The organism is Sphingomonas sp. (assembly GCF_036402235.1).
Classification (GTDB): Bacteria; Pseudomonadota; Alphaproteobacteria; order Sphingomonadales; family Sphingomonadaceae; genus Sphingomonas.
Window position 1 is genome coordinate 1 of record NZ_DASWTG010000023.1, and the last position, 55,616, is coordinate 55,616.

Below are 55,616 nucleotides of genomic sequence, written 5' to 3' on the forward strand. Positions count from 1 at the left end.
CCCGGCCGCACCAAGACGCAACATTTCCCTACGATTCAATGGATTATTCCCCTCGCTCTGCATGCGGGCCTTTATACCGGTCGGAAGGTTAATCGCCGATAACTATGGTCAGGGTCGTTCCTGTTTCCGTCCCGCAAGACCAACGGTTCGTCGTGTGAGGGGCAATTGCCAGCGCCTTGAAAAGGAAGGAAGCCGCTGCTAAGGGGCCGCCTCCGCACGCCCCACGGGCGCTTGCGGACAATGTTTAGCGCCCTGCGAAATCGAGGTCCCGATGGATTCGGCCTTGTAGCCGGGCACCGCCCGATCGGTTGGGGCAATATTTGAAGGAGGCAAGACGGCTTTTATGCAGATTATCGTTCGCGACAATAATGTCGACCAGGCGCTGCGGGCGCTCAAGAAGAAGCTGCAGCGTGAGGGCGTCTATCGCGAGATGAAGCTGCGCCGTCACTATGAGAAGCCGAGCGAGAAGCGTGCCCGCGAGCGCGCCGCCGCGGTCCGCCGCGCGCGCAAGCTCGAGCGCAAGCGCATGGAGCGCGACGGCGCCCGTTAAGGTGCCGCGCCACTCCCGCGTGCGCGCGTGGGAGTGCGACCTTTGTGACTTTCCGCCGCGCGCCGCGCGCGGCAACCCGGGATAGCTGATCCATGTCGTCCGTCACCGCCGTGCCGATTCCGCCGACCAAGCGCAGCTATCTCGTCTGGCTCTGGGTCGGGATCGCGCTCGCGGTGGCCGGCGCGGTCGCGCTTGCCTGGGTCGGGACGCGCACGGCGGCCGTCGCAGCCTATTCGAACGAGGATTTCCTCGCCTGGAACAAGAAGCAGGCGGGGGTGCAGACCACCGCGAGCGGTCTGCAGTACAAAGTGATCGAGCCCGGCGAGGGCGCGACCGCGGCCGACAATGACGGCGTCGAGCTCGAGATCCACGGCATCAAGCGCGATGGCAAGGAATTCCAGCCGCGCGCGCCTATGCAGTTCCAGATCGGTCAGCCGATGATCCCCGGCTTCACCGAAGGCGTGAAGCTAATGCGCAAGGGCGCACGCTATCGTTTCTGGCTGCCGCCGAACCTCGGCTATGGCGCCGATCCGAATGCGCAGCACGAGCTGGCCGACGATATCCTGATCTTCGACGTCGAGATGAAGAACCTCGTCCCCGCCGCCGTGATCCAGCAGATGATGATGCAGCAGATGATGCAGCAGCAGATGCAGCAGGGCGGCGCCCCCGGCGGCCCGCCGCAGGGTCGCTGAGCGAGGCGCTGAAGCTCAGAAAGAAACGAGCGGGCCTTGCTCCCGCCCGTTTCTTTTCGAATCCTCATCCTAGGGCGCGGTAGCCGGGACTGTTGGCGTCATCGGTCGAAGCCGGATCGCAAGGCTGAGCAGGAACGGCCAGAACAGCGTGTTGACGACATCGCTGGCCGTATCGTCCCACCGCCAGCTGCCGTGATTCACCCGGTCGATGATCTCGTTCGCCAGTTCGAGGACAAAGACCGCAGTGAACGGCACGAAGGTTCCCAGCGAGCGGCGTGTGGCGATGCGCGCGGCCATCAGGATCAGCATTCCAGCATGAATGTGCAGGATCGTGTTCGCGAGGCCGGTGTCGTCGGCGATCGCTTCCTTGAACATTGCGTAGAAGAGCATTGCGGGGATATTCTCCATTCTTGTCACACGTCCGTCCCGCCGCCCCCCTAGGGGTCGTGCCGACGTTCCGGCAGGCGTGGCGAGCATTGCTTGCGGCTCGGCGTGTTTCGGAGCGCGTACTGGCGGGGCAGATCCGGAAAAGAAAACGGCGACCCAACGGCCGCCGTTTCGTCATTAAGCTTGGAATTGGATCGATTCAGTTGCTGTCCGAATCGTCGTCCGAGAGGATCAGGACGCCGCCGACGATCACGAGAACGGCGATCGCCGGGATCAGGAAGCCGGTGACCGCTTCATTCGATTCCCCTATAACCGTCGACGCACGCTCGGCTGCGGCACCGGTGATGGAGAGCTTGGACGCCGACGAAGCCGCAAGGGCGGGGGCCGCCAGCGAACAGGCTGCAACGGCCATGACAACCTTGGCAAGACGCATCTTGAACCTCCCTTCCTCAGTTTGGGCGAGCTGCGCTATAACAGCTCAAGATGACTTTATTGCAGTGCAGCAAAAAGACAAGCATTTAGTTCTCTGGCGGACTCCGTTCCTGTTTCTCCCGCGCACGAACTGGTTTCAGATACTGCTGCCAATTGCCGTTCAGCGCCGTGTTGCGCGCTGCAACGAAGGCGGGTGGAGGGACGGCGGCGGCGCCCTCGAATCGGGCTGCTTCGGCAGCGGCGATCGCCACCCGGTCGCGCAACGGCGGATGCGACCGGCTGCGCATCTTCCCGGCGAGAAGCTTGGGACCCGCCTCAAGCCAGAACCGCGCCGCGAGGGCCGGGGAATACCCCGCACGGGCGAGCAAATGGACTGCCAGAATGTCGGCTTCGATCTCGGTTTGCCGGAAGAGTCCGAGATTGCGGCCCAGGCCCGAAGCAATGCCGAACTGCGCTCCCGCGGCCGACAATCGCGCCCTGTGCTGCAAAATATTGTGCGAAAGCTCATGTGCGATCACGGCGGGCAGCAGGTTCGCATCGACCGCTTCCAGATACTTTGAGGTGACTTGAACGAGCTCGCCATTTGCGCGCGCGTCGAAGTCATCGTCGATTCGCAATTCGTAACGCGAGAAGCAGGCGGGAAGAGGGACGACGCGTCTCCGTAGTTCGCGCCCGGACCGGTTCAGCGTCAATTCGATCGGCGTTGCGGGCGGCAGTCGGGCAAGCTGCGCGTGCAATCCGGCGAGCCGGGCAGTCGAAGCTGGCCCGTTCGGCTCGTCCGCTATGGGCACGCCATTGATCGCGGTGACGGTGTCGTCTGCCTCGATTCCCGCACGAGCGGCCGGGCTATCCGGAACGACCCCTTCCACCGCGACCGGGCCGGAGAAGCGGAAATGGGCGCGAACCTGCGTCCGCGCATCCGGCATATACTGCGCAAGCGTGTGAAACTGGATGCCTAGGCCCGGCTCGAGCCGGTCGCACAGCGGCGCGGCGGCAACGCTGAGTCGGAACCCGATCGACGCCAGTTGAAGGTCCGCCCTGCGCAGCATTTCCCAGCCCGTGGAATCGCCGGACTGTGCCACGGCCTGCGGCGCTGGTGCGAGCGCCGCTAACCACGCGGCGCACCATGCGGAATTTCGAAACGCGCGCATCATCGAATCGCTATGGACGATCCGGGTTGCATGCGAAAGCGTAGCCGCCCGCTGCGACACCTGCTAACGGCCCGCTGCTATGCTTCGTCGTATTCTTTCAACCTTCAAGGGCAATCTGCCCCTCGCGCCCTCGGGCGCGGTTCCGGCCGGGTCGCGCATTTACGCAGTTGGCGACATTCATGGCCGCCTGGACTTGCTCGACGATATTCTGGGGCGGATCGAAGGTGACGACGCGGACCGCATGCCGGCCGTGACCACCGTCATCTTCCTGGGTGATCTGATCGATCGCGGTCCGGCCTCGGCGCAGGTCGTGCAGCGGCTTCTCGACCTGTCGAAACGCACCGACCGTGTGCGCTTCCTGCTCGGCAACCATGAGGAAGTATTCCTCAAGGCGCTCGCTGGCGAGAAGGGCGCGTTACCTTTCTTCCTCCGGATCGGGGGCAAGCAGACCGTGCTGAGCTACGGCATCACCGAAGAGGAGTATCGCGCCGCCGATTATGACTTGCTGGCCGCGCTTCTGCGCCAACGGGTCCCGCAAGCGCATATCGATTTCCTCAACGGATTTGAGGATCTGATCGAAATCGGCGACTTCGCCTTCGTTCATGCCGGCATCCGCCCCGACGTGCCGTTGGCAAACCAAGTCCCGGGCACGCTCCGCTGGATTCGCGACGAGTTTCTCAACCATCGCGGGGCATTGGAGAAAATCATCGTCCACGGTCATTCGATCACGGAGGAAGTGGAGGAGAAGCGCTGGCGGATCGGAATTGATACTGGCGCGTTTGCGAGTGGCAGGCTTACCGCCATGGGCTTTGAAAGCGACCGGCGTTGGGTGCTGCAAACAGGGGCCGCAGACACGAGTTTTTAACGCCTTGCCACCGATGAGGGCGTAGGATAGAGACATCGAGGTCTAACGCTCGCGACACCGCCGGCGTCAATAGACGAGCGGTCGATTATAGAATGTGCTGAAAAAGGGAGTTGACCAGATGCGTTTCGCGAAAACTTTGATGGCTATTGCGGCGTGCTCGCTTGCAACTGCGCCGGCGCTGGCCAATTCGGCCTCGAAGCTGTCGCTGTCGAGCAGCCAGGCCCGCGTTTCGACCGAAGCTGGCGAGTCGAACGAAGCCGCTGGCGGCTTCATCATTCCGCTGATCGCAGTCGCCGCGGTCATCGGCGGCGTGCTTGTGCTCGTCGACGAGGACGATACGCCCGATAGCCAGTAAGGCTGCGGCATCTTTGATTTGAGAATGGCGGTGTCCCGACGGACACCGCCATTTTTTGTGTTGAGCTCAGTAGAAGGCGGGTTTTGTAAGGCACGGCGACGCCGGATCATCGAGGCATATCTCTGCCGGCGGACGGCCGGGACGAGCCAGCAGGGGCTGGCTACTCCTATTGTTCCAGGACTTTTAGAATCGCTTGGCCATAGCTTGTCTTCTTGAGCGCTTCGCCGCGCGCGCGCGCCTGCTCGGCCGTGATGAAGCCCTTCTCATACGCGATTTCTTCTAGGCAAGCGATCTGGATGCCCTGGCGATGCTGGAGGGTGCGAACGAACTCCCCCGCTTCGAGCAGGCTGTCATGCGTGCCGGTGTCCAGCCAGGCATAGCCGCGACCCATCTGCTCGACATAGAGGTTCCCCGCCTCCATGTAGAGGCGATTGATGTCGGTGATTTCCAGTTCGCCGCGGGCGGACGGCTTGAGGTTGCGGGCGAACTCGACCACGCGATTATCGTAGAAATAGAGACCGGTCACCGCCAAGTTGGACTTCGGTTCGGCCGGCTTCTCCTCGAGGCTGAGCGCGCGGCCATCGCCGTTGAGCTCGACCACGCCATAGCGTTCGGGATCCTCGACGCGATAGGCGAAGACCGTCGCCCCGTTCGTGCGCTGCACTGCATTGTCGAGCAGATCGCCAAGATGCGCGCCGAAGAAGATATTGTCGCCTAGAACCAGCGCGACATTGTCGTTTCCAATGAAATCGGCGCCGATCGTGAAGGCCTGGGCAAGACCATCCGGACTCGGCTGCTCGGCATAGCTCATCGTCAATCCGATTGCCGAGCCATCGCCGAACAGATCGCGGTACTTGCCCACATACTCCGGGCTCGAAATGATCAATACTTCACGAATGCCCGCCAGCATGAGAACCGACAGCGGATAGTAGATCATCGGCTTGTCATAGACCGGCAGCAATTGCTTGTTCACCGCCAGTGTCGCCGGATGCAGTCGCGTGCCGGATCCGCCGGCCAGAATGATCCCCTTCATGCGTCGGCTCCGATCAGTTCATCGAGAATGTCGCTCAGCGCTTCCTGCCAGGGCCGGGGTGAGATGCCATAGGCGGCGCGGATCGCGTCGTGCGACAGCAGTGAATTCGCCGGACGCCGCGCCGGCGTGGGATATTCCGCGGTCGAGATCGGCTGGACCGTCGCGTTCGGCCCACCGCGCACAGACGCTTGGCGAAAGATCTCGGCCGCGAAGCCGGCCCAGCTGGTGAGGCCGGCGTTGCTGAAATGGAAGGTTCCGGTCGGCGCGGCGTCGTCCTGCGCCAACCGCACGGCGATCGTCGCCAGCGCGGCAGCGAGATCAGCGGCGCTGGTTGGGCTTCCCGTCTGATCATCGACCACCCGCAGGGTGTCGTTCTGGGCACCGACGCGTAGCATCGTCTTGATAAAGTTGTTGCCATGCGCACTGACTACCCACGCGGTCCGCACGATCGCGAAGCGTGCGCCGCTGGTTCGCACCGCCAACTCACCGCCGAGCTTGGACGCGCCATAGACGTTGAGCGGATCGACCGCGTCATCGGCTTCCCATGCGCCCTGCCGGTGGCCTGGGAAAACATAGTCGGTCGAGACCTGGATCAGCGGGATGTTTGCCCTGGCGCACGCCTCGGCGAAGGCTGCGGGCGCCAGGGCATTGACTGCCCAGGCGGTGACGACGTCGCTCTCCGCCTTATCGACGGCGGTATATGCCGCGCCATTGATCACCGCCGCCCAAGGGCGCTCGGCCACCTTGGCCTGGATCGCCGCGGTGTCGCGCAGATCGAGGTCCTCGGCATTGGTCGCGACGACTTCCCAGCCCTCCGGCCAGCTCAGGCGCTGCAACTCAGCGCCGAGTTGGCCACGGCCGCCAGTGACGAGAACCGCGTGGTTCATGTCAGCGCGCCAGCCCGCGGCGCTGGTCGGCTTGTCGCTCGGTGACGATCGTCTTCCACCAATCGCGATTGTCGAGATACCAGCGTACGGTGCGCTCGATCCCTGTCTCGAAGGTCTCGGCGGGTTCCCAACCGAGTTCATCCCTGATGCGGCTCGCATCGATTGCATAGCGCTTGTCGTGACCCGGACGGTCGGCGACATAGGTGATCTGGTCGGCATAGGGCTTGCCGTCGGCGCGCGGCTCCATCCGGTCGAGCAGGCCGCAAACGGTGCGGACGACCTCCAGATTCTGCTTCTCGTTGTTTCCCCCGACATTGTAGGTTCGTCCGGGCGTGCCCCTTTCGAACACGAGCTGCAGTGCGCGGACATGATCCTCGACATACAGCCAGTCGCGGATCTGATCGCCCTTACCGTAGACCGGCAGGTCGGCGCCGGCGAGCGCCCTGACGATGATCAACGGAATCAGCTTTTCGGGAAAGTGATAGGGGCCGTAGTTGTTGGAGCAATTGGTGATGAGCACCGGCAGACCGAACGTATGTCCCCACGCGCTGACGAGATGGTCCGAACCCGCCTTGGATGCCGAATAGGGCGAGCGGGGGTCGTAGGGCGTGTCCTCGGTGAACAGCCCTGTCTCGCCCAGCGATCCATAGACCTCGTCGGTCGAGATATGATGGAAGCGAAACGCCGCCTTCTGGGCGTCGTCGAGGCCGAGCCAGTAGGCATGGGCTTCGGCGAGCATGGTATAGGTGCCGACGACGTTGGTCTGCACGAATGCCCCGGGTCCGTCGATCGAGCGGTCGACATGGCTTTCGGCTGCAAGATGCGTGACGATATCGGGTTTGAACTCGGCGATGGTGGCGCGGACCGCCTCCGCATCGCAGATATCCCCCTGGACAAATCGATAACGGTTGCTGTTCGCGACGCGCTCGACCGAGGTGAGCGTTCCCGCATAAGTCAGCTTGTCGAAGTTGAGCACTTCATGAGACGTGTTTTCGATGAGATGACGAACGAGCGCCGAGCCGATGAACCCGGCGCCGCCGGTGACGAAAATGCGCATGAGGTGGACCTTCAGCTAAGCGGTGTGAGCGGGCGCCCGTCATACGGGAAAGGACTGTCGAAATCGGCAAGCAACGGCTGGATCCGGTCCTTCGCCGACAGTTCCGGCGTGACTCCGGCGGGGACCGGCCAGGCGATCGCGATTGCAGGATCGTTCCAGCGGATGCCGCCGTCATTGTCCGGGGCGTAGGTGTCCGAACATTTGTAGGTGACTTCGCAATTTTCCTCGAGCGTCAAGAAGCCGTGCGCGAAGCCTACCGGAATGAACAGCTGATGCCCGTTTTCGGCTGAAAGCTCGGCTCCGACCCACTGGCCATAGGTTGGGGATTCTCGGCGCACATCGACCGCCACATCGAAGATGCGGCCGCGGACGCAACGTACCAGCTTGTCTTGCGCGTGCGGCGGTGTCTGGAAATGAAGGCCCCGCAACGTGAACTGCGGAACTGATAGCGAATGATTGTCCTGTACGAAACGGCAATCGATCCCGCGTGCGGCAAAGGCCGGCTCGCTGTAGACTTCGGTGAACCAGCCCCGGCTGTCGCCGAATCGGCGGGGTTCGATGAGCTGCACAGGGTTGAGGGACATAGAGCGGTGCGATAGCCACTGAACTTTGGATATGCAATCTAGGCGACGGGCAGCGTGCGCCCAGCCCTCTGCTGCAACTGGATTAATCTGCGAATTCGACCTCGGCGCCGCCCATGGGCTGACGGGCCCGGGCGATCTCCCGCTCGAGATTGGCTCTCGACCGCTCCAACTGCTCCATCGCAACGGCTTCTTCGCACATCGCCATCAGACGCTGATAGAAGTCGGACTTCTCAATATCGTTCATCGGTTCCCCCCGGGGACTCCCGACCGACTACACGAGCAGAAATCAGGGGGCCAGCCTGAATCGTGCTCGGCGCAGGCACTTCGCCATGTGCCGCACGGTCAATCGAAGCATGGCAGAATAGAATTGTGCAACGCACAGGCGGGCGTTTCGCGGTGTTGGCAAAGGGGATTCCCAACGGCTCGGCTTCTGATACTTTTGATACTTTGGGAGGGGCGGCTGGCGGTCGCGGGGTTTGTCGGCATCGAACGCATGTTCGGCAAGCTCAAACAACAGCGGGGCATCGCCTCGCTACGGCAAGGCTCTCTCTCGCCAGTGGCTTCCTCAATCTCGCCGCTACTCGCCTATGATTGGGGGCTTTTATCAACGCAACCTAGAGGACGCCACGGTTGGGCGGGAGGCGCCGAGCTGTGCGAATCCGGTTGCAATGCGGCGTGGCTGAGGACATTTGCGGCCTCGATGATCACAAACGAGATTCGTGAACTTTCGATATATTACCGCGGCGACTGCGTGACAGGGCATCTTGTTGGGCAAATCTGAACATGATGGATGCATCGGGGCACCGCTAAATGAAGAGGCATAGAATGAAGATCTACATTGCTGGCTGTGGTGGTATGCTGGGTGAGGCCATGCACAAGGTGCTGGGCCAGGAGCATGAACTTCTTTGCACCGATATCGATCTCAATGCGGATTGGCTAAAATATACGGATTTTCGCAACTTCGACGAGTACAAGGCTTCGGTCGAGGCGTTCCAGCCCGACATTCTGTTCCATCTCGGCGCGCACACCGATCTGGAATATTGCGAGCGGAACGCCGACGATGCTTATCGTACCAACACCCTTGCCGTCGAGAACGCCGCGACAATCGCCAATGCTCACGGCCTGCCGATGGTCTATATCTCGACCGCCGGCATCTTCGACGGCGAGCAGCTGACCTATGATGACTGGGACCAGCCCAACCCACTCGGCGTCTATGCCCGTTCGAAATATCTTGGCGAGCTGCTCGTCGAGCGCCGCGTCGAGAAATATTATATATGCCGCGCCGGCTGGATGATGGGCGGCGGTCCGGCCAAGGACAAGAAGTTCATCTCGAAGATCCTCAAGCAGCTCAAGGCGGGTGCCAAGGAGATCAAGGTCGTCGATGACAAGCTCGGCACGCCGACCTACACCATCGACTTCGCGAATAATCTACACGCGCTGATCAGGAGCGAGCATTACGGCCTGTATAATATGGTCTGCGGCGGGGAGACCGGCCGGTTCGAGGTTGCGGCGGAGCTTCTCAAGATCCTCAAGATCGACGGCGAGATCGATCTTCAGTCGGTGTCGTCCGACTATTTTGCTAAGGAATATTTCGCGGCACGCCCGCCTTCGGAGCGTTTGGTCAACTATAAGCTTGACCTGCGGGGCATGAACCTGATGCGCGACTGGCGCGTGTCGCTGGAGGAGTATATCCGTGATTACTACGCGGAGTACGTGAAGTCCTTCGCTCCCAATTATTGATCGACGGAACGCAGGGGGCAGCGTGCGCATCGCGGCATTCGGATTTCGTAGTTTTCCTCCGACGGACGGCAGCGCGGGCGCGGATAAATTCGCGCTCGAGCTGCTGCCTCGGCTCGCCGATCGCGGTCATCAGGTGGTCGCGTATAACCGGCTCTATCCCGATCAGGCGCAGCCCGCGCCGTTTGAGCGCCCAAGGTTAGAGGTGCGCTCGTTCCGCACGGTGAAGTGGGCCGGCTTCGACACGCTGCTCCATTCCGCGAAGGTCACATGGGACATCATCCGCCATAACCGGGCGGACGTCGTGCATATCCAGAACGGCGGCAATTCGATCTTCGCGGCGGTGCTGCGACTGTTCGGCAAGAAGACTTATCTCAGCCAGGACGGCATCGACTGGAAGCGGGACAAGTGGCCATGGTACGCCAAGCTGTACTTGTTCCTGTCCTCGTTCCTGACGAGCCGGGTGCATAATGCCGTGATCTTCGACAATGTGTTCGCGCGCGAGGAATTCGAGCAGCGTTTCTCGCGTACTTACGACTTCATTCCGTTCGGGGCCGATGTCACGCTCGATCCGGCGGCGGCTTTGGTGGTGGAGGAACTGGGGCTGGTGCCAGGCGAATATTTCCTCTTCGTCGGGCGGTTCATCCCGGACAAGGGGCTGCATTGGCTGGTGCCGGCGTTCGAGCGGCTGAAGACGGCCAAGAAGCTGGTCCTGATCGGCGGTTCGCCCAACCCGTCGCCCTACGAGAGGGATGTGCGCGCGACTCTGGATCCGCGGATCGTCATGCCGGGCTTCCTCTACGGGGCGAAGATTCATGCGCTGATGAGGCAGTCCTTCGCCTATGTGCAACCTTCATCGATCGAGGGGCTGTCGCCGGTGATCCTGGAGGCAACCTATGTCGGTGCGCCGGTGATCTGCAGCGACATCCCCCAGAATCGCTTCAGCCTGCGGGACAATGGAACCTATTTCCGGGTCGGCGACATCGACGATATCGCACGCGTGCTGCAAGCTGCGATCGATGATCCAGTCGCATTGCGCGATCGTGCCGCCGCCGCCCAGGCCGATATCCGCAAGCGGTTCAGCTGGGACGCGGTGACAGACCAGCATATCGAACTTTTCGCTGGCCGCGCGCCGACCGACGGCGCATCGCGGGCGCGGGCCAATGCCTGACACGGCGGGCGGCCGCCGGCCCACGCTCCTGTCGCTGAATGCGTATCACTACCGGCGCGGCGGTGCCGATGCCGTCTATTTCGACCACGCCGCGCTGATGGAATCGCATGGCTGGAACAACCTGTTCTACGCCATGCATCATCCGCAGAACCTTCCCTGCGCGCAAAGCCGCTGGTTCGCGGACGAGATCGACTACGCCGGCGCGCGCGGGCTCGGCGCGAAGCTGCGCGGTGCGGCGCGGATCATCTATTCGGCCGAAGCGCGGGCGAAGATCGCCGGCCTGCTCGACGCGCACCGCGTCGACATCGCGCATGTCCACAATATCTATCACCATCAATCGCCCTCAGTACTGATAGAGCTCAAGCGGCGCGGCATCCCGGTAGTGCTGACCGCGCACGATCTCAAGCTCGCCTGTCCCGCCTACAAGATGATGAACGGCGCGGGCGTCTGCGAGCGATGCAAGGGTGGGCGCGTGTGGAACGTAGCGCTCCATCGCTGCATCAAGAACAGTTTGGCCGCCAGCACGGTCATCATGGCCGAATCCGCGGTGCACAAGGCGCTGGATTTGTATCGCCGGCATATCGACCGCATCGTCACGCCGAGCAACTTCTATCGCGACAAGCTGATCGAATGGGGCTGGCCGGCCGAGATGCTGGTCCATATCCCCAATTTCGCGGCGCTGCCGCCCGCGCCCGAGAGCGACGGCAGCGGCGACTATCTGTTGTACTTCGGGCGGCTCGCGCCTGAAAAGGGAGTCGAGACGCTGGTTCGCGCTGCTGCGACGTCGGGCGTGCCCGTCCGCATCGCCGGGATCGGCCCGTCGGAAGCCTCGGTGCGCGACGTGATCGCAACGTCTGGCGCGCCGGCAGAGATGCTCGGCTTCCTATCAGGCGATGCCCTATGGGGCGCGGTACGGCGCGCACGCGCCATCGTACTGCCATCTGAGTGGTATGAAAATGGCCCGATGAGCGTGCTGGAGGCTTATAATTTCGGCAAGCCGCTCATCGGCTCGCGCATCGGCGGCATTCCCGAGTTCATCGAGGAAGGTGCGACCGGCTGGAGCTTCACGCCCGGTTCGGCCGAGGATCTTGCTGCGCGCATGGCTGAGCTATGGGCGATGCCTGCACAAGAGCTGGCGGCGATGGGCGGCCGCTGCCAGCAGTTCGTGCGGGACCAATTCGGCCCCGACCGCTATTACCGGGCTATGCGAGGTCTCTATGATAGCCTGTGCTGATGGTGCGGTGCAGGTGCCGGCGCCGGACAAGTCCCGCTTCGATACGATTCAGGCGCTGCGTTTCGTCGCGGCGCTGCTGGTCGTGATTACGCACGCGACCTTCTATGCGCACGAACGGCTGATCGCGGCGTTTCCGATTTGGCCCGCAGGCGCGCGCGGCGTGGACATATTCTTCGTCATCAGCGGCTTCGTGATGTGGCATAGTTCGCGCTCGTTGATTGGCGAACCTCAGGGCTGGCGCATCTTCGTCCGGCGCCGGATCGAGCGTATCGTGCCCCTTTACTGGCTAGCCACCTCGCTTAAGATCGTAGCGATGCTCTTGGTGCCGGCAGCAGCGCTGCACGCCGAACTCAGCGGCCATGCGATCGTCACCTCCTATCTGTTTATCCCGGCATTCAATTCCGACGGTGCGCTCGAACCGCTGCTCGGCGTCGGATGGACGCTCAACTTTGAGATGTTCTTCTATGCGGTGTTCGCGTTTGCGCTGTTCGCGACGCGACGCCCGTTCGTCCTTATCGCAGCGGTGCTTGCGGTCTGTTCGGTCGGCAGCCTGATGATTGCGTCGCGGACGCATGCGCTGCAATTTTACCTCAACGACATCGTGCTCGAATTCCTTTTCGGCATGCTTCTGGCGCGCTATGCCAAGGGATGGACAGTGCCACCGGCGCTATCGGTCGGACTGATCATCGCGGGCTTCGTCGCGCTGTTGTTCTCGCTCGATACAACGGCCGTGCCGCGCAGCGTCCTGTACGGTTTGCCAAGCTTGGCGATCATCGCGGGGGCGGTCTGGCTCGATCTGCGCGCGCCGCCGCGGATACCGCGTTGGGTGCTGTATTTTGGCAACGCATCCTACGCGCTCTACCTCATCCATCCGATGGTTGCGCCGATCGCGCCCGTGGCACTGGCGAAGCTGGGGTTCGTCCTGCCCTGGCTGTCTGTGGCGTTCAGCGTAATGATCTCGTTGGCGATGGCGGCGATCCTTCATAGCCTGGTGGAAAAGCCCGTCTCGCGCTGGCTGGCCGCGCGGACACGGCGCCGTCAGGCTGCGATAGTGGCGGGGTGAGCCGGGTGGCAGCCCCTATTCTTTGCGACTTCTGGTATGCCCGCGAGCTGCCCGGCGTCGTCGACGACTTCGAGGCCGTCGCGCGCGAGCGGCTGGGCGCAGCGCGCGCGGCGCACTGGCTGGGTAATCGCTGGTTGCGCGGCCTGTTGCTGCTGCACCTAATGCGCGATTATGCCGCGGTGGCGCCGAACTGGTACACCTATGGCCGGCTGTTCTGCATCGTCAATGCGCTGACCAGGCGAAAGCCGGCCATCCTGTTCGAATGCATCGATTTCGATATCGCCGGCCAGCGCGCGCCGGTCCGTTTTGCCTATGAGTTGTTCTGTCGGTTCATTCTTGCGCCAGCGATGCGCGCGACGGTGGTCGCGCTGCAGGTGATGACGGCGCGTGAGCGCGAGAGCTTCGCCGATCGATATGGCATTGCGTGCGACCGGATCAAGCTCATCCCTTGGCCATTGTCGGGCTGGGGCCGGGCGAGCGAGCTTCCATCGCCCGGCAAGGACGATCCGTCCAGCGTATTCGCCTCCGGTCGGGCGGCGTGCGACTGGGACACATTGTTCGAGGCTGCCCGTCGTGGCGGATGGCGGTTGTCGGTCGCGTGCGGGCGTCGCGACCTCGCCCATGTGCAGGCGCTCAACGCCGACGGCCGGGTCGACATCTATTGCGACCTGCCGGCCGAGGCGCATGACGCGCTGTTGCGCCGAGCAACCGTCTATGTCGTATCGCTTCGCGAGCAGAATAAGAGTTCCGGCCAGGCGCGTCTGGCCGACGCGATTGCGGCGCGCGTTCCAGTAGTGGGCACGGCGGTGACCGGGATCGAAGGCTATCTGATCGACGGGGTGACAGGCGTGGCGATACGGCCGGGCGATGCCGATGCGATGGCTGGGGCGGTTTCAGCCCTGATCGCTGATCCTGCCGCTGCCGCTGCGCTGACCGAAGCTGCTGCGCAGCACGCCGAACGATGGTCGAAGGCCGATTATTTCAAGACCGTTGCCGATTTCGCCGCCGGGGCTCGATGATCGGCAGACTGAATTCCGCGATGCGCGGATCCGTCAGCGAGGGAGGCAGCGCGCGGCGTCAGCAACTCTACATGCTGCTGACCATGGCCGTGCGCATGGGCGGGGGGCTGCTCACGTTCTTCGTTCAGGCACGTTATCTCGGCCCGCACAATTTCGGGGTCATCGGCGCGGCAATCTCGATCGCGGGAATCGGGTCGCTGGTCTCCGATTTCGGGCTTCACGCCTATGTCATGCGCCGCGCGGGCGTGCGGTCGAGCGACGTGCGGCGGCTGGTGGCGGCCGCCACGGCGGCCAAGATCATGCTGTCGATACCAGTCACCATCGGCTGCTTCCTGTGGGTGTGGTTCGCCGGCTTTTCCGGCGTGGAGACGTGGGCAGTGATGCTGACGGTCATCGGCCTTCAGCTGCACGCATGCGCCGATATCCTGTTCCTTCAGGTTCGCATCCAGCGGCGGGTCGTGATGGAGCTGCGCACCACGTTGTGGACCTATGGGGTGATGGTCGCGTCGGTCGCGGCCGCCGCGATTTTGACTAACGACCTGTTCTACACCGCCCTGGCGTTCCTGCTCAGCCGCATCGTCTATGGGACCGGTGCCTGGCACGCCACGATCGGCTTTGCAGCGATGGGAATGGTGCAGCGATTCGCAATGCGCCTGCGCCGGTTACGGGCGCTTCTGCGGGCCGCACGCTTCTATGCATTGGACGCGGTTTTGACCAACGTCATCACCAATATCGACGTGGTCGTCATGGCTTACTTCATCGATGCGCGCGCGATCGGAATCTATGTTGCGGGCTCGCGGCTGGTGCAGAACGGATTGCCATTGTTCGTGATGCACGCCAACCTCTATCTCCCCTCGCTGTCAGCGCAGGTACACAGCAAAGATCCGGGAATTGCGCGCACCCTGCGACGGTTCAATCTCGAATTTTTCCTTCTGGCGCTGCTGTCCTTTGCCGGCGTGATGATCGGCGGACCGATCGCCAATACCTATATCTACGGCAGCGCCTATGCTGAGCTGAACATGCTTTGGGTGGCGTTCGCCGCTTATGTGATGGGGCGGGTACTGATCTGCGCCTATGGCGTGCAACTGATTGCCTATGACGCGATCGCGGCGCGGATTGCGATCCTCGGCAGCACACTGTTCCTGACAATGATTGCGTTGGTGGTCGCATTGCCACAGGGCGGGATTCATGCAGCAGCCTGGGTCATGGCGGCATCGGCATTCGCGACCGCCTGCCTGATGATCGCCGGGATCGCGCGCTATTCACTTCGGCCCTTTGCGATGGTTGCGCAAACGATCGCCTGCATTGCCCTCGCGTGCATTGTGGCCGCCGTGTTCCGGCACTGAGCACTGGCTCAAGCGAAGAGGGGTATCCAGTCCACACCGGCAACGTTGCCGGGGCCTTTGGTCACTTTCTGAATTCCGCGCCGTCGACGTCCAGCCTTGTCGATCGGCAGGCTGTCGAACAGAATCGTGTCGCCCCGCGTCCATACGCCGGCGAACGGCGCGGTCAGATCGGCGGAAACTTCGGCGGCGCGGACCGTCACCGTGTCACCGTGAAACTGAACCGATCCGGCGAAGTCCGGGATAGCCAGCCGGTCGGCGCCATCGAACCACGGCTCATAGGGAAAGCCGTTTACATGGGCCCCGAAGTCCAGGGGGTATCCTGGTGAGACGAAAGGCACGTCGCATAGCTGATCATATCGACCGGCAGCCGCTCCGGGTGAGGCGCGCAGGAAACGGCTGGTGCATTGGGGCACCTGGGCGATGACGTGGAGAAGGCCTTCTGCGCCAGCCGAGGCTGACACGCTGATTTCACCGTTTCTGTCGAAATGGCCGATCATTCGCCGGGTATCGAACAGCTTCATCTCCCGGTAGCGGTAGGTGCCGCTTGGCCGGTTCCAGCGCGCGGATGCGTGCTTGCGCGGTGCGAAGGTGAAGCTTAGACCGGAGCAGGAAACCGTCAGGTCGAGCCGGACCACGCCATCCACATCGATGCGGCCGGCGAGCGAAGCCGCTCCAGCCTTGCTGCGCCAGTCCTGATCGATCGCGCCATTGCGCGCGACGATAATGCCCATCTCGGACCGTTGGGCGGTCGTGCCAGCCGGACTGAACGACCGCCGCGCATTGCGCACGTCTAGACGAACGCCGGGAGCAAGATCGATATCAGGCACCAGCCGCGTCCCCGGGCGCCAGCCGCGATGCTCGCCGACGAGCAGGAAGGTGCAGCCTTCGATCGCCAGCCGATAGACGTCGCCGCTGGCGGCATTGCGTGCTCGCGTCGCAATGGGGGGCACCACTGTTGCGCGCATATGAAAGAAGATCGATGATTGGACGAGGATGTTACTGTCCTCGACCAGCAGCCCGCCGCTCTCGAAATGCCCGCCTTGAACGAGATGCGCGTCGGAATCGACGATATGATGGCGGCCGTTGATCGCTAGCTGGTTGATGCCGCCGCGGTTACCGCGGGTGAGCGTGGCGATATGCTCGACGCCTTGTTCGTCGCGATCCGAGCTATGGACGTTGCTCCACATCAGCCCGTCACCGATCGGTGCCGATGAGATTGCCGCGCTCTCGCTTGGTGCCCATCCGGCGGGCATGACTCGCGGACTCTGGTTGGTGACACCATCGATCCGGACCTGATCGACATAGGAGCCGCTCACCCGCACCAGTTGCGTCATGTTCCAGCCGTGCTGCCGCTCGACCAGAAACGGGCCGCCGATCTCGAGGCCGCACCACTCGATGTCGAGGTCGTTATGCCACCTTAGCGGACCGATCCGCCCAGCTCGCATTCCCGGATAGGCCTCGATCCAGTCGCCGCGCCCGTCACCATTGATGCTGATCGCGGCGCGCTTGCCAAAGGTCCGCGCGGTCGCGCCGGGCATGGGTGACAGTTGCGTCGCCGGCGAGGTTGCGTACAGCCCGCGCAACAGTAGCGGAAAGGTTAGCGGGCGGGGAATCCGGATCGTCGTGGGCGGAAGCTCGATCTCGCAGGCGCGCCCGCCCAGCAGGGTGCGCACGCCGTCGCGATTGGCAGGGCCATAGCGCGCTTCAGCTCCAAGGAACGATTCGAGGCGAAGCCATGCGCTGGCATAGCCGTCGCTCGCATCGCCCAGTTGCTGCAGTCGCTCGGGCGTGTCCATATCCCACCAGCCGCCGTCAGCATCGCTGTGACCGCCATCGGGGAGCCAGCGATCCGCCGTACGCAACGCAGCATCGTGGCCGGGCCAGGCAGGAACCCGGAAATAGCCATTCGCGCCGCCGTCGCCGGCATGACTCCATCCCTGGATCCGGATCCAGCCGGTGCCGGCGGCAACGCTGGCGCCGGTAGCCTCTTTGCGGGATGCGAACGTTTGGCCCGGTTCGGCTCGAGCCTGCCCACCCCCGGGCGGCTCCGCGGTCGCTGACCGGGCACGAACCTCGACAGAAGTGGCGCCGAGCGATCCCAGCACCAAGCCCACAATGCTGCGTCGGTCAGGATTCACGTCATTGCTGCTTTGTCAGGCCGGGTTTGCCGGGCGTCCGCGCGGATAGGCTACCGGATGCGCCGGCTCTACAGAGACGGTCCGGTGCTGCGCGTTCACATAGGCGATGTGAAGGCTATAGGCGAAGGCGATTCCGACGAAGAGTATCAGATACTCGCTGGTGAGCGCCGCGGATGCGCTCGACACGAACAGAACGAAGACCAGCCATGCAACGCAATAGCGGCTGATCAGCGCATGGCTGCCCTGGGGGTTCGCATCTCGCAGACGCAGCCCCTTGGCGCAGTAAAGGAGGGTGGCAACATAGGCGAGTAGTCCGAAGATACCCGCTTCGGCGAGGATTTTCGGCCAGAACACGTCCTGCAGGAACATTGGGTTCGCCGGACTGCCGCCGTCGAGCGCCGAGATGCCGTAGAGAAAGTAGAGGTTGCTGTAGCCGTCACGATAGGAAGGCGCACTTCCAAATGTGCCCCCGCCCGAACCCAGCGGAAACCGCCACGCCGCGATTTCCGCCGATGCCGAGAACATGCGCGCGCGTACCGTTTCGATCGCGTCGTCGCCGACGAACATGCCGACATGTTCGAACGCCACCGCGAAGATGCCCGAATAATAGAGCGCAGCATAAGTAAGTCCGCCGAACAAGGTGGCGAACACCACCTTGGCGGCGCGGCCGATCTGTTGTGATGGCCGCAGGATGATGAACAGGCCGAGCACGCAACCAGCGATCTCCTTAAGCGAAAGCGAAAGCAACGTGAACAACAAACCCAGCAGGGCAAGCGCCAGCGTCCGGCTAGTCGGTCTGCGCTTGTAGAGATAGGCGGCGCCGAGCGCGCCGGCGGCGGCGCACCAAGCGAACTCCACCTGGTGTCCGGTCAATCCATGAGGCTGAATGAGGCCGCTCTTTGCCGAAAGCGGGATGCCCTTGATGCTTGTGCCGTCGCCGACATAGTCGCGCAGCGCAAACGGAACATTAAGCAGGAAGAAGGCAATGCAAAGCTGTGCCAGCCGGATGAAGACGGTCTGCTTGTCCTCGACATAGTGGAAGATGCCGAACATGCCGATGATGAAGATGACCATCTTGACGTCGAGCAGCGCCGCAAGGAGTGCCGCATTTGGCTGTGCGATGCCACCTGGATCGAACACGAAGGCGCTGCCGATCAGGAATGCGAGATAAACGCCGAACAGTGCAAAGGTCACGACGGCTTGCCGCGCGCGCATCGCGAGGAGCGCCATCGGGAGCAAGGCGAGCATCGTGACTTCGTCCAGTAGCGACGGCTGGTAGCTCTCGGCCACGACGAGCAGGCCGTAATGGAGGGCGAGATAGATGCCCAGGAATGCCGTCAGCCCAAGGTCGGCGAAGCGGTGATCCGGTTTGTCGCTGTGACTGATGCGCGGACGGGCGCTTTCTCCCATCCTCGCCAGAGTGGCATTCATTCCGGAGCCTCGACGCTTGTGCTACAATTGGTTAGCCTCTAGCAGTTGCCCAACCTTCTGTCAGCCATTCAGACATATCCGCAAGCCGGAGTCTCGGCGGACGAACATCGGCGGGTAGTTCATGCCGGCCAGCTTGCGATGCGAATATGGATGGCGAGGCGAATGCGGAACAAGACTGTGCCCGATTTGCAGCACGTGCGCGCCCTTGGGGCGCTGGCGATCGGCGGGTTGATCGTGCTGGCGCTGACCGGCGGATCGGCGCGCGCGGACATACCGTCACTGCTTCTGCTGCGGCCTGCTGCCGCTCTTCTCATTGCGGCCTCGTTCTTGTTTCCCCGCGCGGATCTGGCGCGAGACCTCTCGCGCCCGGCGTTGTTCGTGGGGCTCCTGGCAGCGCTCATCCTCGTGCAGTTGGTGCCGATGCCGCCCTCGCTCTGGTCTTCGCTGCCGGGACGTGAAATCTATCTCGATACGGCCAGGTTGGCCGGGATCGCCCCGCTCTGGATGCCGCTGTCGATCGCTCCGATGCGAACGCTCAACAGCCTTCTGGCGCTGTTGCCGATCGCCGCGGCGCTTCTTCTCCTCACGCGCCTGCCTGCCCGGTGGCTGCATTTCGTGCCGATGATCGTCGTCGGGCTGGCATGCCTGAGCGCGCTGCTCGGTATCGTCCAGCTCTCGGGTGGCGAGGGCAGCTTTGCCTATCTCTACCGCTTCGTGGGCGAAAGCTTGCCTACCGGTTTGTTCGCCAACCGCAACCATCAGGCGGTGCTGCTTGCCGCTTCGCTCCCCTTCGCCGCAGTGCTGTTCGTCGACTCCCCGCTATTTGCATCCAGACGGGCGGGCTTCGCGCTGTCGCTCGTTCTGGCGCTGATCGTCTTCGTCCTGTTCGCCACGGGTTCGCGATCCGGCATGGTCGCGCTGCTGATCGGTGGCTTGGCCAGCATTCTGATCCTGTCGCGATCGGCGTTGTTCAAGGGCCGGGCCGCGGTGTTGCTGATCGGCGGCGCCGGGTCCGTGGCGATACTCGTCGGGATCGCGGCCGCGTTCGGACGCCTCGCCGCCTATCAACGGTTTCTCGGGCTTGGCGATCTGGGTGGCGAGATGCGCTACGCCACCTTTTCGATCACGACCCGGTTGGCTTGGGACTATCTGCCGTTCGGCAGCGGGTTCGGATCCTTCGACACATTGTTCCGCATGCACGAGCCCGACCGGTTGCTGAAACCGACCTACTTCAATGCGGCGCATAATGATTGGCTCGAACTGGTCATCACAGCCGGCGTGCCAGGGGCGCTGGTCGCATTGTTGTTCCTGGGGTGGTTCGGACTTCGCCTGGCGCGGCTTTTCGCGGCGCCACCCAATGCATTCGCCCAGCTGGCGCGAGCGTCCGCGGCGTTCGTCGTCATTGCGCTGGTGGCTTCGATATCCGACTACCCGTTGCGGACGCCGTTGATGGGGGTAATCTTTCTGATCGCCTGCGTCGTGCTCGAGCATTGTGCACGTGCACAAAAATCGTCAGGCAGGGATGGCGCAGGGTTGTTAGGCAAGAACTGACCGGCTACGGCGACGGTCGCGGAGGGTTCTGTGATTGGCACTGGTGTAAAGCTTATTCTAATGGCCTCGGTGGCTCTCTCCGTCTCCGCATGCGGCCGGAAGGACAGGCTTATCGGCCGCCCGGATCTCACCATCGTCCAACAGGGTGTGCTCCCGGCACCGCTGCGCGAGGATTTGATTCTTCAGCAGCGATCCTATGTCATCGGTCCGCTGGATCGCGTGGTGGTGGACGTGTACGGCGCCCCCGATTTGGGCCGCACAGTACAGGTCGACGCCAGCGGCACGCTGGCTCTTCCCCTGATCGGCGAGGTCGACGCCGTGGGCAAGACGTCAAGCGAACTGGCACGGGCGATCGAGGACAGGCTTCGCGGGCGCTATGTCCGCAATCCCAGCGTCACCGTTTCGGTGGATGCGGTGAATCAGGTGATGACCGTTGATGGCCAGGTCGCCCGACCGGGAGTCTATCCGGTCAGCGGCCGGATGACGTTGATGCGTGCTGTAGCGAGCGCATCCGGTGTCACGGAATTTGCCGACACCAACTTCGTGGTCGTCTTCCGGCAGGTCGGCGCAAAGAAGATGGCCGCACTTTACGATCTGCGGGCAATCCGGGAAGGTCGCTACGCCGATCCGGAAATCTACGCCAACGACATCGTGCTGGTGGGCGAAGATGGTGGGGAGCGCACGTTCCGTGCCCTGCTGCAGGCGGGCAGCATTCTTGCCGCGCCGCTGGTCGCGATTCTCAATTAAGGCGCGAATTCAAGCATGACCTATACGGAAACTGCTCGTCCGAATGCTCAGCCGGTTCGCGATGATGGCTATATCGTGGCGCCTGCGCGGACGGCCTCACTGCCCATCCTGACCCAGATTTTCGCCGTGGCCATGCGGCGCAAGGCGTTGATCATCGGCGCACTGGTCGCCTGTGTTGCGATCAGCCTGATCGCAACGCTGCTGATCACGCCGAAATATACGGCGTCGACATTGATCGAAATCCAGCGCGAAACGGGTTCGTTCATCGAGATGGAGGGGGCGCGCCAGCGTGAGAGCTCGGTCGATCAGGAATTCTATCAGACGCAATATGGCTTGCTGAAGTCGCGCGTGCTGGCGGAGCGCGTGGCGACGGACCTTCGGCTGTATGACAACGTCGCATTTCTGAAGCTTTCGCCTTCGGCGGATGCCGATTGGTTCAACAGCGACCGGATCGCGCCGGCGGGGTCGACGCGCGCGGAGCGGCTTCGCGTCGCGGGCGAAGTCCTTCTGCAGAACGTGAAGGTCAATCCCGAGCGTCTGTCGCGGCTGGTCGAAGTCAGTTACACTAGTCCGGACCGGGCGCTCGCCCGAAAGATCGTGGACACCTGGGCGGCCGATTTCATCAAGGTCACGCTTGAGCGCCGGTACGATGCGACCACCTATGCAAGGCGCTTCCTGGAGCAGCGCCTGGCGCAGTTGCGCGACCGTATCGATCAGTCGGAGCGCCAGCTGGTGAGCTATGCTCGCCGCGAGGGCATCGTCAACTTGCCTGGAGTGTCGACGACCGACGCCCGCGGGAACCAGACGACATTGGGTGAGCGTTCGCTGATCGCGGAAGATCTCGTCACGCTCAACGCCGAACTGGCCCGTGCGACTGCTGATCGCCTACGGGCGCAGAGTCGCAGCAGGGCGCCGGCTGGCGAGGTGACCGAGGCGTTGGAGAATGACGCCATATCCGCGCTTCGCCAGCGGCGGGCGGAACTGTCGGCGGAATATGCCAAGCTGATGGTGCAGTTCGAGCCAGACTATCCGCCTGCACGCGCGATCCGGACTCAGCTGAACCAGATCGAAGCCTCGATCCAGCGCGAAGAAAACCGCGTTCGCAACTCGCTGCGTGAAACCTACGCGGCCAGCCTTCAGCGCGAGGAGGATCTGAAGGCGCGCGTGGCGCAGCTGAAGGCGGGAGTTCTCGATTTCCGCCAGCGGAGCATCCAGTACAATGTTTTGCAGCGTGACGTCGATACCAGCCGTCAGCTCTACGATGCGCTCTTGCAGCGGTATAAGGAAATCGGCGTTGCAGGCGGCGTCGGCGTCAATAACATTTCGGTGGTCGATCTCGCCGAATTGCCGCTCAAGCCGTCCAGTCCGCGCTTGCTGCTCAACCTGCTTCTGGGGCTCGCTGCCGGCCTGGTGTTGGGTGTGATCGCAGCAGTCATCGCGGAACAGCTCGACCAGGGGATCATGGATCCGAGCGACGTGGAGCGCTTGCTCGGGGTGCCGCTGGTCGGCACGATCCCGAGGACCGAGGAGGACGCGCTGGCCGCCATTGCCGACCGCAAGTCCTATCTCAGCGAGGCCTATCTTTCGCTGCAGACAAACTTGTCCTTCGTCACTTCCCATGGACTGCCGACATCGCTGTGCATCACCAGTACGCGGCCGACGGAAGGCAAGTCGACTACGAGTTACGCACTGGCCCACGTACTTGCGCGCGCGCAGTACAAGGTCGTCCTCGTCGATGCCGACATGCGGTCCCCGTCACTGCAGAGCTATTTCGACGTTGCCAATACCGCGGGGCTGAGCAACTATCTCGCGGGTAACGATCAGGTCGAAAGCCTGATCCATGACTCCGGCTTCGATCGGCTTTCCGTGATGACCGCGGGACCGAAACCGCCAAGCGCGGCCGAACTCCTGTCGAGCGATCGCCTTCGACAGTTGGTGGTCGAGCTTGAGAAGCGTTTCGACTATGTGATTTTCGACGCGCCGCCGGTGATGGGCCTTGCCGACGCGCCCCTTATCGCGAGCCAGGTAGAGGGCACCCTGTTCATCATGCAGTTCCGCAGTACGCATCGGAATGCCGCTTTGGTGGCGCTCGATCGGTTGAGGGCAGCCAATGTTCACTTGGTCGGCATCGCCATGACCAAATTCGACAGCAAGAGTACGCCTTACGGCTACGGCTATGGCTATGGCTATGGTTACGGCAACGATGCGTTGCGAGCCTGATGCCGCATTTGTGCTGGAAGAGGGTGCGTGATTAGGGGATTGATTCGGTCCGTGTCGCTCTTGGCTGGCGGCCTGGTCGGGGCGGCGCTCGCTTTCATGGCGACTCAATCGATTCAGGCAGGACGCTCGGCACCCGCTCTCGCTGCGGCTCTGTGGCCGCTCAACGCCGATGCCTTTGCTCACCGCGCTGCCTATCAGCTGCAAGGGAAGATCACCGCCGAGAACCTCGCCAAGGCGCAGAACGACGCTTTGTGGGCATTGCGGCTCGAACCCGGCAATGTCGTCGCCGCCCGGGCAATGGCGACGGTGGCCCTCAACAACGGCGATGAGGCCCGGGCGCGGCGTTGGCTGGTCAATAGCGAGCGCAAGTCACGGCGCGACCTTCCAACCCAATTGATCTTGATCGAGTTCGCCGTGCAGCACGGTGATGTGAAGGGCGCGCTCGTTCATTATGATCGGGCGTTGCGAAGCAACCGCCAATCGGCCGCGATCCTGCTGCCCGTGCTCATTCCTGCACTCGACGACCCCGCTATTCGTGCCGAAGTCATCAGGTTGCTCGCTGCCAAACCGGATTGGCGCGCGAACTTCCTGCTTCAATTGATCGGCACCAGCCGTTCGGCGGACACGATCTATGATATCGTTCGTACCGCTGGGCTGCGGCCGTCCGATCCATTAGAGCTCGAACGTCTGCAAGGCGCGATCCAGCGGTTGGTCGCACTGGGCTCGTACGATCAAGCACGCAAGCTGGTGCCGACGCATGATGCCCGCTTGATCCGCAATCCCGGCTTTGAGGCGACGAACGATTATCCGCCTTTTGATTGGCAGATCGTCGCGGACGGCGATCTCGCCGGCGTGATCGAGCCTGGCGAGACGGCGTCACGCGGCAACGTCCTGCATGTGGAGGCGGCCAACGATCGAAAGGGGGCCGTCGCAAGGCAGTTTCTGACGCTCGGCGCTGGGCACTACCAGTTGAAGTTCGTATCGGGCGGCAATGGCAGGGCCGACGGCAATCCCGAGATTGTCCTGAGCTGCGACGGTACGAAGCGGGAGATACTGAGGGCCGTCGTCGCAGCCGGCGAAGCTGCTCGCCGCAACGCGTTGCGGTTCGAGGTTCCCTCCGACTGCCGCGCGCAATGGCTGGCGATCGAGGGACGCAGCTCACTCGCCGAAGGTGGCGGGCGGCCGTGGCTCGACGAATTCGAACTGGTTAGGCTGTAGGCTCAATACGCGTTGCGGTGAACGAGCACCCTGACGGTCTGCAGGATGATGTACAGGTCGCGCCAGATCGACCAATTGTGCAGATATTCGAGATCCGCCTGAAGCCGGTTGGTCAGATCCGAAGTGCGTTCGGTGGCGCCGCGAAAGCCGCGGATCTGCGCAAGGCCGGTCAGGCCGGGCTTTGCGGCGTGCCGGTGCCAATAGCGGCCGTCGACTTCCCAGAATAATTTGTCCTCGGCACGTGAGCCCAATGCATGCGGCCGGGGGCCGACGATGCTCATCTCGCCCTTCAGCACATTCAGCAGTTGCGGCAATTCGTCGATGCTGGTCATACGGATGACACGGCCGATCGGCGTGATGCGATCGTCACCCCGGCTGGCCGAGCGATTGCCGCCCTGATCGGTCTGGTCAAGACGCATGCTGCGGAACTTGTACATTTTGAACAGCCGGTTGCCTTGGCCGATCCGGGTCTGAATGAACAATACTGGACCTGGGCTGGTCAGTTTGATGGCCAGCGCCACGGGAATCATCACCGGCGCCAGCAGGGTGATCGCCCCGATCGAGACCATAAGGTCGAAGGCACGCTTCAGCGCCGACTCGAACTTTCCGAGCGGCCCTTCCGCCACGACCATGGTCAGCGACTCCCCGCACCGGTCAAGCGCCAGGGGGGCGACGCCTTCCAATTCCGGCACGATCAGCTCGCTGCGGATGTTCGCACCTTTCAGGACACGCACCCAAAGCCCGCGCCGCTCGGGCGGACAGGCGACCAAGACACGGTCCATATGGCGGAGCGCCGCGGCCAGCCGGTCGAACATGATCGGACTGTCGTCCTGCGGGTCGATGTCGTATCCGGCGCGGATGACGAGCGAGAAATCGTGCGGGTCGAGATCATGGTCGCCATCGGCGATCAACGCCACGCTGTACGGGTCGCCCCCCAGCAACGTGCGCGCACGCCGCAGCGCCAGGCTGCGCGTGCCGGCGAGCGTCACGATGTTGAGGCAGAAAGCGATCGCGACCATCACGCGCGAGAAATCCGCGCTCGCCTTCGTCGAGAACGCCACCAGCAGGATCACGCCGAAACCCAGCGCCACCGATTGTACCGCGCGCCGGACCCCCACGGCCGGTTTGTCGATGATCTCCGTCGAATATGCGTGCGAGTTCAGCGCCGCGCCAAGATAGACCGGCACCAGCAAGCTGGCGATGATCAGCCATTCATTGCCGGCGCGGGTGGGAACGTAGACCCAGGAGGCGAGAAAAAGGCTGCCCAATATGCAGAGCAGGTCTATCGCGAGCAGAGAAAAATAGAATCGCCGCCGCAGCTTTGCATGGCTGGGTCGAACCACCGCCCGAGACGTCGATGCCGCGCGCAATGCCATAGCTTCGACGTTCATACAGCTCCCTCACTGCGAATCAATTTTATGGAATACTGAAGCTTAGACTGTTACGTCCGTGTTGCAATGCAGCGTGAGCTTTCGCGCACGACGAACCGATGCCAAAGTCAGGTCGTTCAGCGGATGTCGCTTCGAAAAGGGGCGCGCGCGCGCATCGAACTGAGCAATGCCGAGTCAAAGGGCCATTATTTGCCCACGGCAACGAGCCATGGCGCCGGTTCGGAGGATTGCGCCGCGAGCTGGTCCGGCCAGATGCCGCGCGTGTCATAGACCTGCTTGTCAGCGCGTTCGGCCAGCGGGACCGATTTGAACACGTCGTGATCGACCAGCACGATCAGGATCGGGCAAGTCTCCAGCGCGGTGTCGATGTCGATCAGGCTGGCCCCAGTTTCCGCGATGCTGTCGGGCAGGGTGCGGGCATAGGGCTCGACGATCCGGATGCGCGATCCGTGGCGCGCCGCCAGCGCTTCGGCGACATGCAGCGCCGGGCTTTCGCGGAAATCGTCGATATTCGCCTTGAAGGCGAGGCCGAGGCAGGCGACGGGCGCATTGGGCAGCGTCGCGATCAGCGCTTCCGCGCGATCGATCGTGTAGCCAATCTTGCCGTCGTTGACCTCGCGCGCGGTGCGGATCAATGGGGTATTCTCGCGGTTCGCCGCCACCAGGAACCAGGGATCGACGGCGATGCAATGGCCGCCGACGCCGGGGCCGGGCGACAGGATGTTCACGCGGGGATGCCGGTTGGCGAGGCGGATCACCTCCCACACATCGATGCCCATGCCGTCCGCGACAATCGACAGCTCGTTCGCGAAGGCGATATTGACGTCGCGGAACGCGTTCTCGGTGAGCTTGGTCATCTCCGCGGCCCGCGCGGAGGTGGTGATGCAGGCGCCGCGCACGAAGCGGCGATAGAATTGCAGCGCTTTCCGCGCGCATCGCGGCGTGACGCCGCCGACGACGCGGTCGTTGTCGATCAGCTCGACCAGGATTCGGCCGGGCAGCACGCGCTCGGGGCAATAGGCGATGGCGACGTCGGCGATGCCGCTGCAATGGCCGGGAATCCTGAGGTCGGGGCGCAGCTGGGCGAGCAGCTCGGCGACCTTCTCGGTGGTGCCGACGGGCGAGGTCGATTCGAGGATGACGATGTCGCCCGCCTTGAGCACGGTGGCGACGCTGGTCGCGGCCTGGAGGACATAGCCGATATTGGGCGCGTGATTGTCGCCGAACGGGGTGGGCACCGCGATCAGGAACACGTCGGACGGCTCGATCTGGGTCGATGCGCGCAGCGTGCCGCGCGCGATGACGCCCGAGACGAGGCCGTCGAGATCGACTTCCTCGATATGCACCTTGCCCGCGTTGACCGTATCGACCACGCTCTGGTGCACGTCGATGCCCAGCACCCGCGCGCCGGTGCGCGCGATCACCGCGGCGGTCGGCAGCCCGATATAGCCGAGCCCGAGAACGGCGACGTTGAGTTCAGAGCCCGAATCCATGCGCGACGACCTTTGCAATCCTTGCCGAGGCCTGGCCGTCGCCGAACGGATTGTGGGCGCGCGCCATGGCCTGGTACGCGCCCTTGTCGTCCAACAGGGTTGAGATTTCGGAAACGATGCGGCCGGCATCGGTGCCGACCAGCCTGGCGGTGCCCGCCGCGACGCCCTCGGGCCGCTCGGTGGTCTCGCGCATCACCAGCACCGGCTTGCCGAGCGCCGGCGCCTCCTCCTGCACCCCGCCGGAATCGGACAGCACCACGTCGCACAGGTCGAGCGCACGGATGAAGGTAGGATAGTCGAGCGGCTCGACCCGCGCGACATTGGCGCGCTCGCCCAGCACCGTGTCCATCACGGATACCACATTCGGGTTGGGGTGCATCGGGAACAGCACGGCGGTGTCGGGCCGGTCGGCGATGCGCGCGATGGCGTTGGCGATCGATTCCATCCCACCGCCGAAATTCTCGCGCCGGTGCGTGGTGACGAGGACGATTCGTTTGCCGGCAAAGCGCGCCGCGATCGGGTCGAGCCCCGCCGCCAGCGCCGGCTCCGCCGCGATCCGCTCGCGCGTGGCGAGCAGCGCGTCGATCACCGTATTGCCGGTGACATGGATCGTCGCCGGGTCGATATTCTCGCGGCGAAGCGCTTCAGCGGCGGTTTCGGTCGGCGCGAAATGCTGGTCGGCGATCGGCGCGACGATCCGCCGGTTCACCTCTTCGGGCCAGGGCTGCCAGATGTCGCCCGAGCGTAGCCCGGCCTCGACATGCCCCACCGGCACCTTGCGGTAATAGGCGGCGAGCGCGCCGACCATCGCGGTCGCGGTGTCGCCCTGCACCAGCACGCGATCGGGCCTCTCGGCGTCCATCACCTCGCCCAGCCCCGTCAGCAGTCGCGCGGTCAGCCGGTCGAGCGACTGGCCCGGCTCCATCAGGTCGAGGTCGATATCGGGCGTGAGCCCCGCAATCTCCAGCACCTGATCGAGCAGCCCGCGATGCTGCGCGGTGACGCAGGTGCGCACGCTCAGCCCCGGCAGCTCCGCCAGCGCCCGCACCACTGGGAAGAACTTGATCGCTTCCGGCCGCGTGCCGAAGATCACCAGGACTCTTGCGTTGCTCGTCATCATATTGTCCTAGCGCAAGCTCGTTAAGGAGGCGCTACGTTCGCGCTTCGCCCCGGGCAGAACGACATTGCACCGCACAAATGCGTGCGGCATATGCCTCTGGCTTGATGCGCGGGGGAGGCCGGCTTCGGACTGACGCCGTAAGGGGCTGATCGACAACGCTTGGAGCGCATACCGGACATGGATTTCAAGGTTCCTGACCGTTTGACCTGTCCCGCCTGCGGCTCCGTCGAGGCCATGGCCTGCGCATTCCCGATCCGTAGCGCCACCACGGATGGCAAAGGCGCCCTGATGTTCGACTGTGCTGACTGTGGCACAGGCAGGACGGTCTACACCGAGGATCTGAGCGGCTGCTACGAGGAGGATTACTACTCCTACAGTCCCGAGGGATATTCGAGCAGGCGCAAGTTCCTGAAGGGCTTGATGTACAAGTATCTCAAGTTCCTTCCCCGCTCGATTTCGCACCGGTGGCTGACGGTCGTGCCGCCGGGCAGGACCGGCAAGGTGCTGGACGTCGGGTGCGGCTGCGGTAATTCCCTCGACGTGTGGAAGCGGATCGGCTGGCAGACCTTCGGGACCGAGATATCTGAGGCGCCGGCCAAGATCTGCGTCGCGAACGGGCATGACGTCCGGCTGTCCTTCAAACCTGCCGAGGCGTTCGCAGGTTCGACGTTCGAATGGATCACGCTGGACAATGTCCTCGAGCATGTCGAGGATCCGGGCGAGCTCCTCGCGGAGCTAAAGACTGCCATGACGGAGGACAGCGTGATGACGATCTGCGTTCCGAACTATGGCGGAACCCCCTCGCGCGTGTTCGGCCGCTATTGGGATGCGATCTTGCCCGAACAGCATTTGACCCATTTCACCCGGAAGGGACTCGAAGCGCTGATCGGGCGGTGCGGATTGCGGGTCAAGGCGACCTCGTTCCAGCCGCGCTTCCATCTGCCAACCGACAATGTCGCCCGCTTCGGGCAGCCGGCTGAGCTCGAAACGGCTCAAGCCCTGGCCCAGAAGTGGAAGAAGAGCGCCGTCGCCCGGCTGGTCACCGGCGGCCGCATGACCGAGGCGGACGGTTATTTCATGACGATCGAAGCGACGCTCTGACGATTCCGTTCACGCATAATAGCTGCGATACCAGTCCACGAATGCCTTCACCCCCTGCTCTACCGGGGTAGTTGGCACAATGCCGGTGAGTTCGCGCAACAATGCTGGCGAAGCTTCGGTCGCGGGGACATCGCCAGGCTGTATCGGCATGAAATTCTTGCGCGCCTCCTTGCCGACCGCCGCCTCCAGTGCGGCGATGTATCGCATCAGCGGCACCGGCGATCCTCCGCCGATGTTCACGGTGCGGAACGGAGCGACCGGCGAGAGGCTGTCGCCCGGGCGTGCCTGACGGTCCGGAACCGTATCGATCAACGCGACGAGTGCGCTGACGAGGTCGTCGATATAGGTGAAGTCGCGCGCCATCCTCCCGTGATTGTACACGTCTATCGGTTCGTCGTTCAGCATGGCCTTCGCAAATTTGAACAGCGCCATATCCGGGCGTCCCCAGGGACCATAGACGGTGAAGAAGCGAAAGAAGGTCGTGGGGATGCCGAACAGATGACTGTAGCTGTGGCCGATGAGCTCGGTCGCGCCCTTGGTGGCGGCGTATAGGCTCATCGGGGTCTGCGTGGCCTGCGTTTCGGTGAATGGCATGGCGGTGTTGGCGCCATAGATCGAGCTCGTCGAGGCTGCCAGGAAATGACGCACGGGATGCTGGCGGGCAAGTTCAAGCAGGTGAAACGTGCCGATGATGTTGGTGCTCACATAGTTGGCCGGATGATCGATACTATAGCGCACGCCCGCCTGCGCCGCGAGGTGGATGACCGTGTCGGGCGCAAAGTCGTGCCATGCCTTGTCCAGCGCCTCGGCGTCCTCGATCGACAGGCGAGCGACGGCGAAGCCGGAATGATCCTCCAGGATCGCGTTGCGCTGCTCCTTGAGGCTGACATCGTAATATGGCGTGAAGTTGTCGATACCGAAAACGGTGGCGCCCGATTGCAATAACCGGCGAGCGGTATGAAAGCCGATAAAGCCGGCTGATCCGGTCACGAGGATGCGGCGTCCTGCCAAGTTTGTCATGCGCAAGTGCTTTCGTTGCTGCGTTTTTCGCGGCGTACCAAATAAGACGACTCTTGTTCTAGGAATCGTTTCCACTATCCGCGAGCCGGGAAAGGAATCATTGAGAATGCCCATCAAGCCGCTTCGCAAGGCCGTGTTCCCCGTCGGCGGGCTCGGCACCCGCTTCCTCCCCGCGACCAAGGCGCTCCCCAAGGAGATGCTGCCCGTCGTCGACCGCCCGCTCATCCAATATGCGGTGGACGAGGCGCTGGAGGCCGGGATCGAGCAGATCATCTTCGTCACCGGCCGCGGCAAGAGCGCGATCGAGGACCATTTCGACATCTCCTACGAGCTGGAGACGACGATGGCTGCGCGCGGCAAGTCGCTCGACGTGCTCGACGGCACGCGCTTGAAGCCCGGCGCGATCGCCTATGTCCGCCAGCAGGAGCCGATGGGGCTCGGCCATGCCGTATGGTGTGCGCGCGACATCGTCGGCGACGAGCCCTTCGCGGTCCTCCTCGCCGACGACTTCATGGTCGCGGCGCCGGGCCAGCGCGGCTGCCTTCGCCAGATGGTCGAGGCGTACAACAAGGTCGGCGGCAATCTCCTCTGCGCGCAGGAAGTGGCCGACGACCAGACCGACAAATACGGCATCATCACCCCCGGCACGCGCGACGGCACGCTGACGCAAGTGAAGGGCCTGGTCGAGAAGCCCAAGGCCGGCACCGCCCCCAGCAACCTCGCCGTGATCGGCCGCTACATCCTCCAGCCCGAAGTGATGCGCGTGCTCGAGGGGCAGGAAAAGGGCGCGGGCGGCGAGATCCAGCTGACCGACGCGATGGCCCGCATGATCGGCGGCCAGCCCTTCCACGGCGTCACCTTCCAGGGCGTGCGCTACGATTGCGGCGACAAGGCGGGCTACGCGCAGGCCAACCTCGCGCTGGCGCTGAGCCGCGCGGATATCGGGCCGGCGGTGCGGGCGTTTGCGAAGGGGTTGCTGGGGTAGGGCTTCGCGCACCGGCGGGAAGCAGGGCCGCCGAGGAAATCCGTTGCGATAGGTGAGCATCCCGATGCACGCTGATTGGGCCTAAGCCCATGAAGCGGCCATTGAGCACGGCCTCAATATATCAAACCAGCTGTCATCCCGGCCTTGTGCCGGGATCCACGGCGCCCCTGGCGACGCGATAGAGCCTCTTGCTTCCTGTTCGCCGCCCGGTGGATCCCGGCACAGGGGCGGGATGACGAGAATGACAGCTAACGACCCATTGCGGACATAGCGGTGGCAAGGCACACTACATGATCAGCGGAGGTGCAGATGCGGAGCAAAGCTAGTTTGGCAACTGACCTAATCTGCTTGGCGATGGCGCTCGGTCTAATTTGGCAGGCGGCAACGGAGTGGGAGCGGTATGCTACTTCCCTGCCATTTGCGGGCGGAGCACTGGCGGTGATCGCACTTGGGTATTTTCAACGTCGTCGCCAATCCGGCAGCTAACCACCCAATAGCTGCCATCGCTTGCAATGTTGGAATTGGTTTGCTTCCATCGACGGGCTGCATGGCGGCCGCTCTTTGATCACGTCGATTCGTTCGGTTCAATGACGAACCTGGAACCCCCGCCGGACAAAGACGACGAAGTTGACAGAATGAATCGCGTTCCGCGTAACATCGTCAACTTCGCGGAGGATCAGTCTGTACGCTGATCCAAGTCCTTCAACCCCGCATACCCGGGCTTGAACGTCCACCCCGTCACCCACGCCACCAGCCGCGGCACTGGCGCATTCCGCTCCATCCACTCGCTATATTCGCGATAGGCCGGATCGGCGCCGAGGTGCTTTTCCTCGGTCTTGGCGCGGATGTAATAGACGCCGCTCACCGCGGCGAGCAGCACCGTCGCGCGCACCGCGTCGTACAGGCTGCCCGTGGTCACCAGCAGCGGGCAGGTGCTGATCCACCAGAACAGGTTCTTGGAGAGATACGCCGGGTGCCGCGTCCAGCTGTACGGCCCGTGGGTGATGATCCCGCGATGCGTGAGGTTCGAGAAGCGGAAGCCGAACGCCATCGTCGCCCAGGCATAGATCGCGGTCAGCGCCACCAGCACCGCGCCGGTGATCCACAGCAGGATGTCGTATCCCGCCAGCCAGTGCGTCCAGTCCGACGTGCCCGGATGATAGTCCAGCGGCCCGCCATTCCCCATCAGGATGAAGGGCGGGTAGCAGATCAGCGCGAACGCCCAGCCCGCGGCATAGGGGTTGGCGGTGCGGATATGGCTGTCGAGCGGGCGGAAGGTGAGGACATAGCCCACCGTCGCGAACGCCACGTCGAGCATGAACATGCCCGTGGTCAGCCAGTTGGCGAGGGCAATGGGGTTGCTCAGGATCCCGTCGGTGCTCGCGCGCACGAACTGGCTGAACCCCGGCGGCACGATCGCCAGCATGAAGGCGAGGAAGAACGCCTTCACCGCCCAGCTGCGCAGATGGTTGTGGATCGCTTCCTCGTCGATCGGCTCGCCCTTCGTGCCGAGCAGCCAGGCGCCCAGCATCCATGCGCCGTCCTTCGGCTTCTCCAGCCGCCGGTCGATCCACAGGATATAGGGGACGGAGAGGATGAACAACGCCGGCGCCGCCATCTGGAAGCACCACATGGCAAAGGCGAAATTGCCCTCCCAGTAGAAGCGGCACACCGAATAGATCGCCGCGATCCCGCCCCAGGTCAGCCACAGCCCCGCGATCTTGGTGATCGAGATGTCGAGTGTTTCCTTGAGCGGCCGGGGATTCTCCCATTTCACGCCCGTGCTGGGGTTGCGGTGGACCTTGTCGATCAGGATCGACCACAGCACCATCGGCACGCCGCCCGCGACCAGATTGACCAGTGCCGCATAGGGGCCGTCCAGCCCGCGGCTGCGCGCAAAGGCGAGCCAGCACGCCATGCCGATCAGCCCGGCGAGCCCGCATCCGGTGCTGACCGCGGATTCGGGCCGCGGATCGGCCTTGGCCGGGGTCGCGAGGGCGGGGTCGTGATACATCGCGCCCCGCATAGCCCGCGAATGGTAAGCAAGCCGTGAAGGGTGTCCCGGACGCGCGCTGGCCCATGGCGGGGGCAATTGTTGGCACTTTACCTCGCCGTCGTGCCGGGCCTAAGGGTGTGACATCATATCCTTCCCATCGATTGAGGCCCTTATGCGCCGCGCCATCGCGCTCTCCGCCCTGTTGCTTGCCACCGCTGCTGCCGCGCAGAACTCGGCCCCTCAGCCGCTGCCGTTCGACAACCGCATCCCCGCGGCGCGCGATGCCGATTATCCCGGCACGATCACGCTCAAGGTGGATGCGACCAACGTCCAGCAGGCGATCTATCGCGTGAAGCAGACCATCCCCGTCGCGCAGGACGGCCATATGGTCCTGCTCATGCCCACCTGGCTCCCCGGCAAGCATGCCGCGCGCGGCGAGGTCGAGAAGCTCACAGGCCTCAGGATCAGCGCTGGCGGCAAGGCGGTGCCGTGGAAGCGCGACACGGTGGATGTCTGGGCCTTTCATGTCGACGTGCCACGCGGCGCGAAGCAGCTCGACCTCGAGTTCCAGTTCGTTGGCGCCACCGATCCCGATCAGGGGCGCGTGTCGATCGCGCCCGCGATGCTCAACCTCGAGTTCGAGCAGGTGAGCCTCTATCCCGCCGGCTGGTTCACCCGGCGCATCCCGATCCAGGCGACCGTCACCTATCCCGAAGGCTGGACCGCGGTGTCGGGCCTGCCCGCGAAGAAGCAGGGCGGAGCCTATGTCTATGAGAAGACCGATTACGAGACGCTGATCGATTCGCCGGTCTTCGCCGGCCGCCACTATCGCGAGTTCAAGCTCTCGGACCGCGTCGATCTCAACGTCTTCGCCGACGAGCCCAAGGAGCTCGACGCGACGCCCGAGCAGATCGCGGCGCACAAGAGCCTGGTCGACCAGTCGATCAAGCTGTTCGGCGCGCAGCATTACGACCAGTATGAATTCCTGCTGTCGATCAGCGACGAGATGGGCGGCATCGGGCTCGAGCATCATCGCAGCTCCGAGAATGGCGTGAAGCCCGGCTATTTCACCAAGTGGAATGACGGCCCGGGCTCGCGCAACCTGTTGCCGCACGAGTTCGTGCACAGCTGGAACGGCAAGTTCCGCCGCGGCGCCGACAGCTGGACGCCGGATTTCCGCACGCCGATGCGCAATTCGCTGCTGTGGGTGTACGAGGGGCAGACCCAGTTCTGGGGCTATATCCTCCAGGCGCGCTCGGGCATCGTCAGCAAGCAGGATACGCTCGACATGCTCGCCAATATCGCCGCGAGCCTCGACAACCGCCCGGCGCGGACCTGGCGCGCGCTGGTCGACACCACCAACGATCCGATCATCTCGGCGCGCCGGCCCAAAGGCTGGGTGAGCTGGCAGCGTTCGGAGGATTATTACAACGAAGGCTTGCTGATCTGGCTCGAGGTCGATTCGATGCTGCGCGCGCAGAGCGGCGGCACCAAGTCGATGGACGATTTCGCCCGCGCCTTTTTCGGCATGCGGGACGGCGACTGGGGCGTGCTCACCTACAAGCTTGAGGACGTTGCTGCGACCCTGAGCGCGATACAGCCCTATGACTGGTCGGGTTTCCTCAACCAGCGCCTCAACGGCCTGTCGGAGCGCGCGCCGCTCGCCGGCTTCACCGCCAACGGCTACCGCCTGATCTACACCGACGAGCCAACCGCGGCCTTCAAGGATGCCGAGAAGCGCGCGAGCCGGGCGGACTTGAGCTATTCGCTCGGCCTGTCGGTGGGCAAGGGCGGCGCGATCGGCACCGTTACCTGGGATTCGCCCGCGTTCGACGCCGGTCTCGACCTTGGCGACACGATCGTCGCGGTCGATGGCCGCGAATATTCCGACGATCGCCTCAAGGACGCGGTCAAGGCGGCGAAGGGCGGCAAGGACCCGATCAGGCTGCTGGTCAAGAGCGGCACCCGCTATCGCGAAATCGCCATCGACTATCACGGCGGCCTGCGCTATCCGCGCCTCGAAAAGACGGGCTCCGGAGAGGGTGGCCTGGATCGGTTGCTCGCCCCGCGCTGACGGGGAACACCGGACCAACAAAGGAAGTTTAGATGCGCATCGACATGATTCCTGTCGGCGACAATCCGCCGCACAGCCTGAACGTCATCATCGAAGTGCCGACCGGCGGCGAGCCGGTGAAGTACGAGTTCGACAAGGCGTCGGGCGCGCTGTTCGTCGACCGCATCCTGCACACGCCGATGCGCTATCCGGCGAATTACGGCTTCGTGCCCCACACGCTGTCGCCCGATGGCGATCCGCTCGACGCGCTGGTGATTTCGCGCTCGCCGTTCATCCCGGGCTGCGTCGTGCGCGCGCGGCCGATCGGTGTGCTCAAGCTCGAGGACGAGGCCGGCGGCGACGAGAAGCTGATCTGCGTCCCCGTCGACACCACTTTCCCCTATTATTCGGATGTGGGCGAGCGGCAGGACCTCCCCTCGATCGTGCTCCAGCAGATCGAGCATTTCTTCAAGCACTACAAGGACCTCGAGTCCGAGAAGTGGGTCCGCATCGGCCAGTGGGGCGATGCCGACGAAGCGCGCCGCATCGTCGTCGAGGCGATCGAGGCCGCGAAGAAGGCTAAGGCCGCCTGATCGGACAGCCGGCCCGAAGCGCCAGTGCGCCGTGCCGGCTCGTTCTCAGGGCGTGATCGCGCGGAGCGCGACCCGCGCCGGGCGCAGGCCTTCGCCCGTTACGTCCACATCGATCGTCCCGCTGGTCGCGGACGCGCGGACCATCGCCAGTGCGCGGCCGTTCCACGCCTTGCGCACCGCGGACGCGAAGGGCGTGGTGTCCGCCGGATCGCCATTGTCGAACGCCGCGAGCGTGCCCGCGCCGGTCACGCGGACGGTCAACGGCACCGCCGCGCCCGGCACCAGTACGCCCTTGGCGTCGACCAGCTCGACCCGCACGAAGCCGATGCGGTCGAACCCCGGCGCCAGCGCGGTCTGCTCGGCGACCAGCCGGATTGCGGCCGGCGCGCCCGCGGTGCGCAGCACGTCGCGCGCCACCGCCTTGCCCGCTGCATCATAGGCGACCGCGCGGATCTCACCCGGCGCGAACGGCACGTCCCACGCGATCGCGCTGGCATCGGCATTCGCCGGCTTGCGGCCCAGCGACTTGCCGTTGAGGAACAGCTCGGCCGAGGCGGCATTGGTGACCAGCTCGACCTTCTCGACATGCGGGGCGAGCGAGGCGGGCGTCCAGTCGTTGCGCACGCCCGCATCCTTGGGCTGCGGCGTCGCAATCGCGACCGTGGTCGGCAGGCCGGCGGTATCGACGAAGGTGCCGGTGCGGCGCCCGATTCTGACCATCGGCGTCTCCGACCACCAGGAGGCACGCTCCCAGCCGATCGACTTCACCACATCGGTGCGGTCGACGAGCCCCGAGGGGTTGGAGATATTGGGCCAGCCCGCGCGGTCCGCTTCGCCAAGATAGTCGGCGCCGGTCCACAGGAACATGCCCGAATAGGGCGCGAAATCGCGCACCGCGAGCCAGTTGCCGCGACCCTTGGTGTTCTCGGTGCCGATGATCCTGCGCGTGGGCTTGTCCTTGTGCGCCTGGGTCAGCTCGTTCTCGCGGTAGTTCTGCCCGACCACATCGAGCATATCGGCGAGACCGTTCCTGTAGTCGCCGGTGACGTTCGGCCGGAACAGCGCCATCGTCACCGGCCGGCTCGGATCCTCCTCGTTGAAGATTTTCTTGAGGCGCGCGAGGTTCGCTTTCGCGACCAGCGGATAGGGCGTGTCGTGGATCTCGTTGCCCACCGACCAGATCACCACCGAGGGGTGGTTGCGGTCGCGCCGCACGAACTCGCGCGCGTCGAGCGACGACCAATCGCCGAAGAACAGATGATAGTCATACGGGTTCTTGGCGACGGTCCACATGTCGAACGCCTCGTCCATCACCAGCATGCCGAGCCGGTCGCACAGCGCCATGAACTCGCGCGAGAAGGGGTGGTGCGCGGTGCGGATCGCGTTGACGCCCAGCGCCTGCAGCCCGCGCAGCCGCCGTTCGTAGAAGGCGAGCGGCACCGCCATGCCGAACGCGCCGCCCTCGGCATGGATCGCCGTGCCCTTGAGCTTGACGTTGCGGCCGTTGATCCAGAAGCCGGTGTCTGCCTTGAACGCGATGTCGCGCACGCCGAAGTTCACCCGGTCGCCGTCGAGCGCAGCACCGTCCTCGCCGATCACGCGCACGCTGGCGGCGTAAAGATTGCCCTGGCCGACATCCCACAGCTTCGGCCGGACGATCGCGGTCTCGGCGACGAGCTTCTGCACACGCCCCGCCGGAACCATGGCAAGCGGGCTGGTCGCGGTGCCGACGACCTTGCCGTCCGGCCCGGTGAAGCTCACCTCGATCCGCGCCCGCACGTCCTGCCGCGTCTGGTTGCGGATGCTGCTTTCGACCCGCACCGTCGCGCGCTCGGGCGATACTTGCGGCGTGGTGACAAAGGTGCCCCAGGCATCGACATGCACCTGTCCGGTCGTGATCAGCCGCACGCTGCGATAGATGCCGCCGCCCGCATACCAGCGCGAGGCCGGCTGGAACGAAGTGTCGGCGCGCACCGCCAGCACGTTGGGACCGTCCCAGCTCAGATGATCGGTGAGATCGTAGCGCACCGTCGAATAGCCGTTGGGCCGGTGCCCGACATGATGGCCGTTGATCCACACCCCACCGCGATCCATGATTCCGCCGAATTCGACGAACACGCGCTTGCTGCGGTCGGCTGCGGGCAGGGTGAAGCTCTTGCGATACCAGACGATCCCGGTCGGCAGCCAGCCGCCCGATCCGGTCGAGAGCGCGTCCCGGTCGAACGTCCCGCTGATCGCCCAGTCGTGCGGCAGATCGACCTTCTGCCAGTCGGCCTGCGCGCCCGCGACGGTCTCCGCGCCCGCGATGTCTCCCTTCGCGAACAGCCAGCCTGCGTTGAAGGCCACCTCCTCGGCGAGTGTCGCCGGGGCAAGCGACAGACAGACCAGGGCCGCGACCCAGCCCAGTCCCGCACGAACCCACATCTTCATGCGCCACCTCTCCGTTTTGGCGCGAAAGAACATGGGAGAGGCCAACAGGTCAAGGGAATCTCAAAAAACGAGACCATATTTCATATTGTGGAATATGTTCGATGTGGCGAGTCGCCTGCAATTCGCCTAATCTGCGCGGATGCGGGATGGGGCACAGGGTACGGATCGCCGTCGCGGCATCGGCAATCTGCTCGCGCCGCCGCGCTTCCTGCTGTTCGCTGCGATCCTCGGCGTCGGGTGCGCGGTCGCGATTCCGCCGCTCGGCGAGCGCTTTGGCATCATGGCCGCGTTCGATGCGGCGGCTTTGCTGTTCCTCGTCTCGTGCCTCCCGCTGTTCCGTCACGAATCGCACCACATCCGCGCGGCGGCGCGCGACAATGATGCCAACCGTGTCGCGCTGCTCGTCATCACCGCCGCGATCAGCCTTGCGGTGTTCGCCACCATCGCCAGCGTGCTGGTGCCCGCGGGCACCCCCGAGCCGCGCAGCCTGGCGCTGGTCATCGCCACGCTCGCGATCTGCTGGCTGTTCGCCAATACGGTGTACGCGCTGCACTATGCGCATCTCTTCTACACCCAGCGGCACGGGAAGGATGCGGGCGGCCTCGAATTCCCGCACGCGCCCGAGCCCGACTATTCGGACTTCATCTACTTCGCCTGGTGCCTCGGCATGACCTTCCAGACCAGCGACGTGACGATCACCACACGTCCGATGCGGCGCGCGGTGACGTATCACTGCCTGGTCGCGTTCGTCTTCAACCTCGGCATCATCGCCTTCACGATCAACGCGCTCGGCGGGTGACCTTCGGTTTCTTGGCGGGCGCGCGCCGTCCGGCTTCCAGCCCCAGCGTCGCCCATTCGCGCATCGCATCAGGGTCGTCGAATACATCGTCGGGTGCGCGGCGATAGTTCATGCTGGCGACGCGGTTCTTCATCTCGAAGGTGAAGCGATCGCATCCCGCCGCGTCCCATAGCGCGTCGCTCTCAGCATCCGCCTTGAACCACAGCACATCGTCGCTCGAGATGATCGCGAACACCGTTCCGTCGAGATAGAGCGTCGCCCCGCCCATCATCTTGCGGTGCGTGACGCTGCCCATCGGTTCCAGCGTCTCGATCACCCAGTCGAGCAGCCCCGCGTCAAACGCCATGGGCCAGCTCCTCGATCGCGCCGATCTCCATCCGCCAGCGTTCCCAGCCCTCGACCGGCCCGGCGCCGATCGAGCGGTAGAAGCGCTTGCCCAGCTCGTTCCAGTCGAGCACCGCCCATTCGAGCCGTGCACCGCCGCGCTCGATCACCAGCGCCGCCAGCCGCGACAGCAGCGCGCGGCCCAAGCCCGTGCCTCTCGCGTGGGGTTCGACGAACAGGTCCTCCAACCAGATCCCCGGCTTGCCCTCGAAGGTCGAGAAGGTCTGGAAGAACAGCGCGAAGCCGCCCGGCACGCCATCGACCTCGCCGATCAGCACCTCGGGCGCGGGCCGTTCGCCGAACAGATGGCTGCGCAGCATTTCGGGATCGAAACGCACCTCGTGCGCCAGCTTCTCATAGTCGGCGAGCTTGCGGATGAATTCCGCGACCAGCTCGAAATCCTTTGGGCCGGCTTGTCGGATCGAGATCATGGCAATTGCGCCTCGCTGTCGGCCACCGGGGCATGATCGCGCCGGCGCGCGGCGAGGATGCACCCGCCGACGATCAGCGCCGCCCCGGCGACGGTGAAAAGGGATACGCGCTCGCCGAACACCACCCAGCCCCAGAGCGTCGCCCACAGGAAGCCGGTATATTCGGTCGGCGCGAGATAGCTCGCCTCGGCATGCCGATACGCCCAGGAGAGCAGGAACAGCGAAGCCGTGGCGAGCATGGCAGCAAGGACCAGCGCGGGCGCCTTGGCGAGCGGCGGCACCACCAGCAGCCAGGGCGCCGCGAGCAGGTAGACGGCGGTGACGATCAGCGTCTGATAGAAGGCGACCTCGCCCGGCCCGGCGACCAGCGACTGCTGGCGCATCAGGATGATGTTCCAGGCATAGCAGACGGCGGAGACGAGGATCGCGATTGCGCCCCAGAATGCATCCGGCCCCAGCTCGGCACGCGCCTGCCCCCACAGGATCACCAGCACGCCGGCGAACGCCATGGCGGTGGCGATCACCGTCACGCGCGTGATCCGCTCCTTCAGGATCAGCGCGGCGAGGAACAGGGCGATGATCGGCGCGATGAAGGACAGCGCGATCGCCTGCGCCATCGGCACGCGCCCCAGCCCCCAGAAGAACAGGAAGGCCATCGCCGCCGACACCAACCCCCGCACCAGGTGGATGCGCAGCACCGCCCGCGCCGGCCAGCGCGGCCGCGACAGCGCATAGGGGATGCCGCTTACGACGGTGCCCGCGAGCATCCGCCAGGTCAGCGCATTATAGGCGCCGAGCGCGATCACCAGCCCCTTCATCACCGCATCCATCGACGAGAAGATCGCGATGCCCAGCGCGGCGATGGCGAAAGCGATCAGGGGCGAGAGGGAGCGGTTCACCGGATCGCGCTTGGCGCGCTCGCGCCGCCGGGTCAATCGCTGCCTAACGTTGCTCCGCCTTCTCCTTCGCCAGCCGCGCGTCGAGCCGCTGCGTGTAGGTCGTGGCGAGCACCTTGCACGGCGCCTTCTCGATCAGCGGATTGCGCGCCCGCGACCGCTCCAGCGCGGCGAGATGAGCGAGCGTATCGTTGGTGCCGGGGTGGGAGGGGATGGCGATGTCGCAGCGCAGTGCTGCAAGCTTCGCCGCGCCCCGGCGCAGCAGCGCGACCCGCTCGGGATGGTCGCTGAAGCGATAATGGTCGTCGCTTACCGGGTTGATGCTCGCCGAGAAGACGAAGGTCGCGCACGCCTTGCCCTCGCACGATCGCCACTGCCAGCTGGTGCTGCCCGCAGTGTGCCCCGGCGTCGCCCGCGCGACGATCGTCACCCCGCCGATCCGCAGCGCTTCGCCGTCGCGCACGCCGCGGATTCGCGATACCGGAGGCATCGGCTGATGGATGCTCGCCTGCGGATCGTCCTTGCCGACAGTGCCGCGACGCAGCTCCGCTACCGCCGCGGTGCCGGCGATCACCGTCGCGCCGCTGTCGCGCGCGAGCGCGGCAACGCCGCCGGCATGGTCCCAATGCGGCTCGGTAACGAGGATGTGCTTGATCTGCCCAGGATCGAAGCCGAGCTTGCGGATGTTGGCCTGGATCGCGCGCACCGCCTGCGGCACGCTGCCGTCGATCAGCACCAGCCCGGCGCTGGTGCGGATCAGCACCACGCCCAGCCCCTGGAACCCGACATAATAGCTTTGCCCATGCATCCGCACCGGCGTCTGCGGCTCCAGCCATTGCGCGGCGTATTTGGGTGCGATCGGGCGCAGCAGCGGATCGTCGCGGTCCGCCTGCCGGGCATCGGCATGCCCCGAAAGCATCGCCACTGCCGCCAATACGAATTCAGTTTTCCTCATCCCGTGCACTCCAATGATCCAGTGGAGTGCAGAATGACCAAGCCGGATTCGCCGCGCAAAGCATCAATTCTCGACTTAGGCATGAATTTACCTCATGCTTTTCGGATGGATCGCCCCCAGCTCCCGCTCAACGCGCTGCGTGCCTTCGAGGCCGCGGCGCGGCACCTCAACTTCACCCGCGCGGGGCTTGAGCTCTGCGTCAGCCAGGGCGCTGTGAGCCATCAGGTTGCCTCCCTGGAACGGCGGCTGGGCGTGCCGCTGTTCCGCCGCCTGCCGCGCGGCCTTGCGCTCACCGACGAAGGGCTGGCGCTGGTGCCGGTGCTGGGCGAGGCGTTCGACCGCATCGGCGCGGCGCTCGACCGCTATGAGGGCGGGCGGATGCGCGAAGTGCTGACGGTCGGCGTGGTCGGCACCTTCATGACCGGCTGGCTGCTGCCCCGGCTCGATCGGTTCCACCACGCGCATCCCGAAGTCGACCTGCGCCTGATGACCAACAACAACCGCGTGGACCTGGCGGGCGAGGGACTCGACTGTGCGATCCGCTTCGGCGACGGCGCGTGGCACGGCACCCGCGCCGTCCCGCTGCTCGCCGCGCCCCTGTCGCCGCTCTGCGCGCCCGCCATCGCCGCGCGCCTCACCGGCCCGGCTGACCTCGCCCGCGAGACCCTGCTGCGCTCCTATCGCGCCGACGAATGGTCGCGCTGGTTCGCGGCTGCCGAGGCGTCCTGCCCGCGTCTGACCGGCCCGGTGTTCGACAGCTCGGCAGTGATGATTGCCGCCGCGCTTGCCGGTCACGGAGTCGCGCTCGCCCCGCCCGCGATGTTCGAGGCCGATCTCGCTACCGAACGCCTCGTCCAGCCCTTTCCGGTCGAGATCGAACTCGGCCGCTATTGGCTCACCCGCCTCAACTCACGCCGCGAGACGGCTGCGATGGGGGCATTTGCAGCGTGGTTGGGGGCGACCGCAGCACCGCTTGAAATGTAGGATTCCGCCTGCTCCAATCGGTCAGCCGGAAAGCTCCGGCCGCTCTTTGACCCCGTCGAGACCAGCTTGACACTCGCGTGCGAAAACATGCGAAACGTGTCAACGTCCCCTCCAGGGGGTTCAACTTCGCCAGCCTCGCGCGCGTAGCAGTATGACTTTTGGGACCTTCCGCCGGTTCAGGCTGCCGCTTCGGCTTTCGCCGCGTCCGCCGCCTCGATCTCGGCCGCCCTGGCCTCGACCAGCTTGACGATATGGTCGAGCATGTCGGCATCTTCGACCGTATGATCGGTCACCCCCGACAGATATACCATGTGCTTGCCGTTGCCGCCGCCGGTCAGCCCGATATCGGTCTCGCGGGCTTCGCCCGGCCCGTTGACCACGCAGCCGAGAACGGAGAGCGAGAGCGGCGTGCGGATATGCTGGAGCCGCTCCTCCAGGGTCTGCACGGTGCGGATCACGTCGAAGCCTTGCCGCGCGCAGCTCGGGCAGGAGACGACGCGCACGCCGCGGTTGCGGATGCCGAGCGCTTTCAGGATCTCGAACCCGACGCGCACCTCCTCCTCGGGCTCGGCGGAAAGCGAGACGCGGATCGTGTCGCCGATGCCGAACCACAGCAGCGAGCCGATGCCGATCGCGCTCTTGACGGTGCCGCCGACGAAGCCGCCGGCCTCGGTGATGCCGAGGTGCAGCGGGCAGTCCACCGCCTCGGCGAGCTGCTGATAGGCGGCGGTGGCGAGGAACACGTCGCTCGCCTTCACCGCGACCTTGAATTCGTGGAAGTCGCGGTCCTGGAGCAGCTTGATATGGTCGAGCGCACTTTCGACCAGCGCCTCGGGGCAGGGCTCGCCGTATTTCTCGAGCAGGTCCTTCTCGAGGCTGCCGGCGTTGACGCCGATGCGGATCGCGCAGCCATTGGCCTTGGCGGCGTTGACCACCTCGTTCACCCGGTCGGCGCTGCCGATGTTGCCTGGGTTGATGCGCAGGCAGGCCGCGCCCGCATCGGCCGCCTCGAGCGCGCGCTTGTAGTGAAAATGGATGTCGGCGACGATCGGTACGCGCGCGGCGCGCACGATCTGCTTCAGTGCCGCGGTGCTCGCGACGTCGGGGCAGGAGACGCGGATGATGTCGACCCCGGCATCCTCGCAGCGGCGGATCTGGTCGATCGTCGCCCTTGCATCCTCGGTCGGGGTGTTGGTCATCGTCTGGACGGTGACGGGCGCATCGCCGCCGACAGGCACGTTGCCGACCATGATCTGGCGGCTTTGGCGGCGCACGATATCGCGCCAGGGACGCACGGACATTGAAGTTCCTCTGGGTTCGCCCGTCCTATAGCCGATCGGCGCGGGGCGAGAAAGGCGCGCTTCTGGCGGCGTGCTCACGCTGATAACCAATTGGTCAGCCCGGCGGGGCTATAGGCCGGGACCGTGACCGAACCGACCGACTCGTCCGTGCGTACCAATCGCCATTACGGCCTCGACTGGCTGCGTATCGCGGCGTTTGCGCTGCTGATCGTCTACCATATCGGGATGGTGTTCGCGCCCTGGGGGTGGGTGATCAAGACCGGCCATGCCATTCCCGCGCTGATCGCCCCGATGTCGCTGCTGACCCCCTGGCGGCTGGCGCTGCTGTTCGCGGTGTCGGGCTATGCGTCGTGGCACTTGTTCGCCAAGTCGGGCAGCGCGGGCAAGTTCCTGCGCTCGCGCAACATCCGGCTGCTGGTCCCGCTGGCGTTCGGCATGGCGGTTCTGGTGCCGATCGAGATGTGGGTGCGGGTGATGGGCAAGGGCTATCCCCATGGCCTGATCCGCTTCTGGACGCATGATTACTGGCGTTCGGGCGACTTCTGGGGCCGCGAATTTCCCAGCTGGGAGCATCTGTGGTTCGTCGCCTATCTCTGGACGTACACCGCGATCCTCGCCGCTGGGCTGGCGCTGAACCGCCCGCGGCTGGAGGCCGGTGCTGCCCGGCTGGTGGGGTGGCTGTCGACCGGCGCGCGGATCCTGTGGGCGCCGGCCGCGCTGCTCGTCACTGCCAAGCTCGCGCTGCTCTTCGTAGTGGAGGAGGAGCATGGGCTGTTCCGCGACTGGGCGGGGCATGCCCAATATGTGCCGATGTTCCTGTTCGGCTTCGTGCTCGCCGGCGCGCCGCAACTCTGGCCGCCGCTGTGGCGGTGGTGGAAGGCCGCGCTGGCGATCGCGGCGGCTTGCGGCGCGGCGGTGGTGACGGTCGAGCTGGCCTTCCCCGGCGAAGCGATCCCGCCGCATTGGGTGATGGCCGCCGAGCGCGCGGCGCAGGTGACGATGGCATGGACGATGACGATCGCGCTGTTTGTGCTCGCCGACCGCTACTGGAACCGCGACCATCGCTGGCGCAGGACGTTCGCCGAGGCGGTGTTCCCCTTCTACCTCATCCACCAGCCTGCGATCGTGCTGATCACCTGGTACTCGCTGCCGCTCAAGCTGGGTCCGCTGGTCGAGTTCGGCATGCTGCTGGCGGGGACCACAATGATCTGCACGGCCTTCTATCTGCTCGGGCGCGAGTTCGGCTGGCTGCGGCCGCTGATCGGGCTTGGCCCGCGCACGGCCCGCGAATCGCCGGCGGTTTCAGCGCAACCGGCCTGACATGCGCGCTCAGCCGCGCTAAGGCGCAGCGGTGGAACGGCATTACGGCATGGACTGGCTGCGGGTCGGGGCATTCGGGCTCCTGATCCTCTATCATATCGGCATGGTCTTCGTGCCGTGGGGCTATCACGTGAAGACCGTGACGCCCGCCGAATGGGTGACGGTGCCGATGCTGTTCACCAGCCCCTGGCGACTGACCTTGCTGTTCCTCGTCTCGGGCTATGCCAGCCGCGCGCTGTGGATGAAGTCGCGCAAGCTGGGCCGCTTCGCCGGCAACCGGACGTGGCGGCTGATCGTGCCGCTGCTGTTCGGCGTCGCGGTGATCGTCCCGCCGCAGACCTGGGTCGAGCTGGTGACGCAGCATGGCTACCGGCCGGGCTACTGGGCCTTCTGGACGCGCGACTATTGGGATTTCGGCACGATCTCCGGGATCATCGTGCCGACCTGGAACCATCTGTGGTTCGTCGGTTATCTCTGGCTCTACACGCTGGCGTTGACGCTGATCGTGCTGCTGCCCGGCGGGGGCTGGTTCCAGCGCGCGTTCGACCGGCTGCTGGCGGGCACGCGCGTGCTGTGGCTACCCGCGGCCTATTTGCTGATCACGCAGGTGGTTCTCTTCCAGCGCTGGAGCGACAGCCATGACGTGATCAACGACGGGATCGCGCATCTCGCCTATTTCCCCGCCTTCCTGTTCGGCTTCGCGCTGGCGGGGTCGGAGCCGGTGATGGCGTGGATCGCGCGGCTGTGGAAACCCGCCGCCGCGATCGGCCTTGCGGGCTATGTCGTCTCCGTCGCGATCGACATCGCCTATGTCGCCGATCCGCCCTGGGTGGTGGGACGGGTGATGCTCGCGGCGCGCTACATCCAGTGCTGGATGACGATCGCGGCGCTGATCGGCTTTGCAGAGCAGTTCCTCAATCGCGACCACAGGCTGCGGCCCATGCTGACCGAGGCGGTGTTTCCTTTCTATCTGATTCACCAGACGATCATCGTCGTCGCGATGTACTGGCTGCTCAAGACCGGACTGCCCGGGTTCGTCGAGTTCGCGATCCTCGTGCCCGCCACCGCGCTGGGTTGCTGGATCTTCTACCGCGTCGGCCGCGAGATTCCGTTGCTGCGGCCGCTGATCGGCCTCAGGATGGAGCGGCGCGACCGCCCGCGCCCCAAGCCGGAGGCCTGAATGATCCGCCTGTCCCTCATCGCCGGAGCCCTGCTGATGTCGCTTCCCGCTGCCGCGCAGGACAAGCCGCAATGGACGCTGGTGATCCATGGCGGAGCCGGTGTGATGGAGCGGGCCAAGATGACGCCCGAGCGCGAGGCGGCGGCGCGCAAGGGGCTGGACACGGCGCTGGAGGCCGGGTCGAAGGTGCTCGCCGGCGGCGGCAGCGCGCTCGACGCGGTCGAGGCTGCGGTGAAGGTGCTGGAGGACGATCCGAGCTTCAATGCCGGCCGCGGCGCGGTGTTCACCTATGACGGCACCAACGAGCTCGACGCTTCGATCATGGACGGTGCGACACGCCGCGCCGGAGCGGTGGCCGGCGTCACGCGGACGCGAAATCCGATCAGCCTCGCGCGCAAGGTGATGGAGGGCAGCCCGCATGTGATGCTGGCGGGCAAGGGCGCCGACCAGTTCAGCGCCGAGAAGGGGCTGGAGCAGGTCGCTCCCTCTTACTTCGCGACCAAGGAGCGGCGGCGCCAGCTCGAGACGCTCAAGGCGAAGAAGACCAGCTGGTTCGATATCGACCGCAAGTTCGGCACGGTCGGTGCGGTGGCGATGGACGCGAAAGGCCATGTCGCCGCGGCGACCTCGACCGGCGGGATCACTGGCAAGCGCTGGGGCCGGATCGGCGATTCGCCGGTGATTGGCGCGGGCACCTATGCCGACGACCGCGCCTGCGCCGTCTCGGCGACCGGCGCGGGGGAGTATTTCATCCGCGCGGGCGTGGCGCACGAGATCTGCGCGCGGGTCCGCTTCAAGGGCGAGAGTCTGAAGGCCGCGGCGGACATTGTGATGAAGGAAACCGCCGATCTTGGCGGCACCGGCGGGGTGATCCTGACCGGTCCGAGCGGCGAGATGGCATGGAGCTTCAACACGCCGGGCATGTATCGCGGCAAGGTTTCGGCCAGCGGTGAAAAGGTCGTCGCGATCTACGGCGACGAGGACTGAACGGCGGTTCGCGCCGGAAGTTTACACAAAGTTTACGCTATCCCCCGGTCCGCCTGCCAGTCCGGATGCGCGCGCCGCCAGATTGACAGGGAAACATGCGGCCCACTCAGAACATATATAGAACATTTGCGAATTGCAAGCGATTTCGTCGCATCGACCGGCTATGGCGACGGCATGATTCGCCGCTTCCTCGCCGCCGCCGCGCTCGCCGCGACGCTTATCGCCACGCCTGCGCTCGCCTATTGGGAATATGGGCACGAGACGATCGCATCGATCGCCTACCGGAACGTGAAGCCCGAGACGCGGCGCGCGATCGACCGGCTGCTGGCGAAGCAGGGGCTGCTCGAGACGCCGGCCTGCCCGGCGAAGACGATCGAGCAGGCGAGCGTGTGGGCGGACTGCATCAAGCCATTGGGCGTGCGGTTCAGCTATGCCTATAACTGGCACTATCAGAATGTGAGCATCTGCAAGCCGTTCACGCTCAAGGGCAATTGCCCCGACGGCAATTGCGTGTCGGCGCAGATCGAGCGCGACGTGAAGCTGCTGCAGGACCCCAAGGTGCCGGTGCGCGAAAAGGTGATGGCGCTTGCGTTCCTCGTCCATTTCGTCGGCGACCTGCACCAGCCCCTGCATGCCGGGGACAAGGGCGACCTGGGCGGCAACCGGGCGCGATCCGATTACGGCATCTATGGACCGGAGCGATTGAACCTCCACACCATCTGGGACGGGTGGCTGGCCGAGCGGGCGATCTCGACCCCGCCGCCGCTGATCGTCGCCTATCCTGCGGGCCAGCGCGCGGCGATGGGCGCCGGAACGGTCGAGGACTGGAGCCGTGAGAATTGGGAAGTCGCCAAAGAAGCCTATGCTGCCGCCTATGGCGGCGATCCGTGCCGCACCGACATGCCGCCGCGCGGCAAGATGGACGACGCCACGGTCGAGCGGCTGGTGCCGGTGATGCGCCAGCAGATCACCCGCGGCGGCCTGCGCCTCGCCCGGATGCTCGACGAGGCGTTCGGCCCGCCGCCGCCCGAGGAGCCGAAGCGGTGATCGCTTAGCTTCGCGCATAATTTTCAAGGAAGCCGCAGCGCTGGCACCGCCAGGTGCTGATCTCGATCGGCTTGCCCTCGCCCGGCTTGACGCCCCACCAGCCCTTGCGCGGGGCACCGCGCGACCAGCTGAGCAGCGCCAGCATGCTGTGGCGTTCGGTGACCACGAAGCCTTCCGCCATCGATCCCTGGCATTTGGGGCAAGCGTTCGAGCGCATCTCAACTTTCCTCCTTGGCCGCGTCCTTGGCAGGCCGGCCACGTTTGGCGCGCACCGGGTCCGCCAGCTTGACCCCGCGCCGGGCCAGCGCCTCGCGCAGCAGGCATTCCACCTGCGCGTTGACGCTGCGCAGGTCGGTCGCCGCGCTCCGCTCGATCGCGGCATGGAGCGCGGGATCGAGACGGAGCGGGAATGCCTTTTTGGGCGGGGCGCTCACGACACGGTTACTGGTAGAGCGAGCCCGCGTTCACCACCGGCTGGGTGTCGCGCTCCGAGCAGAGCACGACCATCAGGTTGGAGACCATCGCCGCGCGTCGCTCGTCATCGAGCTCGACGACATTCTTGTCGGAAAGCTGCTCCAGCGCGGTCTCGACCATCGACACAGCGCCCTCGACCAGCTTCTGCCGCGCGGCGATCACCGCCTCGGCCTGCTGGCGGCGGAGCATCGCCTGGGCGATCTCCTGCGCATAGGCGAGGTGGGTGAGGCGGCATTCGTCGATATGCACGCCGGCCATCTCGACCCGCTCCTGCAGCTCGGTGCGCAGTTCCTCGCTGACATGCTCGGCATTGCCGCGCAGTGTCATCTCCTCATGCGTGAAGTCGTCATAGGGGTAGCGCGAGCCGATCGCGCGCACCGCGCTCTCGATCTGGATGTGGACGAACTCGCGATAGTCATCGACGTCGAACAGCGCCTGCGCGGTATCGGCGACGCGCCACACCACGTTCGATGCGATCTCGATCGGGTTGCCGCGCAGGTCGTTCACCTTGAGCCGTTCCGAGGTGATGTTGTGGATGCGGACCGATATCTTCTTCTTGATCAGCCACGGCCATGCCCAGCGCAGCCCGGTGCTGCGATCGGTGCCCTGATACTCGCCGAACAGCAGGATCGCCGCCGCCTGATTGGGCTGGAGCAGGTAGAAGCCGATCGACACGAAGGCGAGCGTGAGCCCGCCCGCGACCGTCACCAGCGGGGCCCAGAGGCCCTCGCCGATCTGCGGCGCGGAGAAGGCGATGGCGAGCAACGCGATCAGCACGACCAGCAGCATGGCATAGCCGCTGGCGGTCGATGCAGGGCGCTCGGCGCTGCTGCGGAGCGCGCGGGGGTTCGACTCGGACATGTTTGCCTCCCGTAAAAGATGATATCACTTTTATATCAGATTCCGGGATGCGCAAGCGGAATCGGCGGCGGGCAAAGTTGCGGGATGCGCGGGTCATTTTTAAGCGTCGGGCGGCTTCATCGCGCCACATGCGGCGAAGTCGCGGGAGGAGAAATGGACCCTGAAACAAGTTCAGGGTGACGGTAGGGTGGAGGATGCCAACATCCGCAATGGATCGCTTGCGGTCGTCTCTCTTCTCCGTCATCCCGGCACAAGGCCGGGATGACGGGCAGTTCGCAAGCCGTCAGCGGGGTGCGGACCTCCCCCTCCGTCATGCTTCGCATGCCACTCCCCTGGCGGGGTAGGATTTTGGAGGCCTCCGCAACGAAAAGGGGGCGCGGACCCTGCGGCCCGCGCCCCTTCGTTCGTCCCGTGCTGGCGATCAGTTGATGACGATCGTCACCGCGCGGCGGTTCTGCGCCCAGCTCTGCTCGTCCGAGCCGAGCGCGATCGGGCGTTCCTTGCCGTAGCTGATCGTGGTGATGCGCGTCGCCGAGACGCCGCGCGCCGCGAGATAGTTCTTCGCGGCATTGGCGCGGCGGTCGCCCAGCGCGAGGTTGTATTCGCGCGTGCCGCGCTCGTCGGCATGGCCCTCCAGCGTGATGCGCGTGTTCGGATACTGCGTCAGCCACTGTGCCTGGCTGTCAAGGATCGTGCGCGCCTGCGCGTCGATGTCATACTGGTCGAGCGCGAAGTGGATCGTGTCGCTCGACACATTCTGCTTGAAATGCGCCGCGGTGCCGGGCTGGACGGCGCCGCTGGTGTCGGTGCCCGTATCGGGGCCGGGCTCGACCGGGCCGGGGCCCGGCGGGAGCGTCTCGGGGCGCTTCTTCGAGCAGCCGGCGACGGCGACGGCCATCGAAGCGATGATGAGGGCGGTTCTAAGCTTTGCCATTGGTCGTATCTCCTAGGCATTTACAGATTTCGTGAGCGGAACGATCTCGATCAGGGACGTAACGGTCCCCAGGCCGGATCGGATCCATCGAGCGGGGTGGGGATGCGCCGCGCATTGCTGCCGGTGAGGTCCACCGCCCAGACATCGGCCTTGCCCGCACGGCCCTGCGCGCCGCGATAGAACATCAGCACGCGGCCGTTGGGCGACCAGCTCGGCCCCTCATCGCCCCAGGCGTCGGTCAGCAATTTCTCGCCGCCGCCCGAGGGGCTCATCACGCCGATGCGGAAGCCGCCGCCCATGCGGGTGAAGGCGATCAGGTCGCCGCGCGGGCTCCATACCGGGGTGGCGTAGCGGCCGCCGCCGAAGCTGATCCGCTGCTGGTTGGAACCGTCGGCGTTCATCACATAGAGCTGCTGCGTGCCCGAGCGGTCGCTCTCGAACACAATCTTGCTGCCATCGGGCGAGTAGCTGCCGCCGGTGTCGATGCCGGGGCCGCTGGTCAGCCGCTGCGGCGATCCGCCCGCGGTGGCGACGCGGTAGATGTCGGCATTGCCCGCGGTGGACATGGTGAACAGGATCCAGCGCCCGTCCGGCGAGAAGCGCGGCGCGAAGGCGAGGCTGACATTGGTGACGAGCAGCCGCTGCGTGCCGTTCGACAAGTCGTAGACGTACAGCGCGGGCTTGTCGCCCTGATAGCTCATATAGGCGATGCGGCGGTCGTCGGGCGACAGGCGCGGGGTCAGCACGATCGACTGGCCGTTGGTCAGGAAGCGATGATTGGCGCCGTCCTGGTCCATGATCGCGAGCCGCTTGATGCGCCTGTTCTTGGGGCCGGTCTCCGAAACATAGACGACGCGGCTGTCGAAATAGGGGCCTTCGCCCGACAGGCGAGTATAGATCGCGTCGGCGCATTTATGCGCGGCGCGGCGCCAGTCGGACGGACCGACCTCGAACCCCGACCGGGTGAGCTGGGTGCCGAGCGCGACATCGTAGAGATAGCAGCCGACAGTCAGCCGCCCGCCCGCGCCCGCCTGGACATAGCCCTGCACCAGCGCCTGCGCGCTGCCGTTGCGCCAGTAAGTGAAGTCCGGCGCGCGGACCTCGGCCACTCCCGGCGTACGGATGCCATTGGGGCCGACCGGCTTGAACAGGCCGGTGTTGCGCAGGTCCGCAGCGATCACATCGGCGATCTGGCGGCCGAGCGCTTCGGTATTGCCCGCCGGGGTCTGCACCGCCTGTGTCGTGGGCATGGCGGGGATCATGATGGTGAGATCGGCCGAGGCGGTGTCGGTCACATCGACGCTCAGGCCCTCTTCCTCCTGCGCCGGAGCAGCGCCGGGAGCGGGGATGGGCGGCGGGGTCACCTGCTGCGCGGCGACGGGCGCTGCGACCAGGAGGGCGACGAGCGAGAATACGGGCTTCATCGGCTGAGGTTCCTGTCGAAGTTGGGGCGGAGAAGTTTCCAGGCGTCGTAATATTCGGCCGGGAGGTTGAAGGGGGCGGCGAGGCGCGCGGCGTTGAGCGCGCGCTCCTTGTGCAGATCGGCCTGGGCGCGGTTACTGGCGTTGACGCCGGTCTGGTTGATCACGCGCGGCGGCGCGGCAAGCGAGCCGTCGCGATTGAGCCGGATCTCGACCGTGGTGCGCAGCAGCTCGACGTCGGCGCCGGTGGGCGAGCGCCAGTGCGGGCGGAGCTGGCGGATGACTTCGGCGGCGAGGCTCGACTTGACCGCGGGTCCGATCTGGCTGGCCTGCGGCGCCTTCGCCTTGCCCTTGCTCGGCTGGTCGGTGAGGCCGTCGACGATGCCGGTGAGACGGCCGGTGGGGCGAACCTCGCGCGTCGTCGGTCTGGCCGGTGCCTTGGGCGCGGCAGCGCTGGCTTTCTTCGGCTCGGCCTTGGGCGGTTCCGGTTTCTTGGGGGCCGGGCGCGGTTCGGCCTTGGGCGGTGTGGGGTTGGGGCGGGCCACCGGCTCGGGTTCGGGCTGCGCCGTGGGGGGCGGGGTCACAGGCTCGGGCGGGGCGGGGACTTCGGCGAGCCGTTCGGCGGGGGCTTCGCGGTTGATCACCGGCGCCTCGCTCTTGAGGCCCGCGTCGTCCGTCAGCGAGATTTCGATCGGGGTGGGCTCGAGCTTTGCGGGATTGGGCGTGGCGAGGAAGCCGACCGTCAGCAGGCCGAACAGGATCACATGGCCCAGCACCGCCAGGCCAAGTCCGGTTCCCTCGCCACGATCGAGCGCCACTGCCATCAGCCGCCGTCCACCGGGGTGGTCACCAGCGACACCTTGTTGAGGCCGACGCGGTTCAATTCGCCCATCACGCGCATGACCTTGCCATATTCGAGGCGCAGGTCGGCGCGCAGATAGACCTGCGGCTTGTCGTCGCCGCGCTGGGCCGAGATTTCCTCGAGCAGGGCGGGCAGGCCTTCCTCGGTGACCTCGCTGTTATCGAGATAGAGCTTGCCCTGCTGGTCGATCGAGATCTGGACGGGCTTGGCGTCCTGATCGAGCGCCTTGGCACGGCTTTCGGGCAGGTTCACCTGAACGCCGGCGGTGAGCAGCGGCGCGGTGACCATGAAGATGATCAGCAGCACCAGCATCACGTCGACCAGCGGCGTGACGTTGATGTCCGCCATCGGCGCGCGGCGGCCCTTGCCGCGGGCGGAGGGGAGGTTGGCGCCCATCTAAATCCTCCCCCAGCTTGTCTGGGGGAGGGGGACCGCTCGCGAAGCGAGTGGTGGAGGGGCGGCCGCGCAGACGGCCGGGAACAGCTCGGCAAAATTCCGCCCTCTACGGGGCGGCCCCTCCGTCCTCGCTTCGCGATGCCACCTCCCCCGTCGGGGGAGGAGTTTGAACGTGCTGATCACAGCCCCGCGCCCCCATTATCGAGCTGGCGGCTGAGCGTCGCGTGGAAGCCGTCGGCGAAGCGGTTGAGGTGCGCCTCGACCTTGTTGATGCCGTGGCTGAAGCGGTTGTACGCGATCACCGCGGGGATCGCCGAGAACAGGCCGATCGCCGTGGCGAACAGCGCCTCGGCGATGCCCGGCGCGACCACGGCGAGCGAGGTGTTCTGCTCGCTGGCGATCGCGGTGAAGCTGCGCATGATGCCCCAGACGGTGCCGAACAGGCCGACGAACGGCGCCACCGCGCCGACCGTGGCGAGGATGTTGAGGCGGTCGGAGAGCTTGTCGATCTCATGCGCGACGGCGGCGCCCATGGTGGTGGCGAGGCGCTCACGCGTGCCTTCCTTGTCGAGCGCGCGGCCGCCGGTCGAGCGGCGCCATTCGGTGACGCCCGCGGCAAAGACGCGCGCGACCGGATGGGCGGCGTCGCCATGCATGCGGTAGAAGACGTCGATATCGTCGCTCTTGCGATAGTCGCGCTCGAACGCGTCGGTCGACTTGCGCGCGGCGGCAATGCGGCCGCGTAAGGAGAAGATGATGCCCCAGGTCCAGATGCTGGCGAGCAGCAGCCCCACCATCACCGCCTTCACCACCCAGTCCGCCTGCAGGAACAGGCCCAGCGGCGACAGGGTCGCGGCGTCGGTATTCACAAACCAGTCCATGTGTCGCTCAATTCCCCTTCGATACAAGCGGCACGAACGCGTCCACCCATCGGGCCGGTTGCCGCTTCGGACGCCCGCTGGGCGCCACGAACGCGGCTTCGACCTCTGCCTGGACCAGCAATTCGTCGTGCCGCATGACTCGTTGCTGAATATCGACTGACGCCGCGCGCACGCGGACCAGCCGGCTGACGACGGTCAACGCGTCATCGAGCCTGGCGGGTGCAGCAAATCGCAGTTGCATCCGCGTGACGGCATAGGCGCCTTCGCCCGCCTCGTGCGCGGCGCGCTGGTCGATGCCGGCCAGGCGCAGCATGTCCGACCGCGCGCGCTCCATGAAGCGCAGATAGTTGGCGTGATAGACCACCCCCGACAGGTCCGTGTCCTCGAAATAGACACGAACCGGGAAACGATGCTCCAGACCGTCGAAGCGGCCGGCGATCACGGGGTCGTCGG

General features: G+C 65.0%; 54 protein-coding genes (1 of these 54 running past the window's edge). 24 read left to right on the forward strand and 30 right to left on the reverse strand.

Going from position 1 to position 55,616, the window contains the following annotated elements; translation table 11 throughout:
• Positions 1–343: 343 nt before the first annotated feature.
• Together rpsU and VGD28_RS04665 are read left to right on the forward strand one after the other, a co-directional pair.
• Complete coding sequence (gene rpsU / locus VGD28_RS04660) at positions 344–550, forward strand: 30S ribosomal protein S21 (protein WP_010162663.1); 207 nt, start codon at positions 344–346, stop codon at positions 548–550.
• A 92-nt stretch (positions 551–642) separates the two neighbouring features.
• Positions 643–1,242 (forward strand): FKBP-type peptidyl-prolyl cis-trans isomerase, encoded by a 600-nt coding sequence (locus tag VGD28_RS04665; RefSeq protein WP_331027162.1) that lies wholly within the window; start codon positions 643–645, stop codon positions 1,240–1,242.
• Positions 1,243–1,311: 69 nt separating this feature from the next.
• On the opposite strand, the gene VGD28_RS04670 is transcribed toward VGD28_RS04665, so the two are convergent.
• The 3 genes from VGD28_RS04670 to VGD28_RS04680 all read right to left on the reverse strand — a co-directional run bounded on the left by VGD28_RS04670 (position 1,312) and on the right by VGD28_RS04680 (position 3,215).
• Entirely contained in the window at positions 1,312–1,632 is a 321-nt protein-coding gene (locus VGD28_RS04670) for a hypothetical protein (protein WP_331027163.1), read from the reverse strand.
• Between the two features lie 196 nt (positions 1,633–1,828).
• A complete protein-coding gene (locus tag VGD28_RS04675; protein WP_331027164.1) occupies positions 1,829–2,062 on the reverse strand; it encodes a hypothetical protein in 234 nt (77 codons plus the stop codon).
• 85 nt (positions 2,063–2,147) lie between these two features.
• The gene (locus VGD28_RS04680; RefSeq protein WP_331027165.1) at positions 2,148–3,215 is read right to left on the reverse strand and encodes a M48 family metallopeptidase; all 1,068 of its coding nucleotides are present in this window, start codon (positions 3,213–3,215) and stop codon (positions 2,148–2,150) included.
• 76 nt (positions 3,216–3,291) lie between these two features.
• Between VGD28_RS04680 and VGD28_RS04685 the strand changes: the two genes are divergently transcribed.
• Entirely contained in the window at positions 3,292–4,077 is a 786-nt protein-coding gene (locus tag VGD28_RS04685) for a metallophosphoesterase family protein (RefSeq protein WP_331027166.1), read from the forward strand.
• A gap of 118 nt (positions 4,078–4,195) precedes the next feature.
• Positions 4,196–4,432 carry a hypothetical protein gene (locus VGD28_RS04690; protein ID WP_331027167.1) on the forward strand — a complete coding sequence of 79 codons (237 nt, stop codon included), beginning with the start codon at positions 4,196–4,198 and terminating at the stop codon, positions 4,430–4,432.
• A gap of 166 nt (positions 4,433–4,598) precedes the next feature.
• On the opposite strand, the gene rfbA is transcribed toward VGD28_RS04690, so the two are convergent.
• From rfbA to VGD28_RS04715, 5 genes are all read right to left on the reverse strand, one after another.
• Positions 4,599–5,465: a glucose-1-phosphate thymidylyltransferase RfbA gene (rfbA, locus tag VGD28_RS04695; RefSeq protein WP_331027168.1), complete on the reverse strand. Its 867-nt coding sequence runs from the start codon at positions 5,463–5,465 to the stop codon at positions 4,599–4,601.
• Entirely contained in the window at positions 5,462–6,352 is an 891-nt protein-coding gene (gene rfbD / locus VGD28_RS04700) for a dTDP-4-dehydrorhamnose reductase (RefSeq protein ID WP_331027169.1), read from the reverse strand. The genes rfbA and rfbD overlap by 4 nt, the downstream gene beginning before the upstream one ends.
• 1 nt (position 6,353) lies before the next feature.
• Positions 6,354–7,409 (reverse strand): dTDP-glucose 4,6-dehydratase, encoded by a 1,056-nt coding sequence (gene rfbB / locus VGD28_RS04705; protein ID WP_331027170.1) that lies wholly within the window; start codon positions 7,407–7,409, stop codon positions 6,354–6,356.
• An 11-nt stretch (positions 7,410–7,420) separates the two neighbouring features.
• Positions 7,421–7,993 carry a dTDP-4-dehydrorhamnose 3,5-epimerase gene (rfbC, locus tag VGD28_RS04710; protein WP_331027171.1) on the reverse strand — a complete coding sequence of 191 codons (573 nt, stop codon included), beginning with the start codon at positions 7,991–7,993 and terminating at the stop codon, positions 7,421–7,423.
• Between the two features lie 82 nt (positions 7,994–8,075).
• Positions 8,076–8,237, reverse strand: coding sequence for a hypothetical protein (locus VGD28_RS04715; protein ID WP_331027172.1), 162 nt, complete (start codon positions 8,235–8,237; stop codon positions 8,076–8,078).
• Positions 8,238–8,818: 581 nt separating this feature from the next.
• Here VGD28_RS04715 and VGD28_RS04720 point away from each other — a divergent pair.
• From VGD28_RS04720 to VGD28_RS04745, 6 genes are read left to right on the forward strand one after another with little or no spacing between them, the layout of a single operon-like run.
• A complete protein-coding gene (locus tag VGD28_RS04720) occupies positions 8,819–9,733 on the forward strand; it encodes an NAD(P)-dependent oxidoreductase (protein ID WP_331027173.1) in 915 nt (304 codons plus the stop codon).
• A gap of 22 nt (positions 9,734–9,755) precedes the next feature.
• Positions 9,756–10,901 carry a glycosyltransferase family 4 protein gene (locus VGD28_RS04725; RefSeq protein WP_331027174.1) on the forward strand — a complete coding sequence of 382 codons (1,146 nt, stop codon included), beginning with the start codon at positions 9,756–9,758 and terminating at the stop codon, positions 10,899–10,901.
• On the forward strand, positions 10,894–12,135 hold the full coding sequence (locus VGD28_RS04730; RefSeq protein ID WP_331027175.1) for a glycosyltransferase: 1,242 nt from the start codon (positions 10,894–10,896) through the stop codon (positions 12,133–12,135). Before VGD28_RS04725 ends, VGD28_RS04730 begins: the two co-directional genes overlap by 8 nt.
• A gap of 7 nt (positions 12,136–12,142) precedes the next feature.
• A complete protein-coding gene (locus VGD28_RS04735; protein ID WP_331027176.1) occupies positions 12,143–13,198 on the forward strand; it encodes an acyltransferase in 1,056 nt (351 codons plus the stop codon).
• A 5-nt stretch (positions 13,199–13,203) separates the two neighbouring features.
• Positions 13,204–14,217 carry a glycosyltransferase family 4 protein gene (locus VGD28_RS04740; RefSeq protein WP_331027177.1) on the forward strand — a complete coding sequence of 338 codons (1,014 nt, stop codon included), beginning with the start codon at positions 13,204–13,206 and terminating at the stop codon, positions 14,215–14,217.
• On the forward strand, positions 14,214–15,563 hold the full coding sequence (locus VGD28_RS04745; RefSeq protein WP_331027178.1) for an oligosaccharide flippase family protein: 1,350 nt from the start codon (positions 14,214–14,216) through the stop codon (positions 15,561–15,563). Before VGD28_RS04740 ends, VGD28_RS04745 begins: the two co-directional genes overlap by 4 nt.
• 8 nt (positions 15,564–15,571) lie before the next feature.
• Here the strand turns inward: VGD28_RS04745 and VGD28_RS04750 are convergent, their stop codons facing one another.
• Positions 15,572–17,701 (reverse strand): hypothetical protein, encoded by a 2,130-nt coding sequence (locus tag VGD28_RS04750; RefSeq protein WP_331027179.1) that lies wholly within the window; start codon positions 17,699–17,701, stop codon positions 15,572–15,574.
• Positions 17,702–17,716: 15 nt separating this feature from the next.
• A complete protein-coding gene (locus tag VGD28_RS04755) occupies positions 17,717–19,132 on the reverse strand; it encodes a hypothetical protein (RefSeq protein ID WP_331027180.1) in 1,416 nt (471 codons plus the stop codon).
• Between the two features lie 162 nt (positions 19,133–19,294).
• On the opposite strand from VGD28_RS04755, the gene VGD28_RS04760 reads away from it, so the two are divergent.
• From VGD28_RS04760 to VGD28_RS04775, 4 genes are read left to right on the forward strand one after another with little or no spacing between them, the layout of a single operon-like run.
• Positions 19,295–20,683 (forward strand): O-antigen ligase family protein, encoded by a 1,389-nt coding sequence (locus tag VGD28_RS04760; RefSeq protein ID WP_331027181.1) that lies wholly within the window; start codon positions 19,295–19,297, stop codon positions 20,681–20,683.
• 60 nt (positions 20,684–20,743) lie between these two features.
• A complete protein-coding gene (locus VGD28_RS04765) occupies positions 20,744–21,430 on the forward strand; it encodes a polysaccharide biosynthesis/export family protein (RefSeq protein ID WP_331027220.1) in 687 nt (228 codons plus the stop codon).
• A gap of 15 nt (positions 21,431–21,445) precedes the next feature.
• Positions 21,446–23,650, forward strand: coding sequence for a GumC family protein (locus VGD28_RS04770; RefSeq protein ID WP_331027182.1), 2,205 nt, complete (start codon positions 21,446–21,448; stop codon positions 23,648–23,650).
• Positions 23,651–23,701: 51 nt separating this feature from the next.
• Positions 23,702–24,868 carry a hypothetical protein gene (locus VGD28_RS04775; protein ID WP_331027183.1) on the forward strand — a complete coding sequence of 389 codons (1,167 nt, stop codon included), beginning with the start codon at positions 23,702–23,704 and terminating at the stop codon, positions 24,866–24,868.
• A 2-nt stretch (positions 24,869–24,870) separates the two neighbouring features.
• Here the strand turns inward: VGD28_RS04775 and VGD28_RS04780 are convergent, their stop codons facing one another.
• The 3 genes from VGD28_RS04780 to wecB all read right to left on the reverse strand — a co-directional run bounded on the left by VGD28_RS04780 (position 24,871) and on the right by wecB (position 28,869).
• Entirely contained in the window at positions 24,871–26,259 is a 1,389-nt protein-coding gene (locus tag VGD28_RS04780) for an exopolysaccharide biosynthesis polyprenyl glycosylphosphotransferase (RefSeq protein WP_331027184.1), read from the reverse strand.
• Between the two features lie 185 nt (positions 26,260–26,444).
• The gene (wecC, locus tag VGD28_RS04785; protein ID WP_331027185.1) at positions 26,445–27,752 is read right to left on the reverse strand and encodes a UDP-N-acetyl-D-mannosamine dehydrogenase; all 1,308 of its coding nucleotides are present in this window, start codon (positions 27,750–27,752) and stop codon (positions 26,445–26,447) included.
• Positions 27,736–28,869 carry a non-hydrolyzing UDP-N-acetylglucosamine 2-epimerase gene (gene wecB / locus VGD28_RS04790; RefSeq protein WP_414714467.1) on the reverse strand — a complete coding sequence of 378 codons (1,134 nt, stop codon included), beginning with the start codon at positions 28,867–28,869 and terminating at the stop codon, positions 27,736–27,738. Before wecB ends, wecC begins: the two co-directional genes overlap by 17 nt.
• A 180-nt stretch (positions 28,870–29,049) precedes the next feature.
• On the opposite strand from wecB, the gene VGD28_RS04795 reads away from it, so the two are divergent.
• Entirely contained in the window at positions 29,050–29,973 is a 924-nt protein-coding gene (locus tag VGD28_RS04795; RefSeq protein WP_331027187.1) for a class I SAM-dependent methyltransferase, read from the forward strand.
• Between the two features lie 9 nt (positions 29,974–29,982).
• Here VGD28_RS04795 and VGD28_RS04800 read toward each other — a convergent pair whose 3' ends face one another.
• Positions 29,983–30,993 carry an NAD-dependent epimerase/dehydratase family protein gene (locus VGD28_RS04800; protein ID WP_331027221.1) on the reverse strand — a complete coding sequence of 337 codons (1,011 nt, stop codon included), beginning with the start codon at positions 30,991–30,993 and terminating at the stop codon, positions 29,983–29,985.
• A 106-nt stretch (positions 30,994–31,099) separates the two neighbouring features.
• On the opposite strand from VGD28_RS04800, the gene galU reads away from it, so the two are divergent.
• Complete coding sequence (gene galU, locus VGD28_RS04805) at positions 31,100–31,978, forward strand: UTP--glucose-1-phosphate uridylyltransferase GalU (protein WP_331027188.1); 879 nt, start codon at positions 31,100–31,102, stop codon at positions 31,976–31,978.
• A gap of 676 nt (positions 31,979–32,654) precedes the next feature.
• Here the strand turns inward: galU and VGD28_RS04810 are convergent.
• Positions 32,655–33,992: a methyltransferase family protein gene (locus VGD28_RS04810; protein WP_331027189.1), complete on the reverse strand. Its 1,338-nt coding sequence runs from the start codon at positions 33,990–33,992 to the stop codon at positions 32,655–32,657.
• A gap of 154 nt (positions 33,993–34,146) precedes the next feature.
• Here VGD28_RS04810 and VGD28_RS04815 point away from each other — a divergent pair, with 154 nt between their 5' ends.
• A complete protein-coding gene (locus VGD28_RS04815) occupies positions 34,147–36,048 on the forward strand; it encodes a peptidase M61 (RefSeq protein ID WP_331027190.1) in 1,902 nt (633 codons plus the stop codon).
• 32 nt (positions 36,049–36,080) lie between these two features.
• Positions 36,081–36,620 (forward strand): inorganic diphosphatase, encoded by a 540-nt coding sequence (ppa, locus tag VGD28_RS04820; protein WP_066573459.1) that lies wholly within the window; start codon positions 36,081–36,083, stop codon positions 36,618–36,620.
• Between the two features lie 45 nt (positions 36,621–36,665).
• Here the strand turns inward: ppa and VGD28_RS04825 are convergent, their stop codons facing one another.
• A complete protein-coding gene (locus tag VGD28_RS04825) occupies positions 36,666–39,050 on the reverse strand; it encodes a glycoside hydrolase family 2 TIM barrel-domain containing protein (protein WP_331027191.1) in 2,385 nt (794 codons plus the stop codon).
• Between the two features lie 139 nt (positions 39,051–39,189).
• On the opposite strand from VGD28_RS04825, the gene VGD28_RS04830 reads away from it, so the two are divergent.
• The gene (locus VGD28_RS04830; protein WP_331027192.1) at positions 39,190–39,849 is read left to right on the forward strand and encodes a DUF1345 domain-containing protein; all 660 of its coding nucleotides are present in this window, start codon (positions 39,190–39,192) and stop codon (positions 39,847–39,849) included.
• On the opposite strand, the gene VGD28_RS04835 is transcribed toward VGD28_RS04830, so the two are convergent.
• From VGD28_RS04835 to bla, 4 genes are read right to left on the reverse strand one after another with little or no spacing between them, the layout of a single operon-like run.
• Positions 39,830–40,195 carry a TfoX/Sxy family protein gene (locus VGD28_RS04835; protein ID WP_331027193.1) on the reverse strand — a complete coding sequence of 122 codons (366 nt, stop codon included), beginning with the start codon at positions 40,193–40,195 and terminating at the stop codon, positions 39,830–39,832. The genes VGD28_RS04830 and VGD28_RS04835 overlap by 20 nt on opposite strands.
• A complete protein-coding gene (locus tag VGD28_RS04840) occupies positions 40,185–40,664 on the reverse strand; it encodes a GNAT family N-acetyltransferase (protein ID WP_331027194.1) in 480 nt (159 codons plus the stop codon). The genes VGD28_RS04835 and VGD28_RS04840 overlap by 11 nt, the downstream gene beginning before the upstream one ends.
• Complete coding sequence (locus VGD28_RS04845) at positions 40,661–41,563, reverse strand: DMT family transporter (protein WP_331027195.1); 903 nt, start codon at positions 41,561–41,563, stop codon at positions 40,661–40,663. Before VGD28_RS04845 ends, VGD28_RS04840 begins: the two co-directional genes overlap by 4 nt.
• Positions 41,564–41,606: 43 nt before the next feature.
• A complete protein-coding gene (bla, locus tag VGD28_RS04850) occupies positions 41,607–42,515 on the reverse strand; it encodes a subclass B3 metallo-beta-lactamase (RefSeq protein WP_331027196.1) in 909 nt (302 codons plus the stop codon).
• Positions 42,516–42,620: 105 nt separating this feature from the next.
• Between bla and VGD28_RS04855 the strand changes: the two genes are divergently transcribed.
• The gene (locus VGD28_RS04855; protein WP_331027197.1) at positions 42,621–43,499 is read left to right on the forward strand and encodes a LysR family transcriptional regulator; all 879 of its coding nucleotides are present in this window, start codon (positions 42,621–42,623) and stop codon (positions 43,497–43,499) included.
• Positions 43,500–43,675: 176 nt separating this feature from the next.
• On the opposite strand, the gene ispG is transcribed toward VGD28_RS04855, so the two are convergent.
• A complete protein-coding gene (gene ispG / locus VGD28_RS04860) occupies positions 43,676–44,800 on the reverse strand; it encodes a flavodoxin-dependent (E)-4-hydroxy-3-methylbut-2-enyl-diphosphate synthase (RefSeq protein ID WP_331027198.1) in 1,125 nt (374 codons plus the stop codon).
• A 123-nt stretch (positions 44,801–44,923) separates the two neighbouring features.
• Between ispG and VGD28_RS04865 the strand changes: the two genes are divergently transcribed.
• The 4 genes from VGD28_RS04865 (at position 44,924) to VGD28_RS04880 (ending at position 49,334) form a co-directional block, all read left to right on the forward strand.
• Positions 44,924–46,120, forward strand: a complete 1,197-nt coding sequence (locus tag VGD28_RS04865) for an acyltransferase (RefSeq protein WP_331027199.1) — start codon at positions 44,924–44,926, stop codon at positions 46,118–46,120.
• A gap of 31 nt (positions 46,121–46,151) precedes the next feature.
• Positions 46,152–47,300 carry an acyltransferase family protein gene (locus VGD28_RS04870; protein ID WP_331027200.1) on the forward strand — a complete coding sequence of 383 codons (1,149 nt, stop codon included), beginning with the start codon at positions 46,152–46,154 and terminating at the stop codon, positions 47,298–47,300.
• Complete coding sequence (locus tag VGD28_RS04875) at positions 47,301–48,287, forward strand: isoaspartyl peptidase/L-asparaginase family protein (RefSeq protein ID WP_414714468.1); 987 nt, start codon at positions 47,301–47,303, stop codon at positions 48,285–48,287.
• Positions 48,288–48,461: 174 nt separating this feature from the next.
• Positions 48,462–49,334: a S1/P1 nuclease gene (locus VGD28_RS04880; RefSeq protein WP_331027223.1), complete on the forward strand. Its 873-nt coding sequence runs from the start codon at positions 48,462–48,464 to the stop codon at positions 49,332–49,334.
• A 4-nt stretch (positions 49,335–49,338) separates the two neighbouring features.
• On the opposite strand, the gene VGD28_RS04885 is transcribed toward VGD28_RS04880, so the two are convergent.
• The 9 genes from VGD28_RS04885 to ybgC form a co-directional block, all read right to left on the reverse strand.
• The gene (locus VGD28_RS04885) at positions 49,339–49,551 is read right to left on the reverse strand and encodes a hypothetical protein (protein WP_331027201.1); all 213 of its coding nucleotides are present in this window, start codon (positions 49,549–49,551) and stop codon (positions 49,339–49,341) included.
• Position 49,552: 1 nt separating this feature from the next.
• Positions 49,553–49,768 (reverse strand): toxin-antitoxin system HicB family antitoxin, encoded by a 216-nt coding sequence (locus tag VGD28_RS04890; protein ID WP_331027202.1) that lies wholly within the window; start codon positions 49,766–49,768, stop codon positions 49,553–49,555.
• A gap of 7 nt (positions 49,769–49,775) precedes the next feature.
• Entirely contained in the window at positions 49,776–50,669 is an 894-nt protein-coding gene (locus VGD28_RS04895; RefSeq protein ID WP_331027203.1) for an SPFH domain-containing protein, read from the reverse strand.
• Positions 50,670–51,090: 421 nt separating this feature from the next.
• Positions 51,091–51,603 (reverse strand): peptidoglycan-associated lipoprotein Pal, encoded by a 513-nt coding sequence (gene pal / locus VGD28_RS04900; RefSeq protein WP_331027204.1) that lies wholly within the window; start codon positions 51,601–51,603, stop codon positions 51,091–51,093.
• A gap of 50 nt (positions 51,604–51,653) precedes the next feature.
• A complete protein-coding gene (gene tolB, locus VGD28_RS04905; protein WP_331027205.1) occupies positions 51,654–53,027 on the reverse strand; it encodes a Tol-Pal system beta propeller repeat protein TolB in 1,374 nt (457 codons plus the stop codon).
• A complete protein-coding gene (locus VGD28_RS04910; protein WP_331027206.1) occupies positions 53,024–53,848 on the reverse strand; it encodes a cell envelope biogenesis protein TolA in 825 nt (274 codons plus the stop codon). Before VGD28_RS04910 ends, tolB begins: the two co-directional genes overlap by 4 nt.
• Entirely contained in the window at positions 53,848–54,282 is a 435-nt protein-coding gene (tolR, locus tag VGD28_RS04915; RefSeq protein ID WP_331027207.1) for a protein TolR, read from the reverse strand. The genes VGD28_RS04910 and tolR overlap by 1 nt, the downstream gene beginning before the upstream one ends.
• 179 nt (positions 54,283–54,461) lie before the next feature.
• Complete coding sequence (gene tolQ / locus VGD28_RS04920; protein ID WP_331027208.1) at positions 54,462–55,163, reverse strand: protein TolQ; 702 nt, start codon at positions 55,161–55,163, stop codon at positions 54,462–54,464.
• Positions 55,164–55,170: 7 nt separating this feature from the next.
• A protein-coding gene (gene ybgC, locus VGD28_RS04925) for a tol-pal system-associated acyl-CoA thioesterase (protein WP_331027209.1) crosses the window boundary here: on the reverse strand, positions 55,171–55,616 show its 3' portion. Its footprint extends 7 nt past the window's final position; the window shows 446 of its 453 coding nt (coding positions 8–453); its start codon lies off the right edge, out of view; it ends in the stop codon at positions 55,171–55,173.

What these genes read in the sequence shown, in the direction of transcription:
- VGD28_RS04715 (WP_331027172.1), bottom strand. Translation starts at nt 8,237, where the DNA reads ATGAACGATATTGAGAAGTCCGACTTCTATCAGCGTCTGATGGCGATG.
- VGD28_RS04745 (WP_331027178.1), top strand. Translation starts at nt 14,214, where the DNA reads ATGATCGGCAGACTGAATTCCGCGATGCGCGGATCCGTCAGCGAGGGA.
- rfbC (WP_331027171.1), bottom strand. Translation starts at nt 7,993, where the DNA reads ATGTCCCTCAACCCTGTGCAGCTCATCGAACCCCGCCGATTCGGCGAC.
- VGD28_RS04825 (WP_331027191.1), bottom strand. Translation starts at nt 39,050, where the DNA reads ATGAAGATGTGGGTTCGTGCGGGACTGGGCTGGGTCGCGGCCCTGGTC.
- tolB (WP_331027205.1), bottom strand. Translation starts at nt 53,027, where the DNA reads ATGAAGCCCGTATTCTCGCTCGTCGCCCTCCTGGTCGCAGCGCCCGTC.
- VGD28_RS04730 (WP_331027175.1), top strand. Translation starts at nt 10,894, where the DNA reads ATGCCTGACACGGCGGGCGGCCGCCGGCCCACGCTCCTGTCGCTGAAT.
- VGD28_RS04880 (WP_331027223.1), top strand. Translation starts at nt 48,462, where the DNA reads ATGATTCGCCGCTTCCTCGCCGCCGCCGCGCTCGCCGCGACGCTTATC.
- rfbB (WP_331027170.1), bottom strand. Translation starts at nt 7,409, where the DNA reads ATGCGCATTTTCGTCACCGGCGGCGCCGGGTTCATCGGCTCGGCGCTC.
- VGD28_RS04810 (WP_331027189.1), bottom strand. Translation starts at nt 33,992, where the DNA reads ATGTATCACGACCCCGCCCTCGCGACCCCGGCCAAGGCCGATCCGCGG.
- bla (WP_331027196.1), bottom strand. Translation starts at nt 42,515, where the DNA reads ATGAGGAAAACTGAATTCGTATTGGCGGCAGTGGCGATGCTTTCGGGG.
- VGD28_RS04910 (WP_331027206.1), bottom strand. Translation starts at nt 53,848, where the DNA reads ATGGCAGTGGCGCTCGATCGTGGCGAGGGAACCGGACTTGGCCTGGCG.
- VGD28_RS04835 (WP_331027193.1), bottom strand. Translation starts at nt 40,195, where the DNA reads ATGGCGTTTGACGCGGGGCTGCTCGACTGGGTGATCGAGACGCTGGAA.
- tolR (WP_331027207.1), bottom strand. Translation starts at nt 54,282, where the DNA reads ATGGGCGCCAACCTCCCCTCCGCCCGCGGCAAGGGCCGCCGCGCGCCG.
- VGD28_RS04770 (WP_331027182.1), top strand. Translation starts at nt 21,446, where the DNA reads ATGACCTATACGGAAACTGCTCGTCCGAATGCTCAGCCGGTTCGCGAT.
- VGD28_RS04665 (WP_331027162.1), top strand. Translation starts at nt 643, where the DNA reads ATGTCGTCCGTCACCGCCGTGCCGATTCCGCCGACCAAGCGCAGCTAT.
- VGD28_RS04875 (WP_414714468.1), top strand. Translation starts at nt 47,301, where the DNA reads ATGATCCGCCTGTCCCTCATCGCCGGAGCCCTGCTGATGTCGCTTCCC.
- VGD28_RS04685 (WP_331027166.1), top strand. Translation starts at nt 3,292, where the DNA reads ATGCTTCGTCGTATTCTTTCAACCTTCAAGGGCAATCTGCCCCTCGCG.
- VGD28_RS04795 (WP_331027187.1), top strand. Translation starts at nt 29,050, where the DNA reads ATGGATTTCAAGGTTCCTGACCGTTTGACCTGTCCCGCCTGCGGCTCC.
- VGD28_RS04895 (WP_331027203.1), bottom strand. Translation starts at nt 50,669, where the DNA reads ATGTCCGAGTCGAACCCCCGCGCGCTCCGCAGCAGCGCCGAGCGCCCT.
- VGD28_RS04815 (WP_331027190.1), top strand. Translation starts at nt 34,147, where the DNA reads ATGCGCCGCGCCATCGCGCTCTCCGCCCTGTTGCTTGCCACCGCTGCT.
- VGD28_RS04855 (WP_331027197.1), top strand. Translation starts at nt 42,621, where the DNA reads ATGGATCGCCCCCAGCTCCCGCTCAACGCGCTGCGTGCCTTCGAGGCC.
- VGD28_RS04885 (WP_331027201.1), bottom strand. Translation starts at nt 49,551, where the DNA reads ATGCGCTCGAACGCTTGCCCCAAATGCCAGGGATCGATGGCGGAAGGC.
- VGD28_RS04765 (WP_331027220.1), top strand. Translation starts at nt 20,744, where the DNA reads ATGGCCTCGGTGGCTCTCTCCGTCTCCGCATGCGGCCGGAAGGACAGG.
- VGD28_RS04675 (WP_331027164.1), bottom strand. Translation starts at nt 2,062, where the DNA reads ATGCGTCTTGCCAAGGTTGTCATGGCCGTTGCAGCCTGTTCGCTGGCG.
- rfbA (WP_331027168.1), bottom strand. Translation starts at nt 5,465, where the DNA reads ATGAAGGGGATCATTCTGGCCGGCGGATCCGGCACGCGACTGCATCCG.
- tolQ (WP_331027208.1), bottom strand. Translation starts at nt 55,163, where the DNA reads ATGGACTGGTTTGTGAATACCGACGCCGCGACCCTGTCGCCGCTGGGC.
- VGD28_RS04780 (WP_331027184.1), bottom strand. Translation starts at nt 26,259, where the DNA reads ATGAACGTCGAAGCTATGGCATTGCGCGCGGCATCGACGTCTCGGGCG.
- wecB (WP_414714467.1), bottom strand. Translation starts at nt 28,869, where the DNA reads ATGACGAGCAACGCAAGAGTCCTGGTGATCTTCGGCACGCGGCCGGAA.
- VGD28_RS04720 (WP_331027173.1), top strand. Translation starts at nt 8,819, where the DNA reads ATGAAGATCTACATTGCTGGCTGTGGTGGTATGCTGGGTGAGGCCATG.
- VGD28_RS04840 (WP_331027194.1), bottom strand. Translation starts at nt 40,664, where the DNA reads ATGATCTCGATCCGACAAGCCGGCCCAAAGGATTTCGAGCTGGTCGCG.
- galU (WP_331027188.1), top strand. Translation starts at nt 31,100, where the DNA reads ATGCCCATCAAGCCGCTTCGCAAGGCCGTGTTCCCCGTCGGCGGGCTC.
- VGD28_RS04800 (WP_331027221.1), bottom strand. Translation starts at nt 30,993, where the DNA reads ATGACAAACTTGGCAGGACGCCGCATCCTCGTGACCGGATCAGCCGGC.
- VGD28_RS04670 (WP_331027163.1), bottom strand. Translation starts at nt 1,632, where the DNA reads ATGCTCTTCTACGCAATGTTCAAGGAAGCGATCGCCGACGACACCGGC.
- VGD28_RS04755 (WP_331027180.1), bottom strand. Translation starts at nt 19,132, where the DNA reads ATGAATGCCACTCTGGCGAGGATGGGAGAAAGCGCCCGTCCGCGCATC.
- ispG (WP_331027198.1), bottom strand. Translation starts at nt 44,800, where the DNA reads ATGTCCGTGCGTCCCTGGCGCGATATCGTGCGCCGCCAAAGCCGCCAG.
- rpsU (WP_010162663.1), top strand. Translation starts at nt 344, where the DNA reads ATGCAGATTATCGTTCGCGACAATAATGTCGACCAGGCGCTGCGGGCG.
- pal (WP_331027204.1), bottom strand. Translation starts at nt 51,603, where the DNA reads ATGGCAAAGCTTAGAACCGCCCTCATCATCGCTTCGATGGCCGTCGCC.
- wecC (WP_331027185.1), bottom strand. Translation starts at nt 27,752, where the DNA reads ATGGATTCGGGCTCTGAACTCAACGTCGCCGTTCTCGGGCTCGGCTAT.
- VGD28_RS04760 (WP_331027181.1), top strand. Translation starts at nt 19,295, where the DNA reads ATGCGGAACAAGACTGTGCCCGATTTGCAGCACGTGCGCGCCCTTGGG.
- VGD28_RS04830 (WP_331027192.1), top strand. Translation starts at nt 39,190, where the DNA reads ATGCGGGATGGGGCACAGGGTACGGATCGCCGTCGCGGCATCGGCAAT.
- ppa (WP_066573459.1), top strand. Translation starts at nt 36,081, where the DNA reads ATGCGCATCGACATGATTCCTGTCGGCGACAATCCGCCGCACAGCCTG.
- rfbD (WP_331027169.1), bottom strand. Translation starts at nt 6,352, where the DNA reads ATGAACCACGCGGTTCTCGTCACTGGCGGCCGTGGCCAACTCGGCGCT.
- VGD28_RS04680 (WP_331027165.1), bottom strand. Translation starts at nt 3,215, where the DNA reads ATGATGCGCGCGTTTCGAAATTCCGCATGGTGCGCCGCGTGGTTAGCG.
- VGD28_RS04690 (WP_331027167.1), top strand. Translation starts at nt 4,196, where the DNA reads ATGCGTTTCGCGAAAACTTTGATGGCTATTGCGGCGTGCTCGCTTGCA.